At 60.6% G+C, this 55686-nt stretch carries 57 protein-coding genes, 1 other RNA gene and 1 riboswitch (2 of these 59 only partly in view); of the genes, 41 read left to right on the top strand and 17 right to left on the bottom strand.

Going from position 1 to position 55686, the window contains the following annotated elements; translation table 11 throughout:
* From mlaE to hisC, 9 genes are all read left to right on the top strand, one after another.
* Positions 1-640, top strand: the 3' portion of a protein-coding gene (gene mlaE / locus FW800_RS15385) for a lipid asymmetry maintenance ABC transporter permease subunit MlaE (RefSeq protein WP_005784853.1). 158 nt of this gene lie to the left of the window's left edge; 640 of the gene's 798 nt are visible here — the last part of the coding sequence; its start codon lies off the left edge, out of view; it ends in the stop codon at positions 638-640.
* Complete coding sequence (mlaD, locus tag FW800_RS15390) at positions 640-1107, top strand: outer membrane lipid asymmetry maintenance protein MlaD (RefSeq protein WP_005784855.1); 468 nt, start codon at positions 640-642, stop codon at positions 1105-1107. Before mlaE ends, mlaD begins: the two co-directional genes overlap by 1 nt.
* 11 nt (positions 1108-1118) lie before the next feature.
* Entirely contained in the window at positions 1119-1766 is a 648-nt protein-coding gene (locus tag FW800_RS15395) for an MlaC/ttg2D family ABC transporter substrate-binding protein (protein ID WP_032877773.1), read from the top strand.
* Positions 1763-2068 (top strand): STAS domain-containing protein, encoded by a 306-nt coding sequence (locus tag FW800_RS15400; protein WP_216090751.1) that lies wholly within the window; start codon positions 1763-1765, stop codon positions 2066-2068. The genes FW800_RS15395 and FW800_RS15400 overlap by 4 nt, the downstream gene beginning before the upstream one ends.
* Before the next feature lie 115 nt (positions 2069-2183).
* The gene (locus FW800_RS15405; RefSeq protein WP_003188597.1) at positions 2184-2423 is read left to right on the top strand and encodes a BolA family protein; all 240 of its coding nucleotides are present in this window, start codon (positions 2184-2186) and stop codon (positions 2421-2423) included.
* A gap of 23 nt (positions 2424-2446) precedes the next feature.
* Positions 2447-3712 carry a UDP-N-acetylglucosamine 1-carboxyvinyltransferase gene (murA, locus tag FW800_RS15410; protein ID WP_005784861.1) on the top strand — a complete coding sequence of 422 codons (1266 nt, stop codon included), beginning with the start codon at positions 2447-2449 and terminating at the stop codon, positions 3710-3712.
* A gap of 147 nt (positions 3713-3859) precedes the next feature.
* Positions 3860-4495 (top strand): ATP phosphoribosyltransferase, encoded by a 636-nt coding sequence (hisG, locus tag FW800_RS15415; protein ID WP_003188599.1) that lies wholly within the window; start codon positions 3860-3862, stop codon positions 4493-4495.
* Positions 4496-4623: 128 nt separating this feature from the next.
* Positions 4624-5940: a histidinol dehydrogenase gene (gene hisD, locus FW800_RS15420; protein ID WP_003188601.1), complete on the top strand. Its 1317-nt coding sequence runs from the start codon at positions 4624-4626 to the stop codon at positions 5938-5940.
* A gap of 3 nt (positions 5941-5943) precedes the next feature.
* Positions 5944-6996 (top strand): histidinol-phosphate transaminase, encoded by a 1053-nt coding sequence (gene hisC, locus FW800_RS15425; RefSeq protein WP_446437915.1) that lies wholly within the window; start codon positions 5944-5946, stop codon positions 6994-6996.
* 130 nt (positions 6997-7126) lie between these two features.
* On the opposite strand, the gene FW800_RS15430 is transcribed toward hisC, so the two are convergent.
* Positions 7127-8401, bottom strand: coding sequence for a uracil-xanthine permease family protein (locus FW800_RS15430; RefSeq protein ID WP_032877767.1), 1275 nt, complete (start codon positions 8399-8401; stop codon positions 7127-7129).
* A gap of 2 nt (positions 8402-8403) precedes the next feature.
* Positions 8404-9042, bottom strand: a complete 639-nt coding sequence (gene upp / locus FW800_RS15435; protein ID WP_003188608.1) for a uracil phosphoribosyltransferase — start codon at positions 9040-9042, stop codon at positions 8404-8406.
* Positions 9043-9206: 164 nt separating this feature from the next.
* Between upp and FW800_RS15440 the strand changes: the two genes are divergently transcribed.
* The 3 genes from FW800_RS15440 (at position 9207) to FW800_RS15450 (ending at position 10593) form a co-directional block, all read left to right on the top strand.
* The gene (locus FW800_RS15440) at positions 9207-9764 is read left to right on the top strand and encodes a hypoxanthine-guanine phosphoribosyltransferase (protein ID WP_005784869.1); all 558 of its coding nucleotides are present in this window, start codon (positions 9207-9209) and stop codon (positions 9762-9764) included.
* A 3-nt stretch (positions 9765-9767) separates the two neighbouring features.
* The gene (locus tag FW800_RS15445) at positions 9768-10235 is read left to right on the top strand and encodes a WbuC family cupin fold metalloprotein (protein WP_032877765.1); all 468 of its coding nucleotides are present in this window, start codon (positions 9768-9770) and stop codon (positions 10233-10235) included.
* A 70-nt stretch (positions 10236-10305) separates the two neighbouring features.
* A complete protein-coding gene (locus FW800_RS15450; protein WP_078820296.1) occupies positions 10306-10593 on the top strand; it encodes a PA4642 family protein in 288 nt (95 codons plus the stop codon).
* Positions 10594-10646: 53 nt separating this feature from the next.
* Here FW800_RS15450 and mqo read toward each other — a convergent pair whose 3' ends face one another.
* Positions 10647-12155 carry a malate dehydrogenase (quinone) gene (gene mqo, locus FW800_RS15455; RefSeq protein WP_005784875.1) on the bottom strand — a complete coding sequence of 503 codons (1509 nt, stop codon included), beginning with the start codon at positions 12153-12155 and terminating at the stop codon, positions 10647-10649.
* A gap of 726 nt (positions 12156-12881) precedes the next feature.
* Positions 12882-13115 carry a hypothetical protein gene (locus FW800_RS15460; RefSeq protein WP_032877761.1) on the bottom strand — a complete coding sequence of 78 codons (234 nt, stop codon included), beginning with the start codon at positions 13113-13115 and terminating at the stop codon, positions 12882-12884.
* 182 nt (positions 13116-13297) lie between these two features.
* On the opposite strand from FW800_RS15460, the gene FW800_RS15465 reads away from it, so the two are divergent.
* Positions 13298-13882, top strand: coding sequence for a YajG family lipoprotein (locus FW800_RS15465; protein WP_078820298.1), 585 nt, complete (start codon positions 13298-13300; stop codon positions 13880-13882).
* A 59-nt stretch (positions 13883-13941) separates the two neighbouring features.
* On the opposite strand, the gene FW800_RS15470 is transcribed toward FW800_RS15465, so the two are convergent.
* On the bottom strand, positions 13942-14151 hold the full coding sequence (locus FW800_RS15470; RefSeq protein WP_005784881.1) for a hypothetical protein: 210 nt from the start codon (positions 14149-14151) through the stop codon (positions 13942-13944).
* Between the two features lie 182 nt (positions 14152-14333).
* Here FW800_RS15470 and FW800_RS15475 point away from each other — a divergent pair, with 182 nt between their 5' ends.
* Positions 14334-14582, top strand: coding sequence for a hypothetical protein (locus FW800_RS15475; protein WP_032877757.1), 249 nt, complete (start codon positions 14334-14336; stop codon positions 14580-14582).
* A gap of 166 nt (positions 14583-14748) precedes the next feature.
* Here FW800_RS15475 and FW800_RS15480 read toward each other — a convergent pair whose 3' ends face one another.
* Entirely contained in the window at positions 14749-15912 is a 1164-nt protein-coding gene (locus tag FW800_RS15480; RefSeq protein ID WP_446437916.1) for a 1-acyl-sn-glycerol-3-phosphate acyltransferase, read from the bottom strand.
* A 132-nt stretch (positions 15913-16044) separates the two neighbouring features.
* On the opposite strand from FW800_RS15480, the gene FW800_RS15485 reads away from it, so the two are divergent.
* The 4 genes from FW800_RS15485 to FW800_RS15500 all read left to right on the top strand — a co-directional run bounded on the left by FW800_RS15485 (position 16045) and on the right by FW800_RS15500 (position 18105).
* Complete coding sequence (locus FW800_RS15485) at positions 16045-16227, top strand: CPXCG motif-containing cysteine-rich protein (RefSeq protein ID WP_032877753.1); 183 nt, start codon at positions 16045-16047, stop codon at positions 16225-16227.
* 31 nt (positions 16228-16258) lie between these two features.
* Positions 16259-16519, top strand: coding sequence for a putative signal transducing protein (locus FW800_RS15490; RefSeq protein ID WP_446437917.1), 261 nt, complete (start codon positions 16259-16261; stop codon positions 16517-16519).
* Positions 16520-16556: 37 nt separating this feature from the next.
* Positions 16557-17177 (top strand): SOS response-associated peptidase, encoded by a 621-nt coding sequence (locus FW800_RS15495; protein WP_005784892.1) that lies wholly within the window; start codon positions 16557-16559, stop codon positions 17175-17177.
* A gap of 109 nt (positions 17178-17286) precedes the next feature.
* A complete protein-coding gene (locus tag FW800_RS15500; protein WP_005784894.1) occupies positions 17287-18105 on the top strand; it encodes a M48 family metallopeptidase in 819 nt (272 codons plus the stop codon).
* Between the two features lie 66 nt (positions 18106-18171).
* Here FW800_RS15500 and FW800_RS15505 read toward each other — a convergent pair whose 3' ends face one another.
* From FW800_RS15505 to FW800_RS15515, 3 genes are all read right to left on the bottom strand, one after another.
* Complete coding sequence (locus FW800_RS15505) at positions 18172-18756, bottom strand: TMEM165/GDT1 family protein (protein ID WP_057012949.1); 585 nt, start codon at positions 18754-18756, stop codon at positions 18172-18174.
* 87 nt (positions 18757-18843) lie between these two features.
* Positions 18844-18964: riboswitch (yybP-ykoY riboswitch) on the bottom strand.
* Between the two features lie 50 nt (positions 18965-19014).
* On the bottom strand, positions 19015-20013 hold the full coding sequence (locus FW800_RS15510; RefSeq protein WP_446437918.1) for a methyltransferase: 999 nt from the start codon (positions 20011-20013) through the stop codon (positions 19015-19017).
* A gap of 30 nt (positions 20014-20043) precedes the next feature.
* Positions 20044-21009, bottom strand: coding sequence for a 2-hydroxyacid dehydrogenase (locus FW800_RS15515; RefSeq protein WP_446437934.1), 966 nt, complete (start codon positions 21007-21009; stop codon positions 20044-20046).
* An 84-nt stretch (positions 21010-21093) separates the two neighbouring features.
* Here FW800_RS15515 and FW800_RS15520 point away from each other — a divergent pair, with 84 nt between their 5' ends.
* The 5 genes from FW800_RS15520 to FW800_RS15540 all read left to right on the top strand — a co-directional run bounded on the left by FW800_RS15520 (position 21094) and on the right by FW800_RS15540 (position 30257).
* A complete protein-coding gene (locus FW800_RS15520; RefSeq protein WP_078820303.1) occupies positions 21094-21726 on the top strand; it encodes a LysE family translocator in 633 nt (210 codons plus the stop codon).
* 265 nt (positions 21727-21991) lie between these two features.
* Positions 21992-23674, top strand: a complete 1683-nt coding sequence (locus FW800_RS15525; RefSeq protein ID WP_005784903.1) for a fatty acid--CoA ligase — start codon at positions 21992-21994, stop codon at positions 23672-23674.
* A gap of 333 nt (positions 23675-24007) precedes the next feature.
* On the top strand, positions 24008-25867 hold the full coding sequence (locus FW800_RS15530; protein ID WP_032877744.1) for a DUF1302 domain-containing protein: 1860 nt from the start codon (positions 24008-24010) through the stop codon (positions 25865-25867).
* Positions 25868-25909: 42 nt separating this feature from the next.
* Positions 25910-27274 carry a DUF1329 domain-containing protein gene (locus FW800_RS15535; RefSeq protein ID WP_005784906.1) on the top strand — a complete coding sequence of 455 codons (1365 nt, stop codon included), beginning with the start codon at positions 25910-25912 and terminating at the stop codon, positions 27272-27274.
* Between the two features lie 250 nt (positions 27275-27524).
* The gene (locus tag FW800_RS15540) at positions 27525-30257 is read left to right on the top strand and encodes a LuxR C-terminal-related transcriptional regulator (protein WP_446437919.1); all 2733 of its coding nucleotides are present in this window, start codon (positions 27525-27527) and stop codon (positions 30255-30257) included.
* A gap of 12 nt (positions 30258-30269) precedes the next feature.
* Here FW800_RS15540 and FW800_RS15545 read toward each other — a convergent pair whose 3' ends face one another.
* Genes FW800_RS15545 through FW800_RS15560 form a run of 4 tightly spaced genes read right to left on the bottom strand, consistent with a single transcriptional unit; the run spans position 30270 to position 33703 of the window.
* Entirely contained in the window at positions 30270-30827 is a 558-nt protein-coding gene (locus FW800_RS15545) for a PqiC family protein (protein ID WP_446437920.1), read from the bottom strand.
* A gap of 14 nt (positions 30828-30841) precedes the next feature.
* On the bottom strand, positions 30842-32491 hold the full coding sequence (locus FW800_RS15550; protein WP_032877736.1) for a PqiB family protein: 1650 nt from the start codon (positions 32489-32491) through the stop codon (positions 30842-30844).
* A complete protein-coding gene (locus tag FW800_RS15555) occupies positions 32472-33116 on the bottom strand; it encodes a paraquat-inducible protein A (RefSeq protein ID WP_032877734.1) in 645 nt (214 codons plus the stop codon). Before FW800_RS15555 ends, FW800_RS15550 begins: the two co-directional genes overlap by 20 nt.
* Positions 33113-33703: a paraquat-inducible protein A gene (locus FW800_RS15560; RefSeq protein WP_005784917.1), complete on the bottom strand. Its 591-nt coding sequence runs from the start codon at positions 33701-33703 to the stop codon at positions 33113-33115. The genes FW800_RS15555 and FW800_RS15560 overlap by 4 nt, the downstream gene beginning before the upstream one ends.
* 149 nt (positions 33704-33852) lie before the next feature.
* Here FW800_RS15560 and FW800_RS15565 point away from each other — a divergent pair, with 149 nt between their 5' ends.
* Together FW800_RS15565 and FW800_RS15570 are read left to right on the top strand one after the other, a co-directional pair.
* Positions 33853-34497: an MBL fold metallo-hydrolase gene (locus tag FW800_RS15565; protein ID WP_148853467.1), complete on the top strand. Its 645-nt coding sequence runs from the start codon at positions 33853-33855 to the stop codon at positions 34495-34497.
* 174 nt (positions 34498-34671) lie between these two features.
* Positions 34672-35451 (top strand): OmpA family protein, encoded by a 780-nt coding sequence (locus FW800_RS15570; RefSeq protein ID WP_446437921.1) that lies wholly within the window; start codon positions 34672-34674, stop codon positions 35449-35451.
* A 336-nt stretch (positions 35452-35787) separates the two neighbouring features.
* On the opposite strand, the gene FW800_RS15575 is transcribed toward FW800_RS15570, so the two are convergent.
* The 4 genes from FW800_RS15575 to FW800_RS15590 form a co-directional block, all read right to left on the bottom strand.
* Entirely contained in the window at positions 35788-36369 is a 582-nt protein-coding gene (locus FW800_RS15575) for a BON domain-containing protein (RefSeq protein ID WP_005784922.1), read from the bottom strand.
* Positions 36366-36959 carry a phosphoheptose isomerase gene (locus tag FW800_RS15580; RefSeq protein WP_007904374.1) on the bottom strand — a complete coding sequence of 198 codons (594 nt, stop codon included), beginning with the start codon at positions 36957-36959 and terminating at the stop codon, positions 36366-36368. Before FW800_RS15580 ends, FW800_RS15575 begins: the two co-directional genes overlap by 4 nt.
* A gap of 93 nt (positions 36960-37052) precedes the next feature.
* On the bottom strand, positions 37053-37424 hold the full coding sequence (locus FW800_RS15585; protein ID WP_005784926.1) for a YraN family protein: 372 nt from the start codon (positions 37422-37424) through the stop codon (positions 37053-37055).
* On the bottom strand, positions 37424-39235 hold the full coding sequence (locus FW800_RS15590) for a penicillin-binding protein activator (protein WP_078820309.1): 1812 nt from the start codon (positions 39233-39235) through the stop codon (positions 37424-37426). Before FW800_RS15590 ends, FW800_RS15585 begins: the two co-directional genes overlap by 1 nt.
* Before the next feature lie 176 nt (positions 39236-39411).
* Between FW800_RS15590 and rsmI the strand changes: the two genes are divergently transcribed.
* From rsmI to ftsA, 16 genes are all read left to right on the top strand, one after another.
* Entirely contained in the window at positions 39412-40317 is a 906-nt protein-coding gene (gene rsmI / locus FW800_RS15595; protein ID WP_164699512.1) for a 16S rRNA (cytidine(1402)-2'-O)-methyltransferase, read from the top strand.
* Positions 40318-40412: 95 nt separating this feature from the next.
* An RNA gene (gene rnpB / locus FW800_RS15600) (RNase P RNA component class A) lies at positions 40413-40766 on the top strand.
* 355 nt (positions 40767-41121) lie between these two features.
* On the top strand, positions 41122-41577 hold the full coding sequence (mraZ, locus tag FW800_RS15605; protein WP_003171868.1) for a division/cell wall cluster transcriptional repressor MraZ: 456 nt from the start codon (positions 41122-41124) through the stop codon (positions 41575-41577).
* A complete protein-coding gene (gene rsmH, locus FW800_RS15610; RefSeq protein WP_446437922.1) occupies positions 41574-42521 on the top strand; it encodes a 16S rRNA (cytosine(1402)-N(4))-methyltransferase RsmH in 948 nt (315 codons plus the stop codon). The genes mraZ and rsmH overlap by 4 nt, the downstream gene beginning before the upstream one ends.
* On the top strand, positions 42518-42811 hold the full coding sequence (ftsL, locus tag FW800_RS15615; protein ID WP_003188663.1) for a cell division protein FtsL: 294 nt from the start codon (positions 42518-42520) through the stop codon (positions 42809-42811). The genes rsmH and ftsL overlap by 4 nt, the downstream gene beginning before the upstream one ends.
* Positions 42811-44553 (top strand): peptidoglycan D,D-transpeptidase FtsI family protein, encoded by a 1743-nt coding sequence (locus FW800_RS15620; RefSeq protein WP_164699553.1) that lies wholly within the window; start codon positions 42811-42813, stop codon positions 44551-44553. Before ftsL ends, FW800_RS15620 begins: the two co-directional genes overlap by 1 nt.
* Positions 44553-46016 (top strand): UDP-N-acetylmuramoyl-L-alanyl-D-glutamate--2,6-diaminopimelate ligase, encoded by a 1464-nt coding sequence (locus FW800_RS15625; protein ID WP_005784935.1) that lies wholly within the window; start codon positions 44553-44555, stop codon positions 46014-46016. The genes FW800_RS15620 and FW800_RS15625 overlap by 1 nt, the downstream gene beginning before the upstream one ends.
* Complete coding sequence (locus FW800_RS15630; protein WP_446437923.1) at positions 46009-47379, top strand: UDP-N-acetylmuramoyl-tripeptide--D-alanyl-D-alanine ligase; 1371 nt, start codon at positions 46009-46011, stop codon at positions 47377-47379. Before FW800_RS15625 ends, FW800_RS15630 begins: the two co-directional genes overlap by 8 nt.
* Complete coding sequence (mraY, locus tag FW800_RS15635) at positions 47379-48461, top strand: phospho-N-acetylmuramoyl-pentapeptide-transferase (protein WP_005784939.1); 1083 nt, start codon at positions 47379-47381, stop codon at positions 48459-48461. Before FW800_RS15630 ends, mraY begins: the two co-directional genes overlap by 1 nt.
* A gap of 6 nt (positions 48462-48467) precedes the next feature.
* Entirely contained in the window at positions 48468-49814 is a 1347-nt protein-coding gene (gene murD / locus FW800_RS15640) for a UDP-N-acetylmuramoyl-L-alanine--D-glutamate ligase (RefSeq protein ID WP_005784940.1), read from the top strand.
* Positions 49811-51034, top strand: a complete 1224-nt coding sequence (ftsW, locus tag FW800_RS15645) for a putative lipid II flippase FtsW (protein WP_005784942.1) — start codon at positions 49811-49813, stop codon at positions 51032-51034. Before murD ends, ftsW begins: the two co-directional genes overlap by 4 nt.
* Positions 51024-52094, top strand: coding sequence for an undecaprenyldiphospho-muramoylpentapeptide beta-N-acetylglucosaminyltransferase (gene murG, locus FW800_RS15650; RefSeq protein ID WP_446437924.1), 1071 nt, complete (start codon positions 51024-51026; stop codon positions 52092-52094). The genes ftsW and murG overlap by 11 nt, the downstream gene beginning before the upstream one ends.
* A complete protein-coding gene (gene murC / locus FW800_RS15655) occupies positions 52087-53535 on the top strand; it encodes a UDP-N-acetylmuramate--L-alanine ligase (RefSeq protein WP_446437925.1) in 1449 nt (482 codons plus the stop codon). Before murG ends, murC begins: the two co-directional genes overlap by 8 nt.
* A complete protein-coding gene (locus FW800_RS15660) occupies positions 53532-54488 on the top strand; it encodes a D-alanine--D-alanine ligase (protein ID WP_032877721.1) in 957 nt (318 codons plus the stop codon). The genes murC and FW800_RS15660 overlap by 4 nt, the downstream gene beginning before the upstream one ends.
* 3 nt (positions 54489-54491) lie before the next feature.
* On the top strand, positions 54492-55361 hold the full coding sequence (locus FW800_RS15665; RefSeq protein WP_032803262.1) for a cell division protein FtsQ/DivIB: 870 nt from the start codon (positions 54492-54494) through the stop codon (positions 55359-55361).
* Positions 55362-55376: 15 nt separating this feature from the next.
* Positions 55377-55686, top strand: the beginning of a protein-coding gene (gene ftsA / locus FW800_RS15670) for a cell division protein FtsA (protein ID WP_003188682.1). 953 nt of this gene lie beyond the right edge of the window; 310 of the gene's 1263 nt are visible here — the first part of the coding sequence; its start codon is at positions 55377-55379; the stop codon falls past the right edge of the window.

The following is a 55686-nucleotide window of genomic DNA, read 5'->3' on the forward strand; positions in this document are numbered from 1 at the left end:
CGCAGTGGGTGTGATGTCCCTGGTGATCATTGTGGTCTCCGGGGTGTTCATCGGCATGGTGCTGGCGCTGCAGGGCTTCAACATCCTGTCCAGCTACGGCTCGGAGCAGGCGGTAGGCCAGATGGTGGCCCTGACCCTGCTGCGTGAGCTCGGCCCGGTGGTCACTGCCTTGCTGTTCGCGGGGCGTGCAGGTTCGGCGCTGACCGCCGAAATCGGCAACATGAAGTCCACCGAGCAACTGTCCAGCCTGGAAATGATCGGTGTGGACCCGCTCAAGTACATTGTTGCCCCGCGCCTGTGGGCCGGCTTTATTTCCCTGCCATTGCTGGCGATGATTTTCAGCGTGGTGGGTATCTGGGGCGGTTCGTGGGTGGCGGTTGACTGGTTGGGCGTCTATGACGGTTCCTACTGGGCCAACATGCAAAACAGCGTGACCTTCACCGGTGACGTGCTCAACGGCATCATAAAGAGCATTGTCTTTGCCTTTGTGGTGACGTGGATTGCCGTATTCCAAGGCTATGACTGCGAGCCCACCTCAGAAGGGATCAGTCGTGCCACTACCAAGACCGTTGTGTACGCCTCGCTGGCGGTACTGGGCCTTGACTTCATTTTGACCGCCTTGATGTTTGGAGATTTCTGATGCAAAACCGCACTGTGGAGATCGGTGTCGGCCTTTTCTTGCTGGCTGGCATCCTGGCTTTACTGTTGTTGGCCCTGCGAGTCAGCGGCCTGTCGGCCAGCCCCACCGCCGATACCTATAAACTTTACGCGTATTTCGACAATATCGCCGGTTTGACGGTCAGAGCCAAAGTGACCATGGCCGGCGTTACCATCGGCAAGGTCACGGCAATCGATCTGGACCGCGACAGCTTCACCGGGCGAGTGACCATGCAGGTGGACAAGAAGGTAGATAACCTGCCGACCGACTCCACGGCATCTATCCTCACTGCGGGGCTGCTTGGCGAGAAATACATCGGTGTCAGCGTGGGCGGGGAAACAGCCTTGCTCAAGGATGGCTCTACAATCCACGACACACAGTCGTCGTTGGTACTTGAAGACCTGATCGGTAAATTCCTGCTCAATACGGTCAATAAAGACGCTAAATGAGGAATCTGTTCATGATCTCTACCTTGCGACGTGGCCTGCTGGTACTGCTTGCAGCGTTGCCGCTGATGGCCAATGCGGCAGGTTCTGCGCACGATTTGGTGCAGGACACGACCAGCAGGATGCTGGCCGACCTGAAGGCCAACAAAGAGCAGTACAAGCAAGACCCTTCCAGGTTCTACGAAGCACTCAACACGATTGTTGGCCCGGTGGTCGATGCCGAAGGTATTTCCAAAAGCATCATGACGGTCAAGTATTCGCGCAAGGCAACCCCGGCGCAGATGCAGACGTTCCAGGAAAACTTCAAGCGTGGTCTGTTCCAGTTTTACGGCAACGCTCTGCTGGAATACAACAACCAGGGCATCGTCGTTGACCCTGCCAGGGAGGAGTCGGGCGACCGTGCCGAGGTCGGGATGAAAGTCTCGGGCAGCAATGGCGCGATCTATCCGGTGTCCTACACCCTGACGAAAATCAACGGTGAATGGAAGCTGCGCAACGTGGTCATCAACGGCATCAACATCGGCAAGCTGTTCCGTGACCAGTTCGCCGATGCGATGCAGCGCAATGGCAATAACCTGGACAAGACCATCAATGGTTGGGCCGGTGAAGTGGCCAAGGCCAAGGAAGAAACCGACAAAGCTGCCGGGAAGCCTGCGCAATGACCGAGGCGGCTGTTCGTATCGGCGACGCCGGCGAGCTGTTGCTCAGCGGCGTGCTCGATTACCGTACCGGGCCTGACCTGCGCAAGCAGGGCCAGGCGCTGATCAAGGCCAGCAAGGCGCCCGAAGTGGTACTCGATTGCTCGGCGGTGACCAAGTCCAGCAGTGTCGGTCTGTCGTTGCTGCTGTGCTTCATGCGCGATGCCGAAGCGGCAAAAAAGCCGCTCAGTATCCGTGCCTTGCCTGAAGACATGCGCGAGATTGCCGAGGTTTCCGGCCTGACCGAGCTGTTGGCACACCCTTAATACACATTTATCAGAAAAGCCCCCCGTCAGAGTCCTGCTATGCGGGGTTCGCAGGCGCGGGGCTTTTTTGTATGATGTGCGACCCGTGCGCACTGGGCGCCGATAGAGGTTGAGCATGCAGGCCCTAGAAGTTAAGAGCTTCCTTGAAGGAAAGCTGCCGGAAACGACTGTTGAAGTTGAAGGCGAAGGCTGCAATTTCCAGCTGAACGTGATTAGCGATGAACTGGCGGCATTGAGCCCGGTCAAGCGTCAGCAGCAGATCTATGCCCATTTGAACCCATGGATCACCGATGGCAGCATCCATGCGGTCACTATGAAATTTTTCAGCCGCGCGGCCTGGGCCGAGCGCACCTGAGCCCCCAAGGCGTCGAGATTCTTATGGATAAATTGATTATTACCGGCGGTGCCCGCCTCGATGGCGAGATCCGCATTTCCGGTGCGAAAAACTCCGCCTTGCCGATCCTGGCAGCGACCCTGCTGTGCGATGGCCCGGTGACTGTAGCCAACCTGCCGCACCTGCACGACATTACCACCATGATCGAGCTGTTCGGCCGCATGGGCATTGAGCCGGTGATCGACGAGAAGCTGGCCGTCGAAATCGACCCGCGCACCATCAAGACCCTGATCGCCCCGTACGAACTGGTGAAAACCATGCGTGCGTCGATCCTGGTGCTGGGCCCGATGGTTGCTCGTTTCGGCGAAGCCGAAGTGGCCTTGCCTGGCGGTTGCGCCATTGGTTCGCGTCCGGTCGACCTGCACATCCGTGGCCTTGAGGCCATGGGCGCAGTCATCGACGTCGAAGGCGGCTACATCAAGGCCAAGGCGCCGGAAGGCGGCCTGCGTGGCGCGAACTTCTTCTTTGATACCGTCAGTGTGACAGGTACCGAAAACATCATGATGGCCGCTGCCCTGGCCAAAGGCCGCAGCGTGCTGCAAAACGCCGCACGTGAGCCGGAAGTGGTCGACCTGGCCAACTTCCTCAACGCCATGGGCGCCAAAGTTTCCGGTGCTGGCACCGACACCATCACCATTGATGGTGTAGAGCGTCTGCACACCGCCACCTACAAAGTCATGCCTGACCGCATCGAGACCGGTACCTACCTGGTTGCCGCTGCCGTGACCGGTGGTCGCGTGAAGGTCAAGGACACCGATCCGACCATCCTTGAAGCCGTCCTGGAAAAACTCAAGGAAGCCGGGGCAGAGATCACCACCGGCGAAGACTGGATCGAGCTGAACATGCACGGCAAGCGGCCAAAAGCCGTCAACGTGCGTACCGCTCCATACCCGGCGTTCCCGACCGACATGCAAGCGCAGTTCATCTCCCTGAACGCGATTGCCGAAGGCACGGGTGCCGTGATCGAGACCATCTTCGAAAACCGCTTCATGCATGTGTATGAATTGCACCGCATGGGCGCCAAGATCCAGGTCGAAGGCAATACCGCCATCGTCACCGGCATCGACAAGCTCAAGGGCGCGCCAGTAATGGCTACCGACCTGCGTGCTTCCGCCAGCCTGGTGATCTCGGCACTGTGCGCCGAAGGCGACACCCTGATCGATCGCATCTACCACATAGACCGTGGCTACGAGTGCATCGAAGAAAAACTGCAGATGCTCGGCGCGAAGATCCGCCGCGTACCGGGCTAGTTCCCTGTTTGTGGCGAGGGAGCAAGCTCCCTCGCCACAGTTTGTTGTTAACTGGTTTGTTTCAAATCGAGGCTGTCATGGCCTCGATCTGTGTCTGGCACTGTTTGTGACCGGACAGCAATAGCCTGATGAAGGACTGACGTTCCCATGTTGACCATCGCACTGTCCAAGGGCCGCATCCTTGACGACACGTTGCCGCTTCTGGCTGAAGCGGGCATCGTGCCGACCGAGAATCCGGACAAGAGCCGCAAGCTGATCATCCCCACGACCCAGGACGACGTTCGCCTGCTGATCGTGCGGGCTACCGACGTGCCGACCTACGTTGAACATGGTGCCGCCGACCTCGGTGTCGCGGGTAAGGATGTGCTGATGGAATACGGTGGCCAGGGCTTATATGAGCCACTGGACCTGCGTATCGCGCTGTGCAAGTTGATGACCGCTGGCCGTGTCGGTGATGTCGAGCCCAAGGGCCGTCTGCGAGTGGCGACCAAGTTCGTCAACGTCGCCAAGCGCTACTACGCCGAACAGGGCCGCCAGGTCGATATCATCAAGCTCTACGGCTCGATGGAGCTGGCACCGCTGATCGGCCTGGCCGACAAGATCATCGACGTGGTCGACACCGGCAACACCCTGCGCGCCAACGGTTTGGAGCCACAGGATTTCATCGCCGACATCAGCTCTCGCCTGATCGTCAACAAAGCTTCGATGAAGATGCAACACGCCCGTATCCAGGCGTTGATCGACACCCTGCGCAAGGCAGTGGAGTCTCGACACCGCGGTTGACTCACCCGCGTAGCTCAAAAGCTGCGCCCGTCTATCCGCCTCATAGCCAGAATTCTCAGGTGCCCAAGCGGAAACGACTGCTAGTTTAGGGCGCCTGAGTTTTTGCCAATTCTATTGAGGCCCTCGCTATGACCACGTCCACTGCAATTGCCCGACTCAACGCTGCCGACCCGGATTTTGCCCATCATCTGGATCATCTGCTGAGCTGGGAAAGCGTGTCCGACGATTCGGTCAACCAGCGGGTGCTCGACATTATCAAGGCCGTGCGCGAGCGCGGTGATGCGGCGCTGGTGGACTTCACCCGTCAGTTCGACGGCCTGGACGTCAAGTCGATGGCGGACCTGATCCTGCCCCGCGAGCGCCTTGAGCTGGCCCTGACGCGTATCACCGCGCCCCAGCGCGAAGCCCTGGAAGTCGCAGCGGCGCGGGTACGCAGCTACCACGAAAAGCAGAAGCAGGACTCCTGGAGCTACACCGAAGCCGATGGCACCGTACTGGGCCAGAAGGTCACGCCGTTGGACCGTGCCGGCCTTTACGTGCCGGGCGGTAAAGCCTCTTATCCGTCGTCCGTGTTAATGAACGCGATTCCGGCCAAAGTGGCGGGCGTCACTGAAGTGGTCATGGTGGTGCCGACCCCTCGTGGTGAAATCAACGAGCTGGTGCTGGCTGCCGCCTGCATCGCGGGTGTCGACCGCGTGTTCACCATCGGTGGCGCCCAGGCCGTCGCGGCCTTGGCCTATGGCACCGAAAGCGTGCCGAAGGTCGACAAGGTTGTTGGCCCAGGCAACATCTACGTCGCCACCGCCAAGCGCCATGTGTTCGGCCAGGTCGGCATCGACATGATCGCCGGCCCTTCGGAAATTCTGGTGGTGTGTGACGGCCAGACCGATCCGGACTGGATCGCCATGGACCTGTTCTCCCAGGCTGAGCACGACGAAGATGCCCAGGCGATCCTGGTCAGCCCCGATGCCGAGTTCCTCGACAAGGTCGCCGCCAGCATCAATAAGCTGCTGCCGACCATGGAGCGTGCCGAAATCATCGAGAAGTCGATCAATGGCCGCGGCGCACTGATTCTGGTGCGTGATATGGAGCAAGCCATCGAAGTGGCCAACCGCATCGCGCCGGAACACCTGGAGCTGTCCGTAGCGGACCCGCAAGCCTGGTTGCCGTCGATTCGTCACGCCGGTGCGATCTTCATGGGGCGTCACACCAGCGAAGCCCTGGGCGACTACTGCGCCGGGCCTAACCACGTGTTGCCGACCTCCGGCACTGCGCGTTTTTCATCGCCGCTGGGGGTGTATGACTTCCAGAAGCGTTCGTCGATTATCTTCTGCTCGCCACAAGGTGCTTCCGAGCTGGGCAAGACTGCCTCGGTGCTGGCCCGTGGTGAATCCCTCAGCGCTCACGCACGCAGCGCTGAATACCGCATCGTCAAGGGAGAGTAAGGCATGAGCAAATTCTGGAGCCCTTTCGTCAAGGACCTTGTGCCTTACATACCCGGTGAGCAACCGAAGCTGACCAAGCTGGTCAAGCTCAACACCAACGAAAACCCATACGGCCCATCGCCCAAGGCATTGGCAGCGATGCAGGCCGAGTTGAACGACAACTTGCGCCTGTACCCGGACCCCAACAGCGACCTGCTTAAACAGGCAGTGGCCAGGTATTACGGAATCGACGCCGGGAAGGTATTCCTGGGCAACGGTTCCGATGAAGTCCTGGCGCACATCTTTCATGGCCTGTTCCAGCACGATCTGCCACTGCTGTTCCCGGATATCAGCTACAGCTTTTACCCCGTGTACTGCGGCCTCTACGGCATCAAGTACGACGCGCTGGCGTTGGACGAGCAGTTCCAGATTCGCGCATCTGACTATGCCAGGCCCAACGGCGGGATCATCTTCCCCAACCCTAACGCACCCACCGGCTGCGTACTGGCGCTGGATGCGGTGGAGCAGATCCTCAAGGCCAGCCCGGATTCGGTGGTGGTGGTCGACGAAGCCTACATCGACTTCGGTGGCGAAACCGCCATCAGCCTGGTGGACCGTTACCCGAACCTGCTGGTGACCCAGACCCTGTCCAAATCGCGCTCACTGGCCGGTTTGCGTGTGGGCCTGGCCGTGGGTCATCCGGACCTGATCGAGGCGCTGGAGCGGGTCAAGAACAGCTTCAACTCCTACCCGTTGGATCGCCTGGCGATTGTTGGCGCGGCGGCGGCGTTCGAAGACCGTGAATACTTCGAGCAGACCTGCCAGATGGTGATCGACAGCCGCAACAAGGTGGTCGCGCAACTGGAAGGCAAAGGGTTTGAAGTGTTGCCCTCGGCGGCGAACTTCATCTTTGCGCGCCACCCACGGCATGACGCTGCTGGATTGGCAGCCAAGTTGCGTGAGCAGGGGGTTATCGTGCGGCACTTCAAGCAGGAGCGGATTGCCCAGTTCCTGCGGATCAGTATCGGTACGCCTGAGCAGAACCAGGCGCTGGTTGATGGCCTGGGCGAGCTCTAAGCCACACTGAAAATCAAAAAAATGTGGGAGGGGGCTTGCTCCCGATAGCGGTGGATCAGTCGATTAGATGTCGACTGGCACTCCGTCATCGGGGGCAAGCCCCCTCCCACATTCTATTTTGCGGCGTTAGTTAAAGAAGCGGCTCATCCGGCTTCTTGTTCTTCCAGCCATCATTGCCCGGCAGCAGCAGGTTCAAGCCAATCGCCACCACCGCACACAGGGCAATGCCCTTGAGGCCGAAATCGTCCGGGCCGGTGCCGGTGCCGACCAGCACACCGCCAATCCCGAATACCAGGGTTACCGACACGATCACCAGGTTGCGTGCTTCACCCAGGTCGATCCTGTGGCGAATCAGCGTGTTCATCCCCACCGCGGCAATCGAGCCGAACAGCAGGCACAGAATCCCGCCCATCACTGGCACGGGGATGCTCTGCAGCAGTGCGCCGAACTTGCCGATAAACGCCAGGCTGATGGCAAACACTGCCGCCCAGGTCATGATTTTCGGGTTGTAGTTCTTGGTCAGCATCACTGCGCCGGTCACCTCGGCGTAGGTGGTGTTCGGCGGGCCGCCAAACATGCCGGCAGCCGTAGTGGCGATACCGTCACCCAGCAAGGTGCGGTGCAGGCCGGGCTTTTTCAGGTAGTCGCGACCGGTCACGCTGCCCACCGCAATCACACCGCCGATATGTTCGATCGCCGGGGCCAGGGCCACCGGGACGATAAACAGGATCGCCTGCCAGTTGAACTCCGGCGCGGTAAAGTGGGGCAGGGCGAACCACGGCGCAGCCGCGATCTTTGCGGTGTCGACCACGCCAAAATAGAACGACATGGCAAAGCCCACCAGCACGCCGGAGATGATCGGCACCAGGCGGAAAATACCTTTGCCGAACACGGCCACGATCAAGGTGGTCAGCAGTGCGGGCATCGAGATCAGCATCGCCGTCTGGTAATGGATCAACTCGGCTCCGTCGCCGGACTTGCCCATGGCCATATTGGCGGCAATCGGCGCCATGGCCAGGCCGATCGAGATGATCACCGGGCCGATGACCACCGGTGGCAGCAGCCGATCGATAAAGCCGGTGCCCTTGACCTTCACGGCCAGGCCCAGGAACGTATAGACGAAACCGGCCGCCATCACCCCGCCCATGGTCGCCGCCAGGCCGAATTGGCCTTTGGCGAGGATGATCGGGGTGATAAACGCGAAGCTCGATGCCAAAAATACCGGCACCTGCCGCCCTGTCACCACCTGGAACAGCAATGTGCCCAGGCCGGCGGTGAACAGTGCGACGTTTGGATCAAGACCTGTGATCAGCGGCATCAACACCAGCGCGCCAAATGCTACGAAGAGCATCTGTGCGCCAGACAGGATCTGGCGCCAAAGCGGGTCGTTGAATTCATCCTGCATGTTCACGCGTCCTTCTGCTTGGTGCCGAAGATCTTGTCACCGGCATCGCCAAGGCCTGGGATGATGTAGCCGTGTTCATTCAAGCGCTCATCAATGGATGCGGTGTAGATCTGCACATCCGGATGGGCTTTCTCGACGGCGGCGATGCCTTCGGGCGCGGCCACCAGCACCATGGCACGGATGTCCCGGCAGCCGGCTTTTTTCAGCAGGTCGATGGTCGCGACCATGGAGCTACCGGTGGCGAGCATCGGGTCGATGATCATGGCCAGGCGCTCGTTGATTTCCGGAACGAGCTTCTCCAGGTAGGTGTGGGCCTGCAGTGTTTCTTCATTGCGGGCAACGCCCACGGCGCTGACCTTGGCGCCCGGGATCAGGCTGAGTACACCTTCGAGCATGCCGATACCGGCGCGCAGGATAGGGACGACGGTAATTTTCTTACCGGCGATTTTTTCCACTTGTACGGGACCGGCCCAACCGGGGATCTCGTAGGTTTCCAGGGGTAAATCCTTGGTGGCTTCGTAAGTCAGCAGCGCTCCGACTTCCTGAGCAAGCTCACGGAAATTCTTCGTGCTAATGTCGGCACGGCGCATAAGGCCGAGTTTGTGTCGGATCAGCGGGTGGCGGATCTCGCGAGTGGGCATGGGAAAGGCTCCGGCGGCGGGCAAAAAAACCGGCCTAGATTAATCTATCCGAGAGTGTTGTCCTATAGACATCAAGTACGTTAGTCCATAAAGGCTTGATTGGAGCGCACGAGAAGCGTACCTTCGCCCGCTTTTCTTGCCACAGCACCCCCTTGGAGAGCGCCATGTCTGCTGATCTCGAGCATATCCGTCAAATCATGCACGAGGCTGACTGCCTGTACACCGAAGCGCAGGTCGAAGCAGCAATCGCCAAGGTCGGCGAGCACATCACCCGCGAAATGGCCGACACCAACCCGGTGGTCTTTTGTGTGATGAACGGTGGCCTGATCTTCGCCGGTAAATTGCTCACCCACCTGCAATTCCCACTGGAAGCCTCTTACCTGCACGCCACCCGTTATCGCAACGAAACCAGCGGCGGCGATCTGTTCTGGAAGGCCAAGCCGGAAGTTTCGTTCATTGACCGCGATGTGCTGATCATTGATGACATCCTCGATGAAGGTCATACCCTGGGCGCGATCATCGATTTCTGCAAACATGCCGGCGCGCGCAAAGTGCATACCGCTGTGTTGATCGATAAAGACCACGACCGCAAGGCCCGTCCTGAATTGAAAGCCGATTTTGTTGGGCTGCCGTGCGTCGACCGCTATATCTTCGGGTATGGCATGGACTACAAAGGCTACTGGCGTAACGCCAATGGCATCTTTGCCGTTAAAGGAATGTAATCGATGGCCCGCTTTCTTGATCAGACCCTGTTTGCCGAATTGGCCGAGAAAGCGGCCGCCAGCCCCCGTGGCCGATATCACCATAATTTCCATCAGATGGAAGAACCTTGCCATCGCTTGGCTGTGGCCCTGCAACCGAGCACATATGTACCGCCCCATCGTCACCTGAGTGCCGACAAGGCGGAGACCTTGCTGGTGCTTCAGGGGGCCCTGGGTCTGCTGATATTCACCGAAACGGGTGAAGTGATTGCCAAGCGCGTGATGCAGGCGGGTGGTAAATGCGCCGGTGTCGACTTGCCGCCGGGCGTATTCCATGGCCTGGTGGTGCTGGAGCCTGACACTGTGATGTTCGAATGCAAGGCCGGGCCTTATCGACCGGTGGGTGAGGGGGAGCTGGCTGATTGGGCGCCGCGAGAAGGTGATGCCGGTGTGGCTGACTACCAACGCTGGATGCTTGCCCAGTTCGATTGAGCCCCTCCCACATCCTGCGTCGCGCAGGTAGACTTCAAACCCCGTGTAAATGTGCAGGCTGGAGTCGGTAATGCGTAAAGATAAGAAACAGGTGATTGGCGACGAGATCGGTGACGACCAAATCAAGTTGTTCCTGGACTTCGAGCCGGTTGATGCGACTTCGCCGTCCCTGCACAAACTGATCAAGGCCTATCGCGGCCTGCGTATCGACGACTTCGAGCGTTTCCTGGGGTTTTTCCAAGAAGCAGGCCTGGACCTGGATGGCCAGGACGAGCATGGCCAGACCTTTGTTGACCTGATCAAGGACCAGCGCAACGCCGCCGAGTACATCGAGCTGATCGAAAAAGCCCGCGGCTGATTATCCGAGCCACAAAAAAACGCCCCGAGGGGCGTTTTTTTTGCATTCAAACCTTAAGCGTAGCTTTGGGCTTCGTTGCTTTGCTCCACCAGCTCAAGGCTGATGTTGTTCTGCGTGTTGATCTTGCGATACAGCTCGGCATCCGTCTCCAGGACCTTTTCCCGCGCCGGGAAGATCTCGTGCAGCTTGCTCGCCCATTCACCGGCAGCCTTCTGCGGGAAGCAGCGTTCAATCAGCTCCAGCATGATCGATACGGTCACCGAGGCACCCGGAGATGCGCCCAGCAGCGCCGCGAGCGAACCGTCCTTGGCCGCCACCAGCTCGGTGCCGAATTGCAGCACGCCGCCTTTCTTCGGGTCTTTCTTGATGATCTGCACCCGCTGGCCGGCCACTTCCAGGCGCCAGTCTTCGGCTTTTGCCTCGGGGTAGAAGCGACGCAGGGATTCCAGGCGCTGCTCCATGGATTGGCGCACTTCGCTGACCAGGTACTTGGTCAGGTCCATGTTGTCGCGGGCCACGGCCAGCATCGGGCCAATATTGCCAGCGCGAATCGACATCGGCAGGTCAAGGAACGAGCCGTGCTTGAGGAACTTGGTGGTAAAGCCTGCGTATGGCCCGAACAGCAGCGACTTCTTGCCATCCACCACGCGGGTGTCCAGGTGCGGCACGGACATGGGCGGCGAACCCACGGCAGCCTGGCTGTAGACCTTGGCCTGGTGCTGTTTGACCACTTCCGGGTTGTCGCAACGCAGCCACTGGCCACTGACCGGGAAACCGCCGAAGCCTTTGCTTTCTTCGATGCCCGAGGCTTGCAGCAGCGGCAGGGCCGCACCACCGGCGCCGAGGAACACGAACTTGGCGTCCACTTCGCGGCTGTTGCCGCTGTTGACGTCCTTGATGCTCACGGTCCAGCCGGCGCCGTTACGCTTGAGGCCGGTGACGCGCTTGCAGTATTTGACCTGGGCATCCGGCGAACTGGTCAGGTGGCTGAGCAACTGATTGGTCAGGGCGCCGAAGTTGACGTCGGTGCCGTTCATCACGCGGGTCGCGGCGATTTTTTCGTCAAGCGGGCGGCCCGGCATCATCAGCGGCATCCACTCGGCCATTTCGCTGCGGTCTTCGGTGTAGTGCATGTCCGAAAACGCGTGATGCTGGCTGAGGGTCTCAAAACGCTTCTTGAGGAAGGACACGCCTTTGTCGCCCTGCACGAAGCTCAGGTGCGGGACCGGGCTGATGAACGACTTGGACGAGCCGAAGGTGCCCTTCTTGGTCAGGTACGCCCAGAACTGTTTCGACACCTCGAACTGGGTGTTGATGTGCACGGCTTTCTTGATGTCGATGGAGCCATCGGCGGCCTGTGGCGTGTAGTTCAGCTCACACAGCCCGGCGTGGCCGGTACCGGCGTTGTTCCACGGGTTGGAACTCTCCGCGGCACCCGAATCCATCAGCTCAACGACTTCCAGCTTGAGGCCGGGGTCGAGCTCTTTGAGCAGTACGGCCAGGGTGGCACTCATGATGCCGGCCCCTACCAGAACTACGTCGACTGCTTCGTTATGCGCCATTTAACGCGTCTCCAAAATCTGCAGCACCAAATTGACGGCATGGCTGCCAGGAGTGACGGGGCGGTTCACGTGTTGCCCCAGGTTACCCATGGCCAGGATCGCCATGTCCGTTTCGCAATTCTTTGCAACTTCAGCACACGCTTCCTGCCGGGCTAATCTGCCTATGAACGCATTCATGGGCGCCTGTGGCAATTCGACTTATGGTCAAAGCGTGCGATTCGTGCAACCAATCCGTAGCGGACAGGCTCAAGCTCCGGTTTTTGAGGAAGGCTCGATCCTGTGTAATTGGGCTGCCCCAGACGCTGGTGGTGTTTGTACAAACGCCAAACTATTCATTTGCTCGCCACACTCTTGTGAAGTTGTGAAAACCCGTTTTTTCACGCTCTTTTGAAGACGTGAACCTCAAAAAAGGGCTGCCCCAGCCTGGCACCTGGCCCGTAAACCTCTGCCGACATGCGGCAAAACGGGCAAACAACACAAGTGGCCGAGCGCAATGGCAGCTCTGGCAGATCCGATAAAGGCGGGGTGGTTTGCAAAGGAAACAGCAAGCACGCCAGCTTCACTTGATCTGTGTGGGCGGCTCTCTGTGGGCGATTTTGGGGCTAATGCCTGGGCATTAACGATGCTGCGGGGCCCGATCAGGAGACGTCCTTATAATCGGGGGGAGATTGTAGCGAAGAACGCCAGGGAAATGGGCGTGTTTTATGACTTTTATTCGGGTCCCGGTCAGGAGGCCAACGCTTGCCGGTGTTGTGCGCGAAAAACCTGCGGCTTGACCCGGGCGCTGGCCGGCAGAGGGCGGTGCATCCAGCCCAGATGAGTCTCGGTCACTTCCACCCAACCTTCACCGACGGGCGGCAGGCTGCATTGCTTGAATGCCTGGCAATGGCCCTGGGCGTCGAGCAGGGCGAAGTGGCGGTGACGGGCGTGTGACATGAACAGTGTCTTGAGAAGGCGCATGGCTGTGTACCTAGTGTGTTACATGCTTGAAGATTGCCAGTGTGGCATGACACTGCGGTGACCAATTTATGCGAATTTGTAATTTGCCCGTGGCTTCAGCCACTGTTCAGGATTGCTGGTGAGTGGCGTGCGTGCACCGTTATACTGGCGACCTGTCTGCACCTAGTCCTGGAGAAATGAGTATGTTGCAACGCCTGTTGTTCGGTTTGATCACTGTGACCAGTTTGACCCTGGTTGGCTGCGCCAACAGCCCGCAACAACTCAGCCCGCAACCTAAAGTCACCGCGCCGTTGGCTGCGGTAGGTCATGGCCAGCCGGTGTCGGTACGTGTGGTCGACGGTCGTCCGTCGCCAACCCTGGGCTCGCGTGGCGGCCTGTATCCGGAGACTGCGCTGATTTCGGTGACCGGCCAGGATGTGCTGCCCAAGCTGCAGGCCCAGGCTGAAGCCGCTGTGCGCTTGCTGGGCTTTACACCGACCAACTCGCCAGGTGTGCCGCAACTGACCGTGACTCTGGCCGAGCTGAAGTACCAGTCGCCCAAAGAGGGGCTGTATGTGACCGAAGCCTCCATCGGTGCGACCTTCAAGTCTGACGTCAGCGCCGGTACCCGTCGCTACAGTGGCCGCTACGCCGCATCGCTGAATCAGCGCTTCGGCATGTCGCCCAACCAGGAAACCAACACCAAGCTGGTCAGCGATGTGCTCAGCGATGCCCTGACCCGCCTGTTCAAGGACCCAAGCATCGGCCAGTTGCTCAGTTCGCAATAAACCGTGCACAAAAAACCGGGCTCAGTGATGAGCCCGGTTTTTTTATGCCCGTGGTTTGGTCATGCCGCCGTATCGACATAGAAGTCCAGCACACTCACGCCGGTGAGCAAATCCAGTTCTGGCAAGTCCGCATGTTGGTGGCCGCCGAGGGCGCAATACACCAGCCAGTGGCGATCCTGGACGTTGAACGCAAGGCTGCCGACCAGCGCCTCTTGCTCATCGTTTGGGGCGATCAGATACAGCCGATCCTGGTTTTGCGCGTGCAACATGACTAGCTCCTCAAGCGTCGAAGGGCAACAGAGTGGCTTGTTAAGGTGACGTTCAGGTGACGCTGTAAATTACTGGATACATTAGCCGTCAACGGAGAAGGAGCATTAAAGGCGCAGGAGGCGACTATCGTTCAGGTTGGTATCTGGGCTGATATCCGAATACTGATTCGCCGAGGTTTGCGATGGCGCTGCTCATCAATGCTGTTGCCCTGTTGGTTGCCTGCTCGGGCGCCTTGGTGCTGTTTATCACCCGCCTGCATGCGCAACGTGCGATGGCTGAACTCGCCATGCGTAGTGAAGAGCGTGCAATCGACCAGCCGATGCTTTTTCTGGATACGCACACCGAACGGGCGCATCGTCAGGCTTACCGTGTGGGGTTCGGCTGCCTTGGCTTGGCCCTGGCCGCCTCCTGGCTCAGCACCCATTTCTAATTCCACTGCAAAACCAAATGTGGGAGCGGGCTTGCCCGCGAAGGCGGTGTATCAGCCACTGAATCTTTAACTGAACCACCGCTATCGCAGGCGAGCCAGCTCCCACACTGGCCATGTACTGCCCGTAGAATCAGCGCCTGCCACATATCCCCTGTAGGGTCACATATTACAGGGGGATCCCGGCCTTGACTCGGTATTGATTGCGTACCGGCGTCGCATACTGCACCACCAGATAAGGCCGGTGTTCGGCCGGGCATTCGTTCAAGCGTCGCTCCCATTCTGCCTTGGCCTTGGCCAGCTCATCGGCGGGGAATACATCCGCCGCTTTAGGCACTTGCAACTGCGGATCGGCATCATCCCACTGTGCGTACGCCAGGTAATGCACCGGAAACAAGCGGTAGCCACCGAGGATCTGCCGGTCCATTTCCACTGCCAGCAGCTTGGTATCTTCGAAACGATCGGTAATCGGCGGCGCAAAGTTCACATGTACGCGGCCCTTGTAGCCGGTGATACCCAGGGCGATGCTCACGTCGTCCTCGCCCGGTGCCTTGGTGTAGGTGCCGGTGGTGGCGCGGATATACAGCTCGCGGGCCTTGGCGGCATCGCAAGGGTCGTACTCGTAGCTGATGGATACCGGCGTCAGGTTCAACGACTGGATAACCTCGGCAAACGGCTCGTCCTTGCGGCTGACGTGGAACATCTTGAGAATCGCCGATTCGGTACGGTCATCGCCATCCTTGGCCCGGCCTTCAGCCTGGGCGATCCAGATCGACTGGCAGTCGTTGCGGATCGAATGGTTGATATAGGCCGACAGCAGGTTGTAGGCCGCCATCTTCTCCTTTCGCCCGGTGATCGAACGGTGCACGATGAAGCTCTTGTTCAGGCGCATCAGGTCGCTGACAAACGGCTTTTGCAGCAGGTTGTCACCAATGGCGATGCGTGGCGTCGGCAGGCCAGCGTGATACACGGCATAGTTGACGAAGGCCGGGTCCATCACGATGTCGCGGTGGTTGGCCAGAAACAGGTAGGCGGTGCCGGATTTGAGCTGCTCGACGCCGGTGTAGGTTACGCCGTCGGTCGCCCGGTCAATCGTGTGGTCAACGTAGTATTCGACTTTGTCTTGCAGCGTCGCCACGGTGGTGACGCCGGCAAACTCACGGCGCAATTTGCGCGCGATCATCGGCTTGAGCAACCAGCCCAGGGCGCCGGCAAAGCGCGGGAAGCGAAAGTGGGTCAGGATGTCCAGAAAGGCCTTGTCACTGAACAGACGCGCCAGCACTGCCGGGACTTCGCTGTCGTTGTAAGGTCGGATGGTATCGAATTCGCCCATCATGCTCTCTTGTTAGAAACGGCTAGGGTAAGTAAAGGAAATAGCAGGGGCGGCGTGAGTAAACTGGCTCTGCCGGAAATAGCCCTGTAAATAGACCGGCGATTATACGCACAAGTCACCTTGGAGACTGCGATGCTGGAAACTGCGATGTACGATTGTCCTTATTGTGGCGAAGTGGTCGAGACAACAGTGGATTTGTCTGGCGGGGACCAGACCTATATAGAAGACTGCCAGGTGTGTTGCCGGCCGATCACGTTCAACCTGCAAGTGCATGGTGACGAGTGGATGCTCGAAACCCGCAGCGAAAATGAATGATGCGTAGCGAAAACGAATAACAGGTACGCCCATGCAGCGAATCTACGAGCCGGAAAGCCTGATGGAAGGCGAGCTGTTGCAACAGATGCTGGCCAGTGAGGGCATCGAAGCGCACTTGATGGGCCGCCACTTGCTCGGTGGTACCGGCGAGTTGCCGATCTTCGGTTTGCTGGGGCTGGAGGTCGATAATGATCAGGCGGCGTACGCCCGCGAGCTGATCACGGCCTATATCGGCGCGCAACCCTTGCCCGGCGACGAACCCGACAGCTTCCCCGACGTATTGGTCTGTTAGGCTGTCGGTCGGTTTACCCCAAGAGTCGTGTTGCCCCATGTGTGGACGTTATGCCCTGTTTCGCTGGAACCCTGCCTTTGCTGCCTTGCCCGGCTTCCCCGCCGACCAGCAGGCCCAGTGGAACATTTCCCCCAATGATTCGGTGCTGATCCAGCGCCTGAGCGAAGGCCAGCTCACCCTGGCGCGTGCCCGTTGGGGGCTGACGCCGCCTTGGTTGACGGATCTTTCCCGTACTCCGGCCCATGCCCGCGCCGAAACGCTCGCCGAGCAACCGATGTTCCGCGAGGCATTCCGCCAGCGCCGCTGCCTGTTGCCAGCCAACGGTTTCTACGAATGGCGCGGTACCCAGCGCAAGCGCCCGTATTGGTTGACGCCGGGGGAGGGCTCCACCCTGTTTTTTGCTGCGATCTGGGAAGCGTATCCCGTGCAGGAGCAGGTGTGGCTGAGCACCGCCGTGGTCACCCAGGCAGCGCAAAGCCAACGTCGGCCGTTGATTCTTGATGCGGCGGGGCAAGCCGCCTGGCTCGACCCCGAGACGCCGCTGCACGTGTTGCAAGGGTTGCTGGCCGGTGAGCCCAGCGCTTTACGTGAGCGCGTGTTGGCTAATATGGTCAATGATCCCAAGCTCAATGGGCCGGAGTGTCTGACCCCGGCTTGAGCCTGCACTGTGGGATGTGTCCGAAATTCAGCGGTTAAATGTCTGATGTATCTGGCGCCAATACAAACGACCGCCTACGATACGCGCCATGTTTTCAGGGAGCGTGTTCATGAAGAAGTCATTGGCGGTAAGCGGTTTGGTTGCAGCGATGTTGCTGGCGGGTTGCCAGTCGGTCAACACGACCAGCGGCGGTGCTGTTGGGGTTGAGCGCAAGCAATACATGTTCAGCATGTTGTCGAGCCAGGAAGTCGACCAGATGTACGCCCAGTCTTACCAGCAGACCCTGGGTGAAGCCAGTGGCAAAGGCGTTCTGGACAAGACCAGCGCCAACGCCAAGCGTGTGCAGGCCATCGCCAAGCGCCTGATCGCCCAGGCGCCGACCTTTCGCGCAGATGCCGCCCAGTGGAACTGGGAAGTGAACCTGATCAAAAGCGACGAGATGAACGCCAACTGCGGGCCTGGCGGCAAGATCCTGGTGTACAGCGCGCTGATCGACAACCTCAAGCTCACCGATGACGAGTTGGCTGCGGTGATGGGCCATGAAATCGCCCACGCCCTGCGTGAGCACGGTCGTGAAGCGATGTCCAAGGCGTACGGTATTGAAATGGCCAAGCAGGGCGCTGGTGCAATATTCGGTCTCGGCCAGGACAGCCTGGCACTGGCCGATACCGTGGCCAACTATGGCATGACCTTGCCCAACAGCCGCAGCAACGAAAACGAAGCCGACCTGATCGGCCTGGAGCTTTCGGCGCGTGCCGGCTACAACCCGAACGCCGCGATCACCTTGTGGAACAAAATGGCCAAGGCTTCCGAAGGCGCGCCGCCGGAATTCATGAGTACTCACCCAGCTTCCGACAGCCGGATTGCTTCGTTGCAGGCAGCGATTCCGAAGGTAATGCCGCTGTACCAGCAGGCCAAGAAATCCTGAGGCTTGATGACGATCCAAATGTGGGAGGGGCGCACCGCCCCTCCCACAATAGATCGGGTTGCAGTCTTAGAGCCAGCCGCTGCTTTGCATGGCTTTGTAGACCGCCACAATCGCCAGTACAAAGAACGCTGTGGCCGCCAATCGACGAATCAAGGTCAGCGGCAGTTTCTCCGCCGCGAAATTCCCCGCCAGAACCACCGGTACGTTGGCAATCAACATGCCCAGCGTGGTGCCGATAATCACCAGCCACAACTCCGGATACTGCGCTGCCAGCATCACCGTGGCGATCTGGGTCTTGTCACCGATTTCCGCAAGGAAGAACGCAATCAGCGTGGTCAGAAATGGCCCGAACTTGCGGGTGGTACTGGCTTCGTCATCATCGAGTTTGTCTGGCACCAGGGTCCAGAGTGCCGTGGCACAGAAGCTCGCCGCGAGGATCCAGTGCAGCACCGCATCCGAGAAGAAACTCCCGAACCAGGCGCCCACGGCACCGGCGGCCGCATGGTTGGCCAGGGTTGCGGCGACAATGCCGGCGATGATCGGCCAGGGTTTGCGAAAGCGGGCAGCAAGAATGAGCGCGAGCAGCTGCGTCTTGTCGCCGATTTCGGCCAAGGCAACGATTGCGGTAGGAACGAGTAGTGAATCCAGCATCAGGTAGTTTCCAGGGGCGGGTCGACACGGCTATGACACGTACAGCCTTCCCGCCCCGGGTAAGGTGTGCGTGTCATAGGTCTTGTCAAACCCCGGCCCGTCTGTGCGGACTCCTGGGTCGCATACGCCATGGTCTGCTGACCAAGTATGTTGACGTATGCCGGACGAGCATGGGCTCGTGGGAGACTACTCCCCTAGGACGCTGCGGATTCTGCCTAGGCAAAATCCATTCGGCAAGCGTTCTTTTTCAAACGCCCGTCAGGGGCGCTTGGCTCGGTAGATGCGAAAACCATTGCCTTCGGCCTTGATTGCGCAGATACCCAGATGCTCTTCGATCAGCGGCTGATACTTCAGGAAGCTGTTGGCAACCAAGCGCAGTTCGCCACCTTTTGCCAGATGTTTGGCTGCTTTTCGCAGCAGGTTTTCCGTGGCGAAGTAATCGGTATGCACCCCGACATGGAACGGCGGGTTGCTCAAAATCGCGTTTAGCCCCATTGGCGCGGCATCGATTCCATCCCCGGTCAGTACCTCGGCTTCCAGGCCGTTCGCCGCCAACGTCAGCCGACTGCTGGCAGCTGCGAAGGCATCCACATCCAGCATTGTCACGGTGTTATGCGGGTAGCGACGCTTGACCGCAGCCCCCAGTACCCCGGCGCCGCAACCGAAATCGAGCAGATGCCCGCTGGGCAGCTTGTCCAGGTGCTCCAGCAGCAACTCGGTGCCGCGGTCCAGGCGGCCATGGCTGAACACTCCCGGCAAGCTCACCACCTTCAGCGGGCCTTCGGCCAGTGGTACATCGAAGACCTGTGCCAGGCTCTCCAGTTCGACCGCTTGCGGGGCGTTGGCGACGGTGACTTGCCATAGCTGGCAATGCCGCGCGTTATCCAGCTTGCGCGGCTTGCCGAAGGGGGTCATCTGCTTGGCAGCGCTTTCGATACCGCCTTTTTTCTCACCCACCAGAAACAGCTCGGCGCCAGGCAGGCGAGCGGCCACGGCGTTGAGCAGGTAGTCGGTGAGGTCCTTGGACTTGGGCAGGAAGATCACCGCGGCATCGAAGGCACGCTCGGGCACATTCACCCCGAACTGGCTGCGCTCGGGAAACCGTGCATCAAGCGCGGCCTGGTCGCCGGCGTGCCAGCACCAGCCATGGGCGTTGGGCAAGCGCCCGAGCAAATCGTCGGCAGGCAAACCTACCAGCAGCAGGTTGCCTTGAAAAAGTTCGGCCTGACGAAGCAGTACTTCACTGCGCGGATCCATGGTCTGCTCCTTGAAAAGGGGCGCAGTTTATCAACTGACGACGCGCAGCGGGGCACCGCTGAAAAAGCCTCGGGCGTTTTCCGTCAATTGGCCGACGATGCGTTGCCGCGCTTCGCGACTGCCCCAGGCGTTGTGGGGCGTGACAATCAACCGAGGAATATCGCCGGCCAGCAGCGGGTTGCCATTGATCGGCGGCTCCACACTCAACACGTCGGTCGCCGCGCCGCCCAGATGACCACTGCGCAGCGCGTCCGCCAAGGCCTGTTCGTTGATCAAGCCACCACGGGCGGTGTTGACGATAAACGCGCCGGGCTTGAGCAGCGCCAGTTCACGGGCGCCGATAAAGTCGCGGGTGTGTTCATTGAGCGGGCAATGCAAGGTCAGCGCATCGACCTGGGCCAGCAGTTGATCCAGTGGCACGCGGTCGGAGCGGGCAGGGCGCCCGGGAATCGCGCCGAGTACCACGCGCATGCCGAAGGCTTCGGCCAGGCGCGCCACCGCGCTGCCCAGTTCGCCATGGCCGAGCAGGCCGAGGGTTTTGCCTTCCAACTCGACAATTGGATGGTCCAGCAGACAGAACTGCCTGGCCTGCTGCCATTTGCCGGCGGCCACATCCTGTTGGTAGTCCTTCAAGCGCGTGGCGAGGTTGAGCAGCAGCATGATCGTGTGCTGGGCCACCGACGGCGTGCCGTAACCCTGGCAGTTGCTCACGGTGATGCCGTGGGCGCGGGCGGCTTCGAGGTCGATATTGTTGGTGCCGGTGGCTGAAACCAGGATCAGTTTGAGCTCGGGGCACGCCGCCAGGGTTTGCGCCGTGAGCGGGATTTTGTTGCTGATCGCGACTTGAGCGCCCTGCAAGCGTTCCACCACATTCTGTGGCGTAGTCTGCTCAAACAGCTGCAACTGGCTGAAGCAGTCGTGCAAACCGCTGAGGTCGAGGTCGCCCAAGTCCAGTGAAGGGTGGTCGAGGAAGACGGCGCGGCGATTGTTCATGATCAACTGTACCTTTTGCGACGAGGTTCGAAGGCGTAATCTTCCGAGCCTATCAGATGAAATAATCAGTTACTTAATGGAGTGAGCATGTACGTCGCCGAGTTTTTGACCGTAGCCTTGATTCACTTGTTGGCGGTGGCCAGCCCCGGCCCGGATTTCGCCGTGGTGGTCCGTGAGAGCGTGACCCACGGACGCCGCGCCGGCACCTGGACGGCCCTGGGCGTTGGCACGGCGATTTTCGTGCATGTGGGTTACTCGTTGCTGGGGATCGGTTTGATCGTGTCCCAGTCCATCGTGTTGTTCAATGCGCTCAAATGGGCCGCAGCGGCGTACCTGCTGTATATCGGCTTCAAGGCCCTGCGCGCCCAGCCGGCCAAGCCTGCTGCCGAAGGCGAGTTGCACCGCGAAGCGGGCGAGCGCACCCCACGCGGTGCATTTACCGCAGGCTTTGTGACCAACGGCCTGAACCCCAAGGCGACGCTGTTCTTCCTCTCGCTGTTCACCGTGGTGATCAACCCGCATACGCCACTGGCGGTACAAGCGGGTTATGGCGTGTACCTGGCGGTGGCGACGGCGGTGTGGTTCTGCCTGGTGGCCATGTTGTTCAGCCAGCAGCGTGTACGCGCCGGCTTTGCGCGCATGGGGCATTGGTTTGATCGGACCATGGGCGCGGTGTTGATCGCCATTGGGGTGAAGTTGGCGTTTACCAGCATGAAGTAATCAATTTTCTCAAGGGTACACAGCTCAAATGTGGGAGGGGGCTTGCTCCCGATAGCGGTGTGTCAGCCCTACATAAGCTGACTGACACCCTGCTATCGGGAGCAAGCCCCCTCCCACATTGGTCTTCCATAAGCTGCAGATACTGGCGCAAAGCTAGCATTTACTGAGTTCCGCAAATCATTCCTTTGGCTGATTTGGTTGAAACATAAGCCCTCTACAGTGCAGGTCTTCAAGTCAAGACCGTGCAGTCATTAAAGGGATTCGTATGTTGCAGACCCGTGTTATCCCGCCCGCCGAAGGTGCGTACCAATACCCGCTGCTGATCAAGCGCCTGTTGATGTCCGGGACTCGCTACGAGAAGACCCGGGAAATCATCTACCGCGACAAGCTGCGCTACACCTACCCGACGCTGATCGAGCGCGTTGCGCGCCTGGCCAATGTGCTGACCGAAGCCGGGGTCAAGGCTGGTGATACCGTGGCGGTGATGGATTGGGACAGCCACCGTTACCTGGAATGCATGTTCGCCATTCCGATGATCGGCGCGGTGATCCACACCATCAACGTGCGCCTGTCACCGGAACAGATTCTCTACACCATGAACCACGCCGAAGACCGCTTCGTGCTGGTCAACAGTGAGTTCGTGGGGCTCTATCAGGCGATTGCCGGGCAGCTCACCACCGTCGACAAGACCCTGTTGATTACCGATGGTGACACCCACACCGCCGAACTACCCAACCTGGTCGGTGAGTACGAAACCCTGCTGGCCGCCGCCAGCCCCCAGTACGACTTCCAGGACTTCGACGAAAACTCCGTCGCCACCACCTTCTACACCACCGGCACCACCGGTAACCCCAAAGGGGTGTATTTCACCCATCGCCAATTGGTGCTGCACACCATTGGCGTGGCGACCATCATGGGCAGCGTCGACAGCGTGCGTCTGTTGGGCACCAACGATGTGTACATGCCGATCACACCGATGTTCCACGTACACGCCTGGGGCCTGCCCTATGTGGCGACCATGCTCGGCTTGAAGCAGGTCTACCCCGGGCGCTATGACCCCGAATACCTGGTGCAGCTGTGGCGCAAGGAGAAGGTCACGTTCTCCCATTGCGTGCCGACCATCCTGCAAATGGTGCTCAACGCCAAGGCTGCCCAGGGCGTGGATTTTGGTGGGTGGAAAATCGTCATTGGCGGCAGCGCGCTCAACCGCTCGCTGTACGAGGCCGCCAAGGCCCGCGGCATTCAATTGACCGCCGCGTATGGCATGTCCGAGACCGGGCCGCTGGTGTCGTGCGCACACCTCAATGAAGAGCTGATGGCCGGCAGCGAAGACGAACGCACCACCTATCGCATCAAGGCCGGTGTGCCTGGGCCGCTGGTGGAGGCGGCAATCATGGACACCGACGGCAACTTTCTTCCCGCCGACGGCGAAACCCAGGGCGAACTGGTGCTGCGCGCGCCCTGGCTGACCGAGGGTTATTACAACGAACCGCAAAAGGGCGCCGAGCTGTGGGCCGGCGGCTGGATGCACACCGGCGACGTTGCCACACTGGACGCGTTTGGTGTGATCGATATCCGTGATCGCATCAAGGATGTGATCAAGACCGGTGGGGAATGGATCTCGTCCCTGGCCCTCGAAGACCTGGTCAGCCGCCACCCGGCGGTACGCGAGGTAGCGGTGGTGGGCATCGCCGATCCGCAATGGGGCGAGCGCCCCTTTGCCTTGCTGGTGGTGCATGAGGGCCAAGTGATTGGGGCGCGGGAGCTCAAGGAGCACCTCAAGCCTTACGTTGAACTGGGGCATTTGAGCAAGTGGGCGATTCCGAGCCAGATCGCCGTTGTTACTGAAATTCCCAAGACCAGCGTAGGTAAGCTCGACAAAAAACGTATCCGTATCGACATCATCGAATGGCAGGCCAACAACAGCACCTTCCTGTCTACGCTTTGACGCCCCTCGCCGCGCCCTTTCGGGCGCGGCGCTGCTCTATCTCAAGCCTCTACTTGTGATTTGCCGAATTTCAGCCATCCTTCCCGCGTCGACCTTCGTCGGCGTGGCGAAAGGGTTGTGGCAGACAGGTTGGTGATGCAAATCACACTTTAGAGGGATCAAGCACTACCCCCCCTCTGGCTATAGTCCCTTTCAGAGTTTTTCGCGGATGTTGCGCGTCGAGCCAGGGAGGCTCGGTTGCGGTTCGGCATTGGAATCGTTGTATCCCGGCCGTTACATCTGAAGAAAGGGCTCACTGCCATAACAATAAAATATGCACATGGAGTAGCGTCGATGACCCAAGTAAACCAGTTCTGGCGCCGGGCAAGACTGCCCCTGGCCGTCAGTCTCGCTTCTACGCTCGCCGGGCCTGCATTCGGCGTCAGTTTCAACATCGGTGAAATCGAAGGGAGCTTTGACTCCTCGCTTTCGGTGGGTGCGAGCTGGTCTACGGCCAAGCCCAATCGTGATCTGATCGGCGCCAACAATGGCGGCAAGGGCCTGTCCCAGACTTCCGATGACGGTCACCTGAACTTCAAGCGCGGCGAGACGTTCTCGAAGATCTTCAAGGGTATTCATGACCTGGAACTGAAGTACGGCGACACCGGCGTGTTTGTGCGCGGCAAGTACTGGTACGACTTTGAACTCAAGGACGAGAGCCGTCAGTTCAAGGACATCAGCGACAACAACCGCAAGGAAGGCGCCAAGTCTTCTGGCGGTCAGATTCTCGATGCGTTCGTCTACCACAACTACTCGATTGCCGATGCGCCAGGTTCCGTGCGTTTTGGTAAGCAGGTCGTGAGCTGGGGCGAAAGTACCTTCATCGGCGGCGGCATCAACTCCATCAACCCGATCGACGTGTCGGCGTTTCGTCGTCCGGGGGCCGAGATCAAGGAAGGCCTGATTCCGGTCAACATGTTCTACGTGTCCCAGACGCTCACCGACAACCTGTCGGCCGAAGCGTTCTATCAACTGGAATGGGACCAGACTGTCACTGATAACTGCGGCACTTTCTTCTCCCAGCCAGACGTGATCTCCGATGGTTGCAGCAATAACCTGCGGGTGTTGAACAAGCGCTCGACCATTCCCGCTGCGGCACTGCCGACCCTGGGTGCCCTGGGCGTGGACGTGAACAGCGAAGGCGTGCTGGTGCGCCGTGGGCCGGACCGTGATGCGCGTGACAGCGGCCAGTTCGGTGTGGCCATGCATTACAACTTCGAACCGCTGGACACCGAGTTCGGCGCCTACTTCATGAACTACCACAGCCGTGCGCCGATCTTTAGTGCGCAGGGTGCGCCGTCCGCGGCCTACACCCGTCCATTGGGCCCGCTGGGGGCACTGCGTCCACTGATCGTGGCGGGCAGTTCGAACTACTTCGTCGAGTACCCGGAGGATATTCGTCTCTACGGCTTGAGCTTCTCCACCACGCTGCCTACCGGCACCGCCTGGAGTGGTGAATTGAGCTATCGGCCGAATGCGCCGGTGCAGTTGAGTACCACCGACATTCTGTTTGCCGGTGTCACGCCGATCCCTGGCTTTGGCAATGCTTCGGTGCTCAAGGGCTCGCCGGGCCAAGACCTGCATGGCTACAACCGCAAGGAAGTCACCCAGTTCCAGACCACCTTTACACACTTCTTCGACCAGGTGATGGGCGCCAGTCGCCTGACCACGGTCGGTGAAATCGGTGTGACCCATGTGGGTGGCCTGGAAAGCAAGTCCCAGGCTCGCTATGGTCGCGATCCGGTGTTCGGCCCAGGCACGCTGCCGGGTGGGTTCTGCAACGCGCTGAACAACTCCACCGCCAACGGCGCCGGGCTGCCCAACGCTGCCGGCCTGAACACCAACTGCAACAACGACGGCTACACCACTGCAACGTCCTGGGGCTACCGTGCCCGTGCCATCTGGGAATACCCGGACGTGTTCGCTGGCGTGAACCTCAAGCCCAACGTGGCCTGGTCCCATGACGTCAAAGGTTACTCGCCAGGTCCCGGCGGCAACTTTGAAGAGGGTCGCAAGGCGGTCAGCCTTGGCCTGGATGCCGAATACCAGAACACCTACACCGCGAGCCTGGCGTACACCAACTTCTTTGGTGGCAAGTTCAGCACCGTGGATGATCGCGACTTTGTCGCCTTGAGCTTCGGCGCCAACTTCTAAGCACACTCTTTTCAAGTGGCATGTATTCAGGAAGACCAGAGTATGAAAATAACTAAAAGTCTGTTGCACGTCGGTGTGCTTGGGCTGTCGATCCTGGCGAGCAACGTCATGGCGGCAGTCTCGGCGGATGAAGCTGCCAAGCTCGGTACTACCCTGACCCCGATGGGCGCCGAGATGGCGGGCAACGCGGCCGGCACCATCCCCAAATGGTCACCCCTGCCAACCAACGCCGGCGCCGTGGATGCCCGTGGCTTCCTGGCCAACCCATATGCCAGCGAACAACCGCAATTCACCATCACCGCGCAGAACGTCGAGCAGTACAAAGACAAACTGGCTCCAGGGCAGTACGCGATGTTCAAGCGTTACCCGGACAGCTTCAAGATGCCGGTCTACCCGACTCATCGCGGGGCCACGGTGCCGGCTGACGTGTTCGCTGCCATCAAGAAAAACGCCACCACTACCAACCTGGTGTCCGGCGGCAACGGTCTGGAAAACTTCGAGACCGCCGTGCCGTTCCCGATTCCCAAAACCGGCGTTGAAGTCATCTGGAACCACATCACCCGTTATCGCGGCGGCAGCGTAACCCGTCTGGTCACCCAGGCCACGCCGCAAACCAACGGTTCCTACAGCCTGGTGTACTTCCGCGATCAGTTTGTGTTCCGCGACAAGATGAAGGACTTCGATCCGAAAAACCCGGGCAACATCCTGTTCTACTTCAAGCAGCAAGTCACCGCGCCAGCGCGTCTGGCCGGTGGTGTACTGCTAGTGCACGAAACCCTGGACCAGGTCAAGGAACCGCGTTCGGCGTGGGTCTACAACGCCGGCCAGCGCCGTGTGCGCCGGGCCCCGCAAGTGTCCTATGACGGGCCGGGTACTGCTGCCGATGGCCTGCGCACCTCCGACAACCTCGACATGTACAACGGTGCGCCGGATCGCTACGACTGGAAGCTGGAAGGCAAGAAAGAAATCTACATCGCCTCCAACAGCTACAAGATCGACGATCCGAAGCTCAAGTACGCCGACATCATCAAGGCCGGCCACATCAACCAGGACCTGGCGCGCTATGAGCTGCGCCGCGTCTGGCACGTGGTCGCCACCTTGAAGGAAGGCCAGCGCCACATCTACGCCAAGCGTGACTTCTTCATCGACGAAGACACCTGGCAAGCGGCGGTGATCGACCACTACGACGGCCGTGGCCAACTGTGGCGCGTTGCCGAAGCCCATGCCGAGAACTACTACGACAAGCAAGTGCCGTGGTACGCCCTGGAAACCCTGTACGACCTGCAGTCCGGCCGCTACCTGGCCCTGGGCATGAAGAACGAAGAGAAACAGGCTTATGACTTCGGCTTCACCGCCACCACCAGCGACTTCACCCCAGCGGCCCTGCGCCAGGACGGTGTTCGCTAACCAACACTAGTGCACCCCTGTGGGAGGGGGCTTGCCCCGATGGCGGTCTGACAGTCGATTAAAATTCTGACTGATCCACTGCCATCGGGAGCAAGCCCCCTCCCACTTTTTGTGTGTGCTGTTTGTAGGGATATTTCTTGTCGCAGTTCTTTTTCAGCCAATTGTTGCAAAGATCTACAATCCCGCCGCTTTTACCGCTAGTCTGCGGACATCTGCAATGCCGACAACAGCCTTCTACAAGAGCCCGGCGATGACTGATCTGTCCCGAATCCAAGGGCCTGCCAGTGTGGTGATGCCAACCCTGGAAGGCCGCTTCTACAGGCCCCCATTGCCTGACGGCTACGTGCTGCGCCCGCGCCTGTGCCAACGGTTGAACGCGGGCCTGGACGGGCGATTGTTGCTGGTCTGCGCACCGGCGGGGTTCGGCAAGAGTTCGTTGGCGGTGGAGTTCTGCCAGGGCCTGCCGGCCCATTGGCAAAGTCTGTGGCTGGGCCTGAGCCCACGGGACAATGACCCCGGCCGCTTCCTGGAGCGATTGCTCGACGGCTTGCAGCACTATTTTCCGCAGTTGGGCGCCCAATCCCTGGGTTTGCTGAAAATGCGTCAGCGTCATCAACCCTTTGCCTTTGAAGAATGGCTGGATGGCCTGCTCGATGAGCTGGCGGAGCATCTGTCCACGCGCTCGCCGCTATTGCTGGTGCTGGATGACTACCACCTGGCCCAGGGCCCGGTGCTGGATCGTTGCCTGCAATTTTTCCTCAATCATTTGCCCGACGGTCTGTTGGTACTGGTCACCAGCCGGCAGCGTCCGGACTGGCACCTGGCGCGCCTGCGTTTGTCGCGGCACCTGCTGGAGCTGCATGAACAAGACCTGCGCCTGACCCACGACGAATCCCTGGCCGTGCTGGATGGGCACAGCAGCGCGTTAGGCGGAGAAGCGTTGGAAAACCTGATCCGCCGCAGCGAGGGCTGGGTCGCCGGCCTGCGCTTCTGGCTGTTGGCGGCGTCCGAAGCCGGTGGCAATGAGGGGGCCTTACCCCAAAGCCTTCACGGTGGCGAAGGGCTGATTCGTGATTACCTGCTTGAAGAAGTCATCGACTGCCTGCCTGCCGACGTGCGAGCGTTCCTGTACGACACTGCTCCCCAGGAGCGTTTTTGCAGCGAGTTGTGCGACGCGGTCCGCGAAGCCCATGACAGCGCCGAAATCCTGAATTATTTGCAGGCCCATCAGGTTTTCCTGGTGCCGCTGGATGAACAGGGCCACTGGTACCGCTATCACCATTTGTTTTCCGACCTGCTGCGTACCCGCCGCGAGAAGAGCACCACATTGCCGCCTGCCAGCTTGCACTTGCGCGCCTGCCGCTGGTTCAACGCCCAGGGTTTGATCGACGAGGCAGTAGAGCAGGCGCTGCGGGCCGGCCATCTGGACGTGGCGGCGAACCTGGTCCAGAACCTGTCCGAAGAGCAACTGTTGGCAGAGCAGAATGTTGGCATGTTGCTGCGCTGGAAGATGGACTTGCCCGACAGCCTGCTGATCAGCACGCCGCGCTTGATCGTGCTCTACAGCTGGGCATTGGGGCTGGCGTGCCAATTGGACGCGGCCCAGGAGCTTTCCAGCTACCTCAGTCGCTTCCTGCCGGCACCCTCGGCGACCGCGCAAAGGTCCATGTTGGCCCAATGGCTGGCGTTGAGCGGGATCATCGCCCGTGGGCGCGGGGATCGCGAATTGACCCTGCGCTATTGCAACGAGGCACTGGAGAGCCTGCCGCAAAAGCGCTACGGCCAGCGCCTGATGTGCCTGTCGACCCTGTCCAACCTGGCAATTGTCGATGCCGACCTGTGGCGCGCCCGCGGTTTGAACCGCGAATCCCTGGAGCTGGCGCAGCGCGTCGGTAATCCGTTGTTTGAAGCCTTGGCCCATTACGACCGGGCGCGGGTGTTGCAGTCACGCGGCGAAATCCTGCGCTCCCTGGACGAAGTGCGCCAGGGCCTGGAACGCTTGCACGGCCTGGCGCCCCAGCGCCTGTATGCGGTGCGTGCGCGGTTGTCGCTCTACGAAGGTTACCTGCTGCTGGCGCGTTACCAGCCCGAAGCCGGCCTTGTGCGTTTGCGCGCCGGCCTGGCCGAAGCCCGTGCCTGCCGGGATATCAGCGTGCTGATCGGGCATTGCGTGATCGCCAACTTTGAAGGGCGGCGCGGCCAGTTTTCCAATGCCTTTGCCGAGCTGGCCGAGGCCGAGCGCTTGATGCACATCTGGGACGTACCGCCGATCTATTACCTGGCGATGATTACGTTGATCAAATGCGAGCTATGGCTGGCCCAGGGTCGTACCGAGCTGGCGGACGCCTGGCTGACCAGGCTGGGGCAGACCTACAACGGCGAGCACGCCGCTGCCGCGCCGGAGTTCCACCCACACCTGCCACAACATATCGAACTGCAACAAGCCGCGCTCGATGCCATACGCCATCAGCCCGACACCGCGTTGCAATGTCTGGAAGCATTGGCGCAACAGTCCCAGAACAGTGGGCGACAGATGATTGCCTTGATGGCGCTGACCCAGCAGGTGCAGCTTCTGTTGGCGGGCGGCCAGGAGGCCAAGGCCGGACAGGTATTGGCCCGTGCACTTGAAGCCGGCTCGGGCGGCGCGTTGCAGCCGTTCCAGCGGTTGCTGGAGGGCTACCCGGACTGGATGCGTGAGCAGTTGGGCAAAGATCCCCATGGTCTGCTGAACCAGAGCTTGCTGGCGCTGCTGCCCCAAGTCAGCGTGGTCCAGGCCCCAGCTCATCAAGAAACCCTGAGTACGCGAGAGCTGGCGGTGCTGCGACTGATTGCCCAAGGCTGTTCAAACCAGGAAATCAGCAACCAGCTGTTTATTTCCTTGCACACCGTCAAGACCCACGCCAGCCATATCAACAGCAAGCTCGGCGTGGAGCGCCGAACCCAGGCAGTGGCGCGAGCCAAGGCCATGGGCTTGCTGGTCTGAGCCCAGCGCAGTTTATGGCGCGGCAGGGCAGCCTTTGAGTGACGTGCCGATGGTTTGATTGATCAGTGCCGCGAACCTCTTGAGGTTGTTCTGATGCGCCACCACCAGATCGTCGATGCCTAGCCCCGCGGGTGACTGCAAGGTGCTGCGACAAGTCAGGGCTGGGCGGTCGCCATTGATCTGGCGCAGGCGCCAGCGCACGTCGAGCAGCGCGTACTGCCCGGGGACCGAGTCAAAGCGCTGCACTTCAAGGCGCAGGGCCACAGCGTGGCGTGGATCGCTATTGGCCAATTGATCCACCAACGCGCTCCTGAGTTCGTCAGCGAGGCTGGCGGCCCACCACTGGGTTTCAAGAATCGCCAACCCACTGTCACCCTGGCGCACCACTATCTGCGCGCGATCTACCTGGGGCGGCACGCTGAGGCTTTCAATCCGTACACCACCGGCATCTGCGCGTGAGCTGTTGCTCGCATGTGCCGGGGTCAGGGTGTGGAAGGCGATGGGGTCACTGCGACAGGCCGCGAGCAACAGCATCGTGGTCAGCAGTGTGATCTTCAACGGCGACGTCATGGCGGCTCCAATGGTCATTTGCGGGGTGGCCCTTGCAGGTCGTTCGGCGCGGCGTTATCAGGACGACCGCGAATCAGCGACTCCGGATGCCGGCCCAGGTAATCGGACAGCTCGCGCAAGGAGCGCGACATGCGTGCCAGTTCATCCAGGGTTTGGGTCAGTTGTTCACGCTGGGGTGAGTCTTCTGCCAGGGTTGAGCTGGCCGATTGCAGGGTCTTGCTCACGTCGGCCAGTGTCGTCTGCACACCCGGCAGTGTCTTGGCGTTGAATTGCGCCAGGCCCTTGCGCAGTTCGACCAGGCTGGCGTCGAGGTTGCCGGCAATCCGCTCGACCGGCAGTTGGCTGAGCTTGTTGACGATACCTTCGAACTTCTCCTGCAGTTGTTCCAGGTTGCCCGGGATGGTGGGAATGCCCACGGGGCGCTGGTTCGGATCGAACGCCACTTTCTCGGCCTTGGGGTAGAAGTCCAGGGCGATGTACAACTGGCCGGTCAGCAGGTTACCGCTGCGGGCCTGGGCGCGCAGGCCGTTTTCGATGAAGCTGCCGATCAGGCGCACGCCGGCCGCCTCATCGTCAGGGTTGTTGTTCATGGCCTTGAGCAGCTTGGTATGGGCCGCGCCGAGCAGTTGCGGGTAGATCACGATGCCGACATTGACCGGGAAGCTGCGTTTCTTCGCATCGAAATCCAGATTGATCGACACCACCTTGCCGAACTCGACGCCGAGGAACTCCACCGGTGCGTCGACTTTCAGCCCACGCAGGGCCTGATCAAAGCGCAGGACCATGTATTGCCCCTTGCCATTGGGCGGGGCGAGGGCGCTTTGCTGGTCTTCGAACAATTCAAAGCCGCGATTTTCCTCAGCCGGCTTGTCGTTGGGGTTGTAGGGTGGGGCCTGGAAGGAGATCCCGCCCATCAGCATGGACGACACCGATTCGGTCTTCAGCGCAAAGCCATTGGCACCGACGCTCAGATCGACACCGCTGGCATTCCAGAACCGCGTGTTCTCGGTGACATACCCATCATTGGGCGCGTGTATGAAGACTTCGACGTTCACGCCCTTGCCTTCGCTGTCCAACTCATAAGCCACCACCTGGCCTACCGGGATTTTGCGGTAATAGACCGGCGAGCCGATGTCCAGAGAACCCAGCGTCTGCGTGTGCAGGGTGAAACGCTTGCCAGGCTCGCCATAGGTGATGGGGGGCGGGTTTTCCAGGCCGGTGAAATGTTTGGCGCGGGTTTCGGACTGGCCGATATCCGCGCCGATGTAGTCGCCGGACAGCAGCGTGTCGATACCGGATACGCCGCCTGCGCCGATACGTGGGCGCACCACCCAGAATTTAGAGTCCTCGCGGGTGAAGCTTTCGGCCTGTTTGGATAGCTCGATGGTGGCGTTGACACTTTTCTGGTCACCACTCAACGCCACGGCGGTCACTTGGCCAATCACCACGTTGCGGTATTTGACCTCGGTCTTGTTGGCGACCAGCCCGCTGCCGGTCTTGAAGTTGAGGACGATGGTCGGCCCTTGTTGCATGACGCTGTGAATCACCAGCGAGATCCCCACCAGCACGGCGACAATCGGCACGATCCAGACCAGCGAGACACTGAAGCGACGCGTCTTGATCGCGGGTTGCCCCGCAGGGGTGTCAGCCTTGGATGCGCTCATCCGAGGTCTCCTCGTTATGTGGGTTTTCCCAGATTAGCCGGGGATCAAAACTCATGGCCGCGAGCATGGTAAATACCACCACCAAGCCAAAAAACAGAATGCCCAGGCGCGGTTCGATCGTGCCCAGGGCTTGAAACTTAACCAGCGCGGCCACCAGTGCGACCACGATGACGTCCAGCATCGACCAATAACCGATCAGCTCGATAAACCGAAACAGCTTTGAGCGTTCCTTGCGCGCCCACTGGCTGTTGCGCTGCACGGTGATCAGCAGCAACCCCAGTGACAAGAACTTGATGCCCGGCACGGCAATGCTGGCGATGAAAATGATCAGGGCGATGTCCCAGGCGCCATGCTGCCAGAACTCCAGCACGCCGCTCATGATGGTGCTGTCTGCGCCGGAGCCGAGCATGGTGGTGTTCATCACCGGCAGCAAATTGGCCGGTATGTAAAAGGCGAGGGCGGTGAGCATGTAGGCCCAGGTGCGTGTCAGCGATTGAGTTTTGCGCCGGTGCAAGGGCGCGCCGCAGCGCTCGCATTCGGTGGGCTCCAGGCGCATGTCGCAGGCCTGGCCGCAGGTATGGCACAGGCACAGGTTGAGCTCGCGGGCGGTGGGCGGTGAATTCATACGGTGTCCCACAGGTCGCGGACATCGCGCCCGGCAATGCGGATCAGCAACAGGCTGAGGGCGGCCAAGGCAAACAGGCCGGTACCGGGGATTACATCCAGCATACCCGCCAGCTTGAACACGGCAACCATGGCGCCCAGCAGGCAGACTTCCAGCATGCTCCAGGGCCTGAGCGCTTCCAGCCAGCGCATGCACAGTTTGAACGCCGGCGAACGCTGGCCGGCCAAGGCAAAACTCAAAACCCAGATCAGCAAGACCAACTGAAACACCGGCGCGATGATGATGGAGATCGCCGCCACCAACGCAATGAACGTGATCGGCCCCAGGCTCAGCGCCACCACCGAATCCCACAGCGTCGCACTGTTTTTCAAGCCCTGCAGGCTGATGCTCATCACCGGATAAAAGTTGGCAAAGGTCCACAGCACTGCTGCGGTCACCGTCAGCGCGAGGCGTTGTTGCACCGACAGGCCGTTATAGCGCTGCAGCACACCCGAGCACCGCACACACAGGGCTTTTTGATGTTTGGCGAGCGTGACCTTTTCGTACACGCAGTCGCAGTGCTCGCAGATGATCTGTTGATTCGCCATGGGTGTTGCTCCAAATGCGACTGACTGCAGCGGGGGATGGCGCTTGTGTAGCTTAGCAGTGGATACACCGCCGAATCGATCCCTTCCAGAGTGGGGGCAACCTCCACCATACTGCACTTGGAACGCGCCAGAGAGCTTGCAGGACACTCATGACTACCGAAAAACCACCACTGATTCGCGAAACCTTCCCCGTCGGCCCGTTGCAGTGCAACTGCACCATCATTGGCGACCCGATCACTAAAAAAGCCATCGTAGTCGACCCCGGCGGCAATCACGAATTGATCCTGGCGCGTCTTGATGCGTTGGGTCTGAAGGTGGTGAGCATTATCCACACCCATGCTCACCTGGATCACTTCCTGGCCTCTGGCCAATTGAAGGAAAAAACCGGAGCCACGCTGCACCTGCACAAAGATGATCAATTTCTATGGGACAACCTGGAAATGCAATGCCAGATGTTTCGCGTGCCCTATGTGCCAGTGCCGTCGCCGGATCGCTGGCTGGAACACGATGAAGAATTGGCCTGTGGATGCGGTGTTGCCTTGCACACCCCTGGGCATACGCCGGGTTCGATGAGCTTCTGGTTTGCCGATGCCAAGCTGCTGATTGCCGGTGACACCTTGTTCCGGCGCGGCGTTGGGCGCACGGATCTGTGGGGCGGCGACCAGGCGACGATCGTGCGGTCGATCAAGCAGCGCTTGTATACGCTGGATGAGCGCGCGACTGTGGTGACAGGGCATGGGCCGGATACGTTGTTGGGCGATGAGATGCGAGAGAATCCTTTCGTGCGTGCGTGATGGGTTGTCGGCTCTGATACAAGTCGGTACAGACACGCAGGCACAGGCTCGAGCCAAAGACAGCTATGCTTTGCGTACCCACGGAATTTTTGCCGCTTGTCGCGTTCCAAACTCGGCACAGGTCCATTGCCAATGTCCTCTGCATCACAGAATGCAAAAGTAGGAGCTCCCTTCATGTTTACTCCGCGTCGTCTGCTTGTTGTCGCTACCGCCGTAGCCCTGTTGTCTGGCTGTGCCTCACCTAATCCTTATGACGGCAGCCAGGGACAGGCCGGCAATGGTTCTGAAAGCGGTATGAGCAAGACCGCCAAGTACGGCGGCCTCGGCGCGCTGGCCGGTGCATTGGCCGGTGCGGCCATCGACCATAACAACCGTGGCAAGGGCGCGCTGATTGGCGCCGTCGTTGCGGGTGCCGGTGCTGCCGGCTATGGCTACTACGCCGACCAGCAAGAGAAAAAACTGCGTGAAAGCATGGCCAACACCGGTGTGGAAGTGCAGCGCCAGGGTGACCAGATCAAGCTGATCATGCCGGGCAACATCACCTTCGCCACCAACTCCGATGCGATCTCCAGCAGCTTCTACCAGCCGCTGAACAACCTGGCCAACTCCCTCAAGCAGTTCAACCAGAACACCATTCAGATCGTCGGCTACACCGACAGCACCGGCAGCCGCCAACTGAACATGGACCTGTCCCAGCGCCGTGCGCAGAGCGTGGCCAACTACCTGACTTCCCAGGGTGTCAGTGCTGCCAACCTGAGCGCGCGCGGTGCCGGCCCGGATAACCCGATTGCCAGCAACAGCGATGTGAATGGCCGTGCCCAGAACCGTCGTGTCGAAGTCAACCTCGGCCCGATCCCAGGCCAGCAATACGGCCAGCCTGGTCAACAGCAGCAACAACAGGCGCCGCAGCAGAACAACCAGTTCCAGGGCAACCCGTACCAGCAGTACCAGTAAACACTGGCCACTAAAAAGGGCGCCGTGCAGTCAATGCACGGCGCCCTTTTTTGTGGCTGTCGGTCTAGGGGGCGTTCTCAATTAGTTTCCCCACCGCGCCGGGTCTGCTGCTGCGCAGGGCAAGGCGCGAGAAGCGTGGTTTGGTCATTCCAAATAAGCTTCGAGCAACGCAGCCCTGCACAGCAGCAGGCCCGGCCCTTCGGGTTGTGCCTTAAAGCGGGCCATGCTGCGTTGCAGGCCTTGGAAAGGGAACACCATTCCCAGCGGCCTGCGCCTTGCCTGGCCCGCTTTAAGGCGACAACGCGGTGGGGAAACTAATTGAGAACGCCCCCTACATCAATCGATGTATTCGAACACCTTCACGATCTTCTGCACGCCGGACACGCCCTGCACCAGGTTGGCGGCGCGGGTCGCTTCGGCCTGGGTCAGCAGGCCCATCATGTAGACGATGCCATTATCGGTAACGATCTTGATGCGCGAGCCCGGCACCGCGCTGTCGGTGAGCATCTGCGCCTTGATCTTGGTGGTCAGCAGCGCATCGTTGCTGATGGCCAGCAGGGTGATCGGGTCCATGACCTGCAATTCGTTGTGGACCTTCTTGACTCGTTGCACGCCCGCAGCGGCTTGTTCAGCCTGGGCCTTGAGGTCGGCGCGCGGGGTTTGCCCTGCCAGCAGGACGACGCCGTTGAAGCTGGTCACCACGATGCGCGAGGCGCCGTTGCCCAGGTCTGTGGCGGCCTTGGCGACATTGACCTTGACCTTGGTTTCGATCAGCGAATCATCGATGGTGCTGCCGAAAGTACGTGTGCCACGGTCGTCCTGGATGGGGGTGTCCCGTGTAGCGGTGATTGCCGAGCTGCAGCCGCTGATGGCGAGGCACAGCGTAATGGCCAAAAGGCTGAGGCGGTTAACGGTCATTCTTCACTCCCGAACAGTTGGCTGTCGATCAGATCGCACAGGCAGTGGATCGCCAGCAGGTGGACTTCCTGAATGCGTGCAGTGACATTGGCCGGGACGCGAATCTCCACGTCCTCAGGCAGCAGCAGCGAAGCCATGCCGCCACCATCGCGACCGGTCAAGGCTACGACAATCATTTCACGATCATGTGCGGCCTGGATCGCTTGAATAATATTCGCCGAGTTGCCGCTTGTGGAAATCGCCAGCAACACATCGCCGGGCTGGCCGAGGGCGCGGATCTGCTTGGAGAAGATTTCGTTGTAGCTGTAGTCGTTGGCAATCGAAGTGATTGTCGACGAGTCGGTGGTCAAGGCAATGGCCGGCAGGCTCGGGCGCTCGCGCTCGAAGCGGTTGAGCAGCTCGGAAGAGAAATGCTGGGCATCGCCAGCCGAACCACCGTTGCCGCACGAAAGCATTTTGCCTTCGTTGAGCAAGGCGTTGACCATGACCTGACTGGCTTGCTCGATGTGCGGTGCAAGTACGTCCATCGCCTGTTGCTTGGTGTCGATGCTGGCCTGGAAAAGCTGGCGAATTCGGGATTGCATGTCCATCTGTGTGACCTTAAGTAGCGCGGCTGTTTGGCACAGGTAATGTGCAGCCCGCAATGCAAAGAGCAAAAGTGTGTGGTGAAGGTGCCGGGTGCGTCAGCTGTCGAAGGCATCTTTGAGCCAGTTCAGATCAGCAGGACCCGACGGTGTGCTTTCTATGGCGACCACATCGAAACGGCAGGGGCTGTCAGCCCAGCGATGCTCTTTTAGCAGAAAAAACTGCGCGGCGAGTATCAGTTTCTGACGCTTGCGCCCGTCGATACTGGCGAGCGCGCCACCCCATTGTGCGTGTTTTCTGTAGCGGACTTCGACGAATACTACTGTATCGCCGTCAAGCATGACCAGATCAAGCTCGCCGCGTTTACATAACCAGTTCTGCGCCAGAAGGCGCAGACCCTGTTGTTGCAGATATTTCAGCGCTTGAAGTTCGGCATCCTTGCCGCTTTGTGCGCTGGACCGCTCAGGCATCAGCGTGGGGTATCGGGCAGGCGCTGAATGGCGCCGCCGACGAACTTCGCCCATGGCATCTGGCGGTCAACGCGCTGGTTGGCGCTGATGCCCAGGTTGCCCGAGAGACCGTCGACACGGGTGTCCGGCAACGCCTTGAGTTGGCCAAGGCGCGGTGCCAGGCGGTAGGCGTCGACGCCCATCGCGTACAGGCGGCCCAGGCTGCCATTGGCTTGCGGCCATTGCGCGGCGACCTGGTTGCGCAGCGGGTCGGTGGTGTCAAGCAGCCAAGGGGTTTCGCAGAACATCACGTTGGTCATGTCCAGGTACTGGTTGCGGTCGCCGCTGGCACTGAAGACATGGGACGTGGCGTAGACCGGCACATCGCCGGCGTACTGGAAGTTCAGGGTCGGCTTGATCTGCTGGGCCAGTTGCGGGGTGACCGCCAGGAAGATGAATTCGATGTCCTGGCGACGCGAAGGCTGGGCGGCAACGTCGGTGCCGACCGTGCTTTGCAGGCTCTTGGCGCGACCTTCACTTTTACGCAACTGGAACAGGTCGGCGATCTGCTGGGCCAGTGCCACTGGCTGATCGACATACTCGACGCCCATCACAGTGCCGCCATTGGCTTCCCAATCCTGGCGGAAGGCTTTGTAGACACGCTCGCCCCATTCACCACGCGGCACCATGGCAGCGGCGCGATGCAGGCCATCGGCACGGGCGCGGCGCGACACTTCACGGGCTTCGTCTTCAGCGGCCAGGCCGAACTGGAACAGTTGCGCCGGGCCTTGGTCGGTCTCGCTGTAATTGAGTGCCAGGGTGGTGATCGGCAATTGCGGGCGTGCGCTGAGTTGCTTGACCAGTGGTTTTTCCAGCGGGCCGACCACCAGTTGCACGCCGGCGGCCTGGGCCTTGGCGTAGAAGTCATCGAGGGAGCTCAGGCGCGAGCTGTCGTAGAACTCGATGACCGGCGCCTTCTGCCCGGCTTGTTCGGCCTGGTAGTGAGCCGCCATGAAACCTTCTCGCAATGCCTTGCCGACCGAAGCCAATGGGCCTTCCTGCGGGAGCAGCACGGCGATCTTGTTCAGGGGCTGGCTGGCCAGCTCCTTGAGCCTGGTCAGCGGCGTCGGCAGTTGCACCGCTGCCGGGTGGCCCGGGTTCTGTGCGCGCCAGGTATCGATAGCGGCCTGTTGTTGCTCCAGGGTGCCGGCGCCCTTGACCGCCTGGGCCAGGGTCACCCAGCCATCAAGTGTCGGGTTGCCGGTGGCCTGCAACTGTTCGGCCGGCAGCGCGGCAATCAGCACCCAGATGGCTTCGTGGTTGCTTGCAGCGGCATCGCCGGTCAGCAGCGGCGCCATGGCAACCCGCTCGCGAGCGGCGGCCAGGGTCTGGCCGTCGGCTTCGTAAGCGCGGGCGTGCACGGTACCGGTGCGGATCTGCTGGTCTGCCGGCAGCTCCTTCAGGCTTTGCAGGCTGGGATGGTTCAGCGCCGCCAATGCCGCCTTGGGCTGGTTGCGAGTCATCGCCAGTTCGGCGGCCAGGGTGCTGGCAAATATCTGCGCGGCGGGTTTGAGGACATCCAGGGGCACCTGCGCAAGGATCTGCGACGAGCGGCCGGCATTGTTCTGCTGATAGGCCAGGTCTGCCGCACTCAGGCGCAGCATGGCGGCCTTTTCTGGCGTGTTGGCGTTCGTTGCCTGTTCGAGCAGTTGCTCGATACTGGCATCCGGTGTCCGTGGCAGGTCGCCAAGGCTGGACGAGGGCGAGCTGGCACACGCAGCCAGCAAGGCAGCGAGGCAGAGGGCGGAGAGCAGCCGCAGGCAAGCGATCATGTAAGTGTTCCTGATACCGATCAAATTAGCGTGGAAGTGTACCCAAGCACTGGCCCAGGCGCGATGTTAGTGGCGTGAAACCGTGGATTTAGGTCGTGTAAATGTTGCGATTGGCAAAGGCTGGCTGAAACGGCATCCACCGTGATGGCATATTTTCAAGGCGTCTACGCGCTACAATGTGGCTTTTGCCAACCATCGAGGTGTGCGTTTTGACTGCTCCAGGTCCATTGAATTCCACTGCTGGCTCGCTTTTTGTGGTGGCGACGCCGATTGGCAACCTGGACGACATCAGTGCCCGGGCGCTGAAGGTGTTGCGCGAGGTTAAATTGATCGCGGCGGAAGACACGCGACACTCCCAACGGTTGATGCAGCATTTTGGAATCAGCACGCCACTGGCGGCGTGCCATGAGCACAATGAGCGTGAAGAAGGCAGCCGTTTCATCACCCGCTTGCTGGCCGGTGATGACGTGGCATTGATCTCCGATGCGGGTACGCCGTTGATTTCCGATCCGGGATACCACCTGGTCCGCCAGGCACGCGCCGCTGGTATCAATGTAGTGCCTGTTCCGGGAGCGTGCGCGCTGATTGCCGCATTATCTGCGGCAGGCTTGCCGTCGGATCGGTTTATTTTTGAAGGTTTCCTGCCGGCCAAGGCAGTCGGCCGTCGCGCACGCCTTCAGGCCCTGAAGGAAGAGCCGCGCACCCTGATCTTCTACGAAGCTCCGCACCGCATCCTTGAATGCCTGCAGGATATGGAACTGGTGTTCGGCGGCGAGCGGCTGGCATTGCTGGCGCGGGAGTTGACCAAGACCTTCGAAACCCTCAAAGGGCTGCCGCTGGAGGCGTTGCGGGCGTTTGTCGAGGGCGACAGCAATCAGCAGCGAGGCGAATGTGTGGTGCTGGTGGCGGGCTGGAGTGCGCCGGAGAATGAAGACGCCGTGGGCAGCGAAGCCATGCGCATCCTTGACTTGTTGCTCAAGGAGATGCCGCTCAAGCGTGCCGCTGCCCTTGCCGCAGAAATTACCGGGGTGCGTAAAAACGTGTTGTATCAAGTGGCGCTCGATAAACAGAAGGCTGAATAGTTCCGGGGTCGAATCTGTATTTCGTCTGAACATGATGGCACTGCTGCACTTTAATACTTGTCCTCAGACCTTCGTGCCGTTAACCTGCGCGGCGGAGAGTCGATTGGACAGTCGCTGCCCTCTATGAAAATTAGGGGGGGGAGGAAAGTCCGGGCTCCATAGGGCGAAGTGCCAGGTAATGCCTGGGAGGCGTGAGCCTACGGAAAGTGCCACAGAAAATAACCGCCTAAGCGCTTCGGTGCCGGTAAGGGTGAAAAGGTGCGGTAAGAGCGCACCGCACGACTGGCAACAGTTCGTGGCTAGGTAAACCCCACTTGGAGCAAGACCAAATAGGGTCCCAAGGCGTGGCCCGCGCTGGGACCGGGTAGGTTGCTAAAGATGTCCAGTGATGGCCATCGTAGACGAATGACTGTTCAAGACAGAACCCGGCTTACAGATCGACTCTCCACCTTTTTTCCTTGCGTTCGAATCTCGTGCGCAAACCCGGTAGTAACGCAAGAATCCCTCCCTGCCAAATCATTGGCAGATGCGTCTTCGTAATACCAAAAAAATCTTACTCTTAATAAATTACTTTAACTTTAAGTCGTAGCTCCATGAGCTATTTGCCGTTGTTGAGTCAAAAACATCGTCAAACTCTCGTTTCTCCTCCTCTTACCCTCCTAAATCTCCGTTCTGTAAGGCTTTTCCTTGAATACGCGCCTTGACGGTGTGGTAGGCGCATTCCTATAGTGTGCGCAAGTGGCGGAAAGTGGCACAAAGTGGGTTTTTTGAACGTAAAACGCTAAAATTTGGAGAAACGCATCTGTGTTTCGCGGAGCTAACGCTATCAGTCTCGATGCAAAAGGCCGTCTCGCCATGCCGAGCCGGTATCGTGACGAGCTCATTTCGCGAAGTTCAGGGCAGTTAATCATCACGATTGACGCCGTTGACCCTTGTTTGTGTGTTTACCCCCTCGATGAGTGGGAGTTGATTGAAACCAAGTTGCGCGCGCTGCCTTCATTGCGTGAAGAAAACCGCCGCCTCCAGCGTTTGCTGATCGGCAATGCCGTTGACCTTGAACTCGATGGCAGCGGTCGTTTCCTGGTGCCTCCGCGTCTGCGCGAGTACGCCAAGCTCGACAAGCGCGCAATGCTGGTAGGCCAGCTGAACAAGTTCCAATTGTGGGACGAAGATGCCTGGGATGCTGTGTCTGCAGCTGACCTGGCTGCTATTCAACAACCGGGCGCCATGCCTGATGAACTGCGTGATTTGATCCTGTGACTATTGATAGCGGCTTTAACCACATCACCGTACTGCTTGACGAAGCCGTTGAGGCTCTCGCCGTACGCGCGGATGGCTGCTATTTGGATGGCACCTTCGGCAGGGGCGGGCACAGCCGTTTGATACTCAGCCAGCTCGGGCCCGACGGTAAGCTCCTCGGGTTCGACAAGGACCCTCAAGCGATTGCCACCGGGCAAGCGCTAGCGGCCGAAGACGGCCGCTTTGTCGTTGTGCAGCGCAGCTTTGCCGAGCTGGGTGCCGAAGTCGCCGAGCGCGGCATGGCAGGCAAGGTGGCCGGGGTTTTGCTCGACCTGGGCGTGTCTTCGCCGCAGCTCGACGACCCTGAGCGCGGCTTCAGCTTCATGAACGACGGCCCCCTGGATATGCGTATGGACCCCACCCGTGGGGTCAGCGCTGCCCAGTTCATCGCCACCGCACCGGTGGAAGAAATCGCCCGCGTATTCAAGGAATACGGCGAAGAACGCTTCGCCGGCCGGATGGCGCGTGCCGTGGTCGAGCGTCGGGAAATCCTGCCTTTCGAGCGTACCGCCGACCTGGCCGAAGTGTTGAAGGTCGCCAACCCTGCGTGGGAAAAGGGCAAGAACCCGGCAACTCGCGCGTTCCAGGGCCTGCGCATTCACGTCAACAACGAATTGGGCGATCTGGAAGCCGGCCTCGAAGCCGCTCTGGACGCTCTGGAAGTGGGCGGCCGCCTGGTGGTGATCAGTTTCCACTCCCTGGAAGACCGCATCGTCAAACTGTTCATGCGTCGTCTGGTCAAGGGCGAGTCCGACAACCTGCCGCGCAACCTGCCGGTACGTTTCGAAGCCTTTGTGCCGAAAATCAAAATCCATGGCAAAGCGCAGTTCGCTTCCGAAGCCGAACTCAAGGCCAACCCACGTTCCCGTAGCGCCGTCATGCGCGTCGCGGAGAAGCTGCGGTGAGCAAGCTTTTCGCCAAACCCCTGCCGGGCGGCAGCTTCTTTATGTTGCTGCTGTTTGTCGGCGTGCTGGTGTCCGCGATTGCGGTGTCCTACAGCGCCCACTGGAACCGTCAGTTGCTCAATACCCTGTATGGGGAGTTGAGCGTGCGTGACAAGGCGCAGGCGGAGTGGGGCCGGTTGATCCTCGAACAAAGTACCTGGACAGCCCACAGCCGTATCGAAGTGCTGGCCACCGAGCAGTTGAAGATGCACATCCCGGGCGCGGCCGAAGTTCGCATGGTGGCGCCATGATGAAGCTCGAAGGCGCACTCTACCCGTGGCGTTTCCGCCTGATGCTCGGCTTGCTGGCATTGATGGTGGGTGCGATCGTCTGGCGCATCTTCGACCTGCAGGTGGTCGACCGCGACTTCCTGATCGGCCAGGGTGACGCCCGCAGCCTGCGGCATATTCCAATTCCTGCGCACCGCGGCCTGATCACCGACCGTAATGGCGAGCCCCTGGCCGTCAGTACCCCGGTGACGACGCTTTGGGCCAACGCTAAAGAGCTGCAAGTTGCCAAGGACAAGTGGCCCGAGCTGGCCGCCGCCCTTGGCCAGGACCGCAAGGCCCTGACCGATCGCCTCGAAGCCCAGGCCAACAAGGAATTCATCTATCTGGTTCGCGGGCTCACACCCGAGCAGGGCCAGCAGGTGCTCGACCTTAAAATCCCCGGTGTCTACGGCATCGAGGAGTTTCGTCGTTTCTACCCGGCCGGTGAAACCACTGCGCACATGGTCGGCTTTACCGATATCGATGATCATGGTCGCGAAGGCGTTGAGCTGGCCTACGACGAATGGCTGGCCGGAGTTCCGGGCAAGCGGCAGGTCATCAAGGATCGGCGCGGCAGGCTGATCAAGGATGTCCAGGTCACCAAAAACGCCAAGGCCGGCAAGCCTCTGGCGTTGTCGATCGACCTGCGCCTGCAATACCTGGCCAACCGCGAACTGCGTAACGCAATCATCGAGAACGGCGCCAAGGCCGGTAGCCTGGTGATCATGGACGTGAAGACCGGCGAGATCCTCGCCATGGTCAACCAGCCGACCTACAACCCCAACAACCGTCGCAACCTGCAGCCGGCGATGATGCGTAACCGCGCAATGATCGACGTGTTCGAGCCCGGTTCGACCATGAAAGCCATCTCCATGAGCGCTGCCCTGGAAACCGGGCGCTGGAAACCTACCGACAAGGTCGAGGTTTACCCGGGCACCTTGCAACTTGGCAAATACACCATTCGTGACGTATCCCGCAGCGAAGGTCCGGTGCTGGATCTGACAGGCATCCTGATCAATTCCAGTAACGTGGGCATGAGTAAGGTTGCCTTCGACATTGGCGGCGAAACGATCTATCACCTGGCGCAAAAAATCGGTCTGGGGCAACCCACCGGCCTCGATTTCCCGGGCGAGCGCGTGGGCAACCTGCCGAACTACCGCGAGTGGAGAAAGGCCGAGACTGCCACGCTGTCCTACGGCTACGGCCTGTCGGTCACTGCGATCCAGCTGGCCCACGCGTTTTCGGTGTTGGCCAATAACGGCCGCATGGTGCCGCTGAGCCTGATCCATGTGGACGAACCGCCGAAAGCCAACCAGGTCATTCCGGAAAAAGTCGCCAAGACCATCCAGGGCATGCTGCAACAAGTGATCGAAGCTCCACGCGGCGTGTTCCGTGCCCAGGTGCCGGCATATCACGTGGCAGGCAAGTCGGGTACTGCGCGCAAGACATCGGTAGGCACCAAAGGCTACGCCGAAAATTCCTACCGCTCGCTGTTCGCTGGCTTCGGCCCGATGAGCGACCCGCGCTACGCCATCGTCGTGGTCATCGACGAACCGAGTAAAGCCGGCTACTTCGGTGGCCTGGTATCGGCGCCGGTGTTCAGCAAAGTGATGTCCGGCACCCTGCGCCTGATGAACATCACGCCGGACAACCTGCCGCCGACCCAACAAGCCAACGCCGGACCACCGGCCGCCGCTGTCAAAGCCAATGGAGGGCGCGGCTGATGTCTCTGAGCCTCAACAAGATTTTTGCCCATGCCGGCCGCGATCTGCTGATTCGCGAATTGAGCCTGGACAGCCGCAACGTACGCGCCGGTGACCTGTTCCTGGCGGTGCCTGGCGGCAAGTTCGATGGTCGTGCGCATATCGCAGACGCCCTGCAGCGCGGCGCGGCGGCTGTGGCCTATGAAGTGGAAGGCGCCACTGTGCTACCGATCACCGACGTGCCGTTGATTCCAGTCAAGGGCCTGGCTGCGCAGCTCTCTGACATCGCCGGGCGTTTTTACGGCGACCCGAGCCGCCAGCTCAACCTGATCGGCGTGACCGGCACCAATGGCAAGACCAGCGTGACCCAGTTGGTCGCCCAGGCTCTTGACCTGTTGGGCCAGCACTGCGGCATCGTCGGCACCCTGGGCACTGGCTTTTATGGTGCGCTGCAAAGCGGCCTGCACACCACGCCGAACCCGATTGCCGTGCAAGCGACCCTGGCCGACCTGAAAAAGGCCGGCGCCAAGGCGGTTGCCATGGAAGTTTCCTCACATGGTCTGGATCAGGGGCGAGTGGCTGCCCTGGCCTTTGACGTTGCGGTGATGACCAACCTGTCCCGTGATCACCTCGACTACCACGGCACCATGGAGGCGTACGCCGCCGCCAAGGCCAAGCTGTTTGCCTGGAATGACCTGAAGTGCCGGGTGATCAACCTGGACGACGCATTTGGCCGTCAACTGGCTGGCGAAGAAAGCGAAGCACGCCTGATCAGTTATAGCCTGAAAGATTCCAGTGCCTACCTGTATTGCCGCGAAGCCCAGTTCAATGACGAGGGCGTACGCGCTACGTTGGTCACGCCCCAGGGCGAACACCACTTGCGCAGTACCTTGCTCGGCCGCTTCAACCTGAGCAACGTACTCGCTGCCATCGGCGCGCTGCTGGGGCTGGATTACGCCCTGGATGAAATCCTGCGCGTACTGCCCAAGCTTGAGGGCCCGGCTGGCCGTATGCAGCGCCTGGGTGGCGGCAAACAGCCGCTGGTGGTGGTCGATTACGCCCATACCCCGGATGCCCTGGAAAAAGTTCTCGAAGCCCTGCGCCCACATGCCAAGGGCAAATTGCTCTGCCTGTTCGGCTGCGGCGGTGATCGCGATCGCGGCAAGCGTCCGTTGATGGCTGAGATTGTCGAGCGTTTGGCCGACGGCGTACTCGTCACCGACGACAACCCGCGCAGTGAAGACCCAAGCCAGATTTTCGATGACATCCGTGTCGGCTTCAAAGATGCCTCCAAGGCCACCTTCGTTGCTGGTCGTGGTGCCGCCATTGCCCAACTGATTGCCAGCGCCAGCGCTGACGATGTGGTGGTGCTGGCGGGCAAGGGGCACGAGGACTACCAGGAAATCAACGGCGAGCGCCATGCCTTCTCCGATCTGGTCGAGGCTGATCACGCCTTGACTGCCTGGGAGGTCGCCCATGCTTAAAGTCATGCAGTTCAGCCAACTCACCCAGGCCCTGTCGGCCCGCGTAGTGTCGAGCGATTGCACCTTCAACGGCGTGAGTATCGACAGCCGCAACATTCAGCCTGGGCAGTTGTTTGTCGCCCTGGCAGGCCCGCGCTTCGATGGTCACGACTACCTGAACGAAGTCGCTGCCAAAGGTGCCGTCGGTGCCTTGGTACAGCGTGAAGTGCCCGACTCCACCTTGCCGCAATTGCTGGTGCCCGATACTCGCTTGGCCTTGGGTCAATTGGGTGCGCTCAACCGCGCTGCTTTTGACAAGCCGGTGGCGGCCATTACCGGCTCCAGCGGCAAGACCACGGTCAAGGAACTGCTTGCCGGTGTCCTGCGTACGCGCGGGCCGGTGCTTGCGACCCTGGGCAACCTCAACAATGATTTCGGCGCACCGCTGACCCTGCTTGAACTGGGCCCGGAGCACACGGCAGCCGTGATCGAGCTGGGGGCTTCGCGTATCGGCGAAATCGCCTACACCGTGGCGCTGACCAAGCCTCACGTGGCGATCATCAACAATGCCGGTACCGCCCATGTCGGCGAGTTCGGCGGCCCGGAAAAAATCGTCGAAGCCAAGGGTGAAATTCTTGAAGGGCTCGACGCCTCAGGCACCGCTGTGCTGAACCTGGACGACAAGGCTTTCGAGACCTGGCGTGTACGCGCCGCCGGCCGCAAGGTGCTGACGTTTGCGGTGCTCAATGCCGCGGCCGACTTCCATGCTTCAAATATCACCGTCGACGCCCGCGGTTGCCCGTCCTTCACCTTGCATACCCCGCAAGGCAGCGAACACGTGCAGCTGAACCTGCTGGGCAACCATAACGTTGCCAACGCCCTGGCCGCCGCCGCCGCCGCCCATGCCCTGGGCGTGTCGCTGTTCGGTATCGCTACGGGCCTGGGCGCGGTGCAGCCGGTCAAGGGCCGCACTGTGGCGCAATTGGCTGCCAACGGCATGCGCGTGATTGATGACACCTACAACGCCAATCAGTCCTCGGTCTGCGCCGCCATAGATCTGCTCAAGGGTTTCGATGGCCGCAAAGTACTGGTGCTGGGCGATATCGCCGAGCTGGGCGACTGGGCCGAGCAGTCCCATCGCGAAGTTGGCGCCTACGCCAGCGGCAAGGTCGACGCGCTCTATGCGGTCGGCCCGCACATGACTCATGCCGTGAGCGCCTTCGGTCCCGGTGCGCGGCATTTTGCGACGCAAGCTGAATTGATCCAGGCGCTGACGGCGACTGAACACGACAAACACACAACCATTTTGATCAAGGGATCGCGCAGCGCGGTGATGGAAAACGTCGTCGCAGCCTTGTGTGGCTCAAGTACGGAGAAACATTAATGCTGCTGCTGCTGGCTGAGTATCTGCAACAGTTCCACAAAGGCTTCGCGGTCTTTCAGTACCTGACCCTGCGCGGGATCCTGGGTGTGCTGACCGCGCTGTCTTTGTCACTGTTCCTGGGGCCGTGGATGATCCGCACCCTGCAGAACCTGCAAATTGGTCAATCGGTTCGCAACGACGGCCCGCAGTCGCACCTGTCCAAGTCCGGCACGCCGACCATGGGCGGTGCGCTGATCCTGTCGTCCATCGGCGTCAGCACCTTGCTCTGGGCGGACCTGCATAACCGCTACGTGTGGGTGGTGCTGCTGGTGACCCTGCTGTTCGGTGCCATCGGCTGGGTGGATGACTACCGCAAAGTGATCGAGAAAAACTCCAAGGGGCTGCCAAGCCGCTGGAAGTATTTCTGGCAGTCGGTGTTCGGCCTCGCTGCGGCAGTCTTCCTGTACACCACTGCGCCAAGCGCCGTGGAAACCACCTTGATCATCCCGATGCTCAAGGATGTGAGCATTCCACTGGGTGTCGGCTTCGTGGTGCTGACCTATTTCGTGATCGTCGGCTCCAGCAACGCGGTGAACCTGACCGACGGCCTTGATGGCCTGGCGATCATGCCGACGGTGATGGTTGGCGGTGCACTCGGCATCTTCTGCTACCTGTCGGGTAACGTGAAATTCGCAGAATACCTGCTGATCCCTTACGTACCGGGCGCCGGTGAGCTGATCGTGTTCTGCGGCGCGCTGATCGGTGCCGGCCTGGGGTTCCTGTGGTTCAACACCTACCCGGCACAAGTCTTCATGGGTGACGTCGGCGCGCTGGCGCTGGGCGCTGCCCTGGGCACCATTGCGGTGATCGTTCGCCAGGAAATCGTGCTGTTCATCATGGGCGGTGTGTTCGTGATGGAAACCCTGTCGGTGGTCATCCAGGTGGCTTCCTTCAAATTGACCGGGCGTCGTGTGTTCCGCATGGCGCCGATCCACCACCACTTTGAACTCAAGGGCTGGCCCGAGCCACGTGTGATCGTCCGTTTCTGGATCATCACCGTGATTCTGGTACTGGTCGGCCTTGCCACCCTGAAACTGAGGTAGAAACGAGTGTCCCTGATCGCTTCAGACCACTTCCGCATCGTTGTCGGCCTCGGCAAGAGCGGCATGTCCCTGGTTCGCTTCCTGGCGAACCGGGGCACGTCGTTTGCCGTGGCCGACACGCGGGAAAATCCACCGGAGCTGGTCACGCTGCGCCGTGACTACCCGCACGTGGAAGTGCGTTGTGGCGAGTTGGATGTCGAGTTTCTGTGCCGTGCCGATGAGCTCTACGTGAGCCCCGGCCTGGCGCTGGCTACACCCGCCCTGCAAGCTGCTGCAGCGCGTGGCGTCAAGCTGTCCGGTGATATCGATCTGTTTGCGCGTAACGCCAAGGCGCCGATCGTGGCCATCAGCGGTTCCAATGCGAAGAGCACCGTGACCACCCTGGTCGGCGAAATGGCGGCTGCGGCCGGCAAGCGCGTGGCTGTGGGCGGCAATCTCGGTGTGCCGGCGCTGGACCTGCTCAGCGACGACGTCGAGTTGTACGTGATGGAGTTGTCGAGCTTCCAGCTGGAAACCACCCACGATCTCGGCGCTGAAGTGGCCACCGTGCTGAATGTCAGCGAAGACCATATGGACCGCTACAGCGGCCTGCCGGCTTATCACCTGGCCAAGCACCGGATCTTCCGTGGCGCCAGGCAATTTGTAGTCAATCGCCAGGATGCCCTGAGCCGTCCGCTGATGGGCGAGGGCATGCCTTGCTGGACTTTCGGTCTGGGCAAACCCGACTTCAAAGGCTTCGGCATTCGCGAAGAGAACGGCGAGAAGTACCTGGCCTTCGAATTCCAGAACCTGATGCCGGTACGCGAGCTTAAGATCCGTGGCGCACATAACCAGTCAAATGCCCTGGCTGCACTGGCGCTCGGTCATGCGGTTGGCCTGCCATTCGACGCCATGCTCGCCAGCCTGCGTACGTTCGCTGGCCTTGAGCATCGCTGCCAGTGGGTACGCGACCTCAATGGCGTGAGCTACTACAACGACTCCAAGGCCACCAACGTCGGTGCCGCCCTGGCTGCCATCGAGGGCCTGGGTGCCGATATCGACGGCAAGCTGGTACTGATCGCTGGTGGTGATGGCAAGGGCGCCGACTTCAAGGACCTTGCAAATCCGGTCGCCGCCCATTGCCGCGCCGTGGTGCTGATGGGTCGCGATTCGGACTTGATCGCCGCCGCCCTCGGCGACGCGGTGCCGCAAGTACGCGCGACTTCGCTGGATGACGCCATTGCCCACTGCAAAGCCCTGGCCCAGCCGGGTGACGCGGTGCTGCTGTCGCCGGCCTGCGCCAGTTTCGACATGTTCAAGAATTACGAAGAGCGCGGTCAGCTGTTCGCCCGCGCCGTGGAGGCCTTGGCATGAGCCTCAACCTGAAAAACATCATCAAGCCGTACCCGTCGCCGATCATTACCGGGCGCGGCATCGACCTCGATTTCCCGATGCTCGCCGGGTGCCTCGCGCTGCTCGGCCTGGGCCTGGTGATGATCACTTCGGCATCCTCCGAAGTGGCTGCCGTGCAGTCGGGCAATACCCTTTACATGATGATCCGTCACCTGGTGTATCTGGTGATCGGCCTCGGCGCGTGCATCGTCACCATGATGATTCCTATCGCCACCTGGCAGCGTCTGGGCTGGCTGATGCTGATCGGCGCGTTCGGCTTGCTGGTGATGGTGATCGTGCCCGGCATCGGCCGCGAGGTGAACGGTTCGATGCGCTGGATCGGCTTCGGCGCGTTCAACGTGCAGCCCTCGGAGATCGCCAAAGTGTTCGTGGTGATCTACCTGGCCGGTTACCTGGTACGCCGTCAGAAAGAAGTGCGCGAAAGCTGGATGGGCTTCTTCAAACCCTTCATCGTGCTGCTGCCCATGGCCGGCCTGTTGCTGATGGAACCCGACTTCGGTGCCACCGTGGTCATGATGGGTGCTGCGGCGGCCATGCTGTTCCTTGGCGGCGTCGGCCTGTTCCGCTTCACCTTGATGGTGGTGCTGGCAGTCGCGGCGGTGACCATTCTGGTGCAGGCGCAGCCCTACCGGATGGCGCGTCTGATTACCTTTACCGACCCCTGGTCCGATCAGTTCGGTTCCGGCTACCAGTTGACCCAGGCGCTGATTGCCTTCGGTCGCGGCGAGTGGCTGGGCGTGGGCCTGGGCAACAGCGTGCAGAAGCAGTTCTACCTGCCCGAAGCCCACACCGACTTCGTGTTCTCGGTACTCGCCGAAGAGCTGGGTGTCGTGGGTTCGCTGTGCACTGTCGGCCTGTTTGTATTCGTCTGTGTACGCGCCATGTACATCGGTCTGTGGGCCGAGAAGGCCAAGCAGTTCTTTGCCGCCTACGTTGCCTACGGGCTGGCGTTCCTGTGGATTGGCCAATTCTTGATCAACATCGGCGTGAACGTCGGCCTGTTGCCGACCAAGGGCCTGACCTTGCCGTTCCTCAGCTACGGTGGCAGTTCGTTGGTGATCTGCTGCGCCTGTCTTGGCTTGTTGCTGCGTATCGAGTGGGAGAGTCGAACCCACTTGGGCAGCGAAGAGATGGAGTTCAGCGAAAGCGACTTCGCCGAGGAGCCGACCCATGGGCGCTAACGTGCTGATCATGGCCGGCGGCACCGGGGGGCATGTGTTCCCGGCCCTGGCTTGCGCCCGTGAATTCCAGAACCGCGGCTATACCGTGCACTGGTTGGGTACGCCCCGTGGCATTGAAAACGAATTGGTGCCCAATGCCGGTTTGCCCCTGCATTTGATCAACGTCACCGGCCTGCGTGGCAAGAGCAAGTTGTCCCTGCTCAAGGCGCCGTTCGTGTTGCTCAAGGCGGTCATGCAGGCACGCAGGATCATCCGCGAACTGAAGCCGGTGTGCGTGCTCGGTTTCGGTGGTTATGTGACCGGCCCTGGTGGCGTTGCGGCGAAGCTCGCTGGCGTACCGGTGATCGTGCACGAGCAGAACGCCGTCGCCGGGACTGCCAACCGTCTGCTGGTGCCGTTGGCATCGCGGGTGTGTGAAGCCTTCCCGAAAACGTTCGCTGCCTCGGACAAGCTTCGCACCACCGGCAATCCGGTGCGTACCGAACTGTTCATGGCCATTGCGCGTGACGCTCTGGCCGGCCGCAAGGCACACCTGCTGATCCTGGGCGGAAGCCTGGGCGCCGAGCCACTGAACAAATTGCTGCCTGAGGCCGTTGCGCAACTCCCTGAGGATGTGCGCCCGGAGATCTTCCACCAGGCCGGCAAGCACCATGATGAAGTCACCGCCGCGCGTTATCGCGAGGCTGGTGTGGAGGCGAATGTACAGCCCTTCATCAAAGACATGGCCCAAGCCTATGGCTGGGCCGACCTGGTGGTCTGCCGCGCAGGTGCGCTGACCGTCAGTGAACTGGCCGCTGCCGGTCTGCCGTCGTTGCTGGTGCCTTTGCCCCATGCGATCGACGATCACCAGACCCGCAACGCCGAATATTTGGCCGGGGAGGGCGCTGCCTTCCTGCTGCCGCAAAGAACGACCGGCGCCGCCGATTTGGCCGCACGCCTGACCGAGGTTTTGATGCAACCGGAACGACTCAACAGCATGGCGAGCACCGCAAGCCGCCTGGCCAAACCTGACGCAACCCGCACCGTGGTCGATATCTGCCTGGAGGTGGCCCATGGTTGAGAATCAGAAAGCCATGCCGCAACCCGAGATGCGCCGCATCCGTCGCATTCACTTCGTCGGTATCGGCGGTGTGGGCATGTGCGGCATCGCCGAAGTACTGCTGAACCTGGGCTACCAGGTGTCCGGCTCGGACTTGAAAGAGTCGCCGGTCACCGAGCGTCTGAAGTCCTTCGGTGCGCAGATCTTTATCGGCCACCGTGCCGAGAACGCCGCCGACGCCGACGTGCTGGTGGTGTCCAGTGCCGTGAATACGTCCAACCCGGAAGTGGCCACCGCCCTTGAACGCCGTATCCCGGTGGTGCCGCGTGCCGAGATGCTCGCCGAACTGATGCGCTATCGCCACGGCATCGCCGTCGCCGGTACCCATGGCAAGACCACCACCACCAGCCTGATCGCTTCGGTGTTCGCCGCCGGTGGCCTGGACCCGACGTTCGTCATCGGTGGCCGCCTGAATGCAGCCGGCACCAATGCCCAGCTCGGCACCAGCCGCTATCTGATCGCCGAAGCCGATGAAAGCGATGCGAGCTTCCTGCACCTGCAACCGCTGGTCGCCGTCGTCACCAACATCGACGAAGACCACATGGCGACCTACGACGGTGACTTCAATAAACTGAAGAAAACCTTCGTCGACTTCCTGCACAACCTGCCGTTCTACGGTCTGGCGGTGGTGTGCCTGGACGATCCGGTGGTGCGTGAAATCCTGCCGCAGGTCAAGCGTCCGACCGTGACCTACGGCTTCAGCGAAGACGCCGATGTGCGCGCAATCAATGTACGCCAGGAAGGCATGCAAACCTTCTTCACCGTGCTGCGTCCCGACCGCGAACCGCTGGATGTCTCGGTGAACATGCCGGGCAACCACAACGTGCTGAACTCCCTGGCGACCATCTGCATCGCCACCGATGAGGGCGTCAGCGATGAAGCCATCGTTGAAGGGCTGTCGCGCTTTGCCGGTGTCGGCCGTCGCTTCCAGGTCTACGGCCAGTTGCCGGTTGAAGGCGGTGACGTGATGCTGGTGGACGACTACGGTCACCACCCGACTGAAGTTGCCGCTGTGATCAAGGCCGTGCGCGGCGGCTGGCCGGAGCGCCGCCTGGTGATGGTTTACCAGCCGCACCGCTACAGCCGTACCCGCGACCTGTACGACGATTTCGTCAATGTACTGGCCGATGCCAACGTGCTGCTGCTGATGGAGGTTTACCCGGCCGGTGAAGAACCGATCCCGGGCGCTGACAGCCGCAAGCTGTGCAACAGCATCCGCCAGCGTGGCCAACTGGACCCGATCTACATCGAGCGTGGCGTCGACCTGGCCCCTATCGTCAAGCCGTTGCTGCGCGCCGGCGACATCCTGCTGTGCCAGGGTGCCGGTGATATCGGTGGCCTTGCGCCCAAGTTGCTGGCGAGCCCGCTGTTTGCAGCCGTGGCAAAGGGGGCGTCGAAATGATCACTGACTACGGCTCCCTGTTTTCCACTGTCGCGCCTGCCGATTTCGGTCGCGTCGCCGTGCTGTTCGGCGGCAAGAGCGCTGAGCGCGAAGTGTCGCTCAAGTCCGGCAATGCCGTGCTCCAGGCGCTGCAAAGTGCCGGTGTGAACGCCTTTGGCATCGACGTCGGCGATGACTTCCTCGCCCGTCTGCAAGCCGAGAAGATCGACCGCGCCTTCATCATCCTCCATGGTCGTGGCGGTGAAGACGGCAGCATGCAAGGCCTGCTCGAATGTGCCGGCATCCCCTACACCGGTAGCGGTATCCTCGCTTCCGCGCTGGCGATGGACAAATTGCGCACCAAGCAGGTGTGGCACAGCCTGGGTATTCCGACTCCGCGTCACGCCGTGCTGTGCAGCGAAGACGATTGTATTTCTGCGGCCAAGGAACTGGGCCTGCCTTTGATCGTCAAACCAGCCCATGAAGGCTCCAGTATCGGCATGGCTAAAGTGAACTCGGCCGCCGAATTGATCGACGCATGGAAAGCGGCAAGTACCTACGATTCGCAAGTGTTGGTGGAACAGTGGATTTCCGGTCCCGAGTACACCATCGCCACCCTGCGTGGCCAGGTATTGCCGCCCATCGCTTTGGGCACGCCCCACACCTTTTATGACTACGACGCCAAGTACCTGGCTTCCGATACCCAGTACCGGATCCCATGTGGCCTCGAAGCAACCAAGGAACAGCAATTGATGGACCTCACGGCGAAAGCCTGTGAGGCGTTGGGTATCGCCGGTTGGGCGCGGGCAGACGTGATGCAGGATGACCAAGGGAATTTCTGGTTCCTTGAAGTCAACACCGCACCGGGGATGACCGACCACAGCCTGGTGCCGATGGCCGCTCGCGCAGCCGGCCTGGATTTTCAGCAGTTGGTGCTGGCGATCCTGGCGGCAAGTATCGAGTCACGAGGCTAAGACATGAAAGGCGCATCGCTTCGTCATCAGCCCCCACAAGCACCGAGCCGCAAGCCGGTGCCACGGGGTGCCAGCCGCATGGTGGCCAAAGAGCCGATGTCGGCGCGCCTGCCCAAAGCCAACTTTGGTTTTATCAAGGCGCTGTTCTGGCCGGTATTGCTGGTGGTGCTGGGGTTCGGTACCTACGAAGGCGCGCAGCGCCTGCTGCCGTATGCCGACCGGCCGATCACCAAGATCAGCGTGCAGGGCGACTTGAGCTACATCAGCCAGCAGGCGGTACAGCAGCGCATCGGCCCGTACCTGGCCGCGAGCTTCTTTACCATCGACCTGGCCGGTATGCGCTCGGAGCTGGAACAGATGCCGTGGATCGCACACGCCGAAGTGCGCCGCGTATGGCCCGACCAGGTGACGATCCGCCTGGAAGAACAACTGCCCGTGGCCCGTTGGGGTGATGAAGCGCTGTTGAACAACCAGGGCCAGGCGTTCACCCCGCGTGAGCTGGCCAATTATGAGCACCTGCCGCAGCTATTCGGGCCGCAGCGGGCGCAGCAGCAAGTGATGCAGCAGTACCAGGCCTTGAGCCAGATGCTGCGGCCACTGGGCTTCTCCATTGCACGCCTGGAACTGCGTGAACGGGGCAGCTGGTTTTTGACGACCGGGGCAGGCAGTTCCGGCCCGGGCATCGAGTTGTTGCTGGGACGCGACCGCTTGGTGGAAAAGATGCGCCGCTTTATTGCCATCTATGAAAAAACCTTGAAAGAACAGATTACGAACATTGCGAGCGTCGACCTGCGTTACGCCAACGGCCTGGCCGTCGGCTGGCGTGCACCGGCCGCGCCCACGGCAGCACAACCCGCTGTCGCGAAGAATTAAGAAGAGGCAGGACCCATGGCAAACGTGCAAAGCGGCAAAATGATCGTCGGTCTCGATATCGGCACCTCCAAGGTGGTGGCGCTGGTGGGCGAGGTTGGGGAAGACGGCGCGATCGAAATCGTCGGTATTGGCACGCATCCGTCCCGGGGCCTGAAGAAGGGCGTGGTGGTGAACATCGAGTCCACCGTGCAATCGATCCAGCGCGCCATCGAAGAAGCGCAGCTGATGGCCGGTTGCCGGATTCACTCGGCGTTTGTCGGCGTGGCCGGCAACCATATCCGCAGCCTGAATTCCCATGGCATCGTGGCGATCCGCGACCGTGAAG

Source organism: Pseudomonas sp. 910_23, from assembly GCF_052850795.1.

Bases quoted from the DNA above. Each gene is read 5' to 3' on its own strand.
- mlaD (WP_005784855.1), top strand. From the start codon at position 640: ATGCAAAACCGCACTGTGGAGATCGGTGTCGGCCTTTTCTTGCTGGCT.
- FW800_RS15395 (WP_032877773.1), top strand. From the start codon at position 1,119: ATGATCTCTACCTTGCGACGTGGCCTGCTGGTACTGCTTGCAGCGTTG.
- FW800_RS15400 (WP_216090751.1), top strand. From the start codon at position 1,763: ATGACCGAGGCGGCTGTTCGTATCGGCGACGCCGGCGAGCTGTTGCTC.
- FW800_RS15405 (WP_003188597.1), top strand. From the start codon at position 2,184: ATGCAGGCCCTAGAAGTTAAGAGCTTCCTTGAAGGAAAGCTGCCGGAA.
- murA (WP_005784861.1), top strand. From the start codon at position 2,447: ATGGATAAATTGATTATTACCGGCGGTGCCCGCCTCGATGGCGAGATC.
- hisG (WP_003188599.1), top strand. From the start codon at position 3,860: ATGTTGACCATCGCACTGTCCAAGGGCCGCATCCTTGACGACACGTTG.
- hisD (WP_003188601.1), top strand. From the start codon at position 4,624: ATGACCACGTCCACTGCAATTGCCCGACTCAACGCTGCCGACCCGGAT.
- hisC (WP_446437915.1), top strand. From the start codon at position 5,944: ATGAGCAAATTCTGGAGCCCTTTCGTCAAGGACCTTGTGCCTTACATA.
- FW800_RS15430 (WP_032877767.1), bottom strand. From the start codon at position 8,401: ATGCAGGATGAATTCAACGACCCGCTTTGGCGCCAGATCCTGTCTGGC.
- upp (WP_003188608.1), bottom strand. From the start codon at position 9,042: ATGCCCACTCGCGAGATCCGCCACCCGCTGATCCGACACAAACTCGGC.
- FW800_RS15440 (WP_005784869.1), top strand. From the start codon at position 9,207: ATGTCTGCTGATCTCGAGCATATCCGTCAAATCATGCACGAGGCTGAC.
- FW800_RS15445 (WP_032877765.1), top strand. From the start codon at position 9,768: ATGGCCCGCTTTCTTGATCAGACCCTGTTTGCCGAATTGGCCGAGAAA.
- FW800_RS15450 (WP_078820296.1), top strand. From the start codon at position 10,306: ATGCGTAAAGATAAGAAACAGGTGATTGGCGACGAGATCGGTGACGAC.
- mqo (WP_005784875.1), bottom strand. From the start codon at position 12,155: ATGGCGCATAACGAAGCAGTCGACGTAGTTCTGGTAGGGGCCGGCATC.
- FW800_RS15460 (WP_032877761.1), bottom strand. From the start codon at position 13,115: ATGCGCCTTCTCAAGACACTGTTCATGTCACACGCCCGTCACCGCCAC.
- FW800_RS15465 (WP_078820298.1), top strand. From the start codon at position 13,298: ATGTTGCAACGCCTGTTGTTCGGTTTGATCACTGTGACCAGTTTGACC.
- FW800_RS15470 (WP_005784881.1), bottom strand. From the start codon at position 14,151: ATGTTGCACGCGCAAAACCAGGATCGGCTGTATCTGATCGCCCCAAAC.
- FW800_RS15475 (WP_032877757.1), top strand. From the start codon at position 14,334: ATGGCGCTGCTCATCAATGCTGTTGCCCTGTTGGTTGCCTGCTCGGGC.
- FW800_RS15480 (WP_446437916.1), bottom strand. From the start codon at position 15,912: ATGGGCGAATTCGATACCATCCGACCTTACAACGACAGCGAAGTCCCG.
- FW800_RS15485 (WP_032877753.1), top strand. From the start codon at position 16,045: ATGCTGGAAACTGCGATGTACGATTGTCCTTATTGTGGCGAAGTGGTC.
- FW800_RS15490 (WP_446437917.1), top strand. From the start codon at position 16,259: ATGCAGCGAATCTACGAGCCGGAAAGCCTGATGGAAGGCGAGCTGTTG.
- FW800_RS15495 (WP_005784892.1), top strand. From the start codon at position 16,557: ATGTGTGGACGTTATGCCCTGTTTCGCTGGAACCCTGCCTTTGCTGCC.
- FW800_RS15500 (WP_005784894.1), top strand. From the start codon at position 17,287: ATGAAGAAGTCATTGGCGGTAAGCGGTTTGGTTGCAGCGATGTTGCTG.
- FW800_RS15505 (WP_057012949.1), bottom strand. From the start codon at position 18,756: ATGCTGGATTCACTACTCGTTCCTACCGCAATCGTTGCCTTGGCCGAA.
- FW800_RS15510 (WP_446437918.1), bottom strand. From the start codon at position 20,013: ATGGATCCGCGCAGTGAAGTACTGCTTCGTCAGGCCGAACTTTTTCAA.
- FW800_RS15520 (WP_078820303.1), top strand. From the start codon at position 21,094: ATGTACGTCGCCGAGTTTTTGACCGTAGCCTTGATTCACTTGTTGGCG.
- FW800_RS15525 (WP_005784903.1), top strand. From the start codon at position 21,992: ATGTTGCAGACCCGTGTTATCCCGCCCGCCGAAGGTGCGTACCAATAC.
- FW800_RS15530 (WP_032877744.1), top strand. From the start codon at position 24,008: ATGACCCAAGTAAACCAGTTCTGGCGCCGGGCAAGACTGCCCCTGGCC.
- FW800_RS15535 (WP_005784906.1), top strand. From the start codon at position 25,910: ATGAAAATAACTAAAAGTCTGTTGCACGTCGGTGTGCTTGGGCTGTCG.
- FW800_RS15540 (WP_446437919.1), top strand. From the start codon at position 27,525: ATGACTGATCTGTCCCGAATCCAAGGGCCTGCCAGTGTGGTGATGCCA.
- FW800_RS15545 (WP_446437920.1), bottom strand. From the start codon at position 30,827: ATGACGTCGCCGTTGAAGATCACACTGCTGACCACGATGCTGTTGCTC.
- FW800_RS15550 (WP_032877736.1), bottom strand. From the start codon at position 32,491: ATGAGCGCATCCAAGGCTGACACCCCTGCGGGGCAACCCGCGATCAAG.
- FW800_RS15555 (WP_032877734.1), bottom strand. From the start codon at position 33,116: ATGAATTCACCGCCCACCGCCCGCGAGCTCAACCTGTGCCTGTGCCAT.
- FW800_RS15560 (WP_005784917.1), bottom strand. From the start codon at position 33,703: ATGGCGAATCAACAGATCATCTGCGAGCACTGCGACTGCGTGTACGAA.
- FW800_RS15565 (WP_148853467.1), top strand. From the start codon at position 33,853: ATGACTACCGAAAAACCACCACTGATTCGCGAAACCTTCCCCGTCGGC.
- FW800_RS15570 (WP_446437921.1), top strand. From the start codon at position 34,672: ATGTTTACTCCGCGTCGTCTGCTTGTTGTCGCTACCGCCGTAGCCCTG.
- FW800_RS15575 (WP_005784922.1), bottom strand. From the start codon at position 36,369: ATGACCGTTAACCGCCTCAGCCTTTTGGCCATTACGCTGTGCCTCGCC.
- FW800_RS15580 (WP_007904374.1), bottom strand. From the start codon at position 36,959: ATGGACATGCAATCCCGAATTCGCCAGCTTTTCCAGGCCAGCATCGAC.
- FW800_RS15585 (WP_005784926.1), bottom strand. From the start codon at position 37,424: ATGCCTGAGCGGTCCAGCGCACAAAGCGGCAAGGATGCCGAACTTCAA.
- FW800_RS15590 (WP_078820309.1), bottom strand. From the start codon at position 39,235: ATGATCGCTTGCCTGCGGCTGCTCTCCGCCCTCTGCCTCGCTGCCTTG.
- rsmI (WP_164699512.1), top strand. From the start codon at position 39,412: ATGTGGCTTTTGCCAACCATCGAGGTGTGCGTTTTGACTGCTCCAGGT.
- FW800_RS15620 (WP_164699553.1), top strand. From the start codon at position 42,811: ATGAAGCTCGAAGGCGCACTCTACCCGTGGCGTTTCCGCCTGATGCTC.
- FW800_RS15625 (WP_005784935.1), top strand. From the start codon at position 44,553: ATGTCTCTGAGCCTCAACAAGATTTTTGCCCATGCCGGCCGCGATCTG.
- FW800_RS15630 (WP_446437923.1), top strand. From the start codon at position 46,009: ATGCTTAAAGTCATGCAGTTCAGCCAACTCACCCAGGCCCTGTCGGCC.
- mraY (WP_005784939.1), top strand. From the start codon at position 47,379: ATGCTGCTGCTGCTGGCTGAGTATCTGCAACAGTTCCACAAAGGCTTC.
- ftsW (WP_005784942.1), top strand. From the start codon at position 49,811: ATGAGCCTCAACCTGAAAAACATCATCAAGCCGTACCCGTCGCCGATC.
- murG (WP_446437924.1), top strand. From the start codon at position 51,024: ATGGGCGCTAACGTGCTGATCATGGCCGGCGGCACCGGGGGGCATGTG.
- murC (WP_446437925.1), top strand. From the start codon at position 52,087: ATGGTTGAGAATCAGAAAGCCATGCCGCAACCCGAGATGCGCCGCATC.
- FW800_RS15660 (WP_032877721.1), top strand. From the start codon at position 53,532: ATGATCACTGACTACGGCTCCCTGTTTTCCACTGTCGCGCCTGCCGAT.
- FW800_RS15665 (WP_032803262.1), top strand. From the start codon at position 54,492: ATGAAAGGCGCATCGCTTCGTCATCAGCCCCCACAAGCACCGAGCCGC.